This window comes from Roseovarius salinarum (assembly GCF_002834145.1).
Lineage (GTDB): Bacteria > Pseudomonadota > Alphaproteobacteria > Rhodobacterales > Rhodobacteraceae > Roseovarius > Roseovarius salinarum.
The window spans coordinates 166331-222190 of record NZ_PHNT01000002.1 but is presented as its reverse complement, the minus strand read 5'-3'; the positions used below and the strand labels follow the sequence as shown (position 1 = coordinate 222190).

Annotated in this window: 53 protein-coding genes and 2 pseudogenes (2 of these 55 only partly in view); 31 read left to right on the top strand and 24 right to left on the bottom strand. The window is 68.0% G+C overall.

Going from position 1 to position 55860, the window contains the following annotated elements; translation table 11 throughout:
- The 8 genes and pseudogenes from pstC to CEF10_RS04000 all read left to right on the top strand — a co-directional run.
- Window positions 1–840: the 3' portion of a phosphate ABC transporter permease subunit PstC gene (pstC, locus tag CEF10_RS04030; RefSeq protein ID WP_101066522.1), read on the top strand. The gene continues 537 nt to the left of window position 1, outside the view; 840 of the gene's 1377 nt are visible here — the last part of the coding sequence; its start codon lies beyond the left edge, outside the window; its stop codon occupies window positions 838–840.
- A 10-nt stretch (window positions 841–850) separates the two neighbouring features.
- Window positions 851–1327: pseudogene (locus tag CEF10_RS17410) on the top strand (DUF3333 domain-containing protein); the annotation flags it as partial.
- A gap of 501 nt (window positions 1328–1828) precedes the next feature.
- Window positions 1829–2632, top strand: a pseudogene (gene pstA / locus CEF10_RS17405) (phosphate ABC transporter permease PstA); the annotation flags it as partial.
- Window positions 2633–2648: 16 nt separating this feature from the next.
- Entirely contained in the window at window positions 2649–3446 is a 798-nt protein-coding gene (pstB, locus tag CEF10_RS04020) for a phosphate ABC transporter ATP-binding protein PstB (protein ID WP_101066517.1), read from the top strand.
- A gap of 11 nt (window positions 3447–3457) precedes the next feature.
- On the top strand, window positions 3458–4183 hold the full coding sequence (phoU, locus tag CEF10_RS04015; protein ID WP_101066514.1) for a phosphate signaling complex protein PhoU: 726 nt from the start codon (window positions 3458–3460) through the stop codon (window positions 4181–4183).
- 11 nt (window positions 4184–4194) lie between these two features.
- Window positions 4195–4890, top strand: a complete 696-nt coding sequence (gene phoB / locus CEF10_RS04010) for a phosphate regulon transcriptional regulator PhoB (protein WP_101066511.1) — start codon at window positions 4195–4197, stop codon at window positions 4888–4890.
- Window positions 4891–5001: 111 nt separating this feature from the next.
- Entirely contained in the window at window positions 5002–6558 is a 1557-nt protein-coding gene (locus CEF10_RS04005) for a hypothetical protein (protein ID WP_101066508.1), read from the top strand.
- Between the two features lie 4 nt (window positions 6559–6562).
- On the top strand, window positions 6563–7627 hold the full coding sequence (locus CEF10_RS04000; RefSeq protein ID WP_101066505.1) for a glycosyltransferase family 2 protein: 1065 nt from the start codon (window positions 6563–6565) through the stop codon (window positions 7625–7627).
- 36 nt (window positions 7628–7663) lie between these two features.
- Here the strand turns inward: CEF10_RS04000 and CEF10_RS03995 are convergent, their stop codons facing one another.
- From CEF10_RS03995 to CEF10_RS03985, 3 genes are all read right to left on the bottom strand, one after another.
- Window positions 7664–8560 (bottom strand): lysylphosphatidylglycerol synthase domain-containing protein, encoded by an 897-nt coding sequence (locus CEF10_RS03995; RefSeq protein WP_157932956.1) that lies wholly within the window; start codon window positions 8558–8560, stop codon window positions 7664–7666.
- A gap of 4 nt (window positions 8561–8564) precedes the next feature.
- Window positions 8565–9317: a hypothetical protein gene (locus CEF10_RS03990; RefSeq protein WP_157932955.1), complete on the bottom strand. Its 753-nt coding sequence runs from the start codon at window positions 9315–9317 to the stop codon at window positions 8565–8567.
- A gap of 166 nt (window positions 9318–9483) precedes the next feature.
- Window positions 9484–10401, bottom strand: coding sequence for a LysR family transcriptional regulator (locus tag CEF10_RS03985; RefSeq protein WP_101066497.1), 918 nt, complete (start codon window positions 10399–10401; stop codon window positions 9484–9486).
- A gap of 108 nt (window positions 10402–10509) precedes the next feature.
- Here CEF10_RS03985 and CEF10_RS03980 point away from each other — a divergent pair, with 108 nt between their 5' ends.
- The 4 genes from CEF10_RS03980 to CEF10_RS03965 all read left to right on the top strand — a co-directional run bounded on the left by CEF10_RS03980 (window position 10510) and on the right by CEF10_RS03965 (window position 14567).
- Window positions 10510–11733, top strand: a complete 1224-nt coding sequence (locus CEF10_RS03980; RefSeq protein ID WP_101066495.1) for an acyl-CoA dehydrogenase — start codon at window positions 10510–10512, stop codon at window positions 11731–11733.
- 97 nt (window positions 11734–11830) lie between these two features.
- On the top strand, window positions 11831–13102 hold the full coding sequence (locus CEF10_RS03975) for an NAD(P)/FAD-dependent oxidoreductase (protein ID WP_101066492.1): 1272 nt from the start codon (window positions 11831–11833) through the stop codon (window positions 13100–13102).
- Between the two features lie 266 nt (window positions 13103–13368).
- Entirely contained in the window at window positions 13369–13815 is a 447-nt protein-coding gene (aroQ, locus tag CEF10_RS03970) for a type II 3-dehydroquinate dehydratase (protein WP_101066489.1), read from the top strand.
- Window positions 13812–14567, top strand: coding sequence for a LuxR family transcriptional regulator (locus CEF10_RS03965; RefSeq protein ID WP_101066486.1), 756 nt, complete (start codon window positions 13812–13814; stop codon window positions 14565–14567). Before aroQ ends, CEF10_RS03965 begins: the two co-directional genes overlap by 4 nt.
- Window positions 14568–14900: 333 nt before the next feature.
- On the opposite strand, the gene tsf is transcribed toward CEF10_RS03965, so the two are convergent.
- The 3 genes from tsf to CEF10_RS03950 all read right to left on the bottom strand — a co-directional run bounded on the left by tsf (window position 14901) and on the right by CEF10_RS03950 (window position 18138).
- Window positions 14901–15773, bottom strand: a complete 873-nt coding sequence (gene tsf / locus CEF10_RS03960; RefSeq protein WP_101066483.1) for a translation elongation factor Ts — start codon at window positions 15771–15773, stop codon at window positions 14901–14903.
- An 88-nt stretch (window positions 15774–15861) separates the two neighbouring features.
- Window positions 15862–16680, bottom strand: a complete 819-nt coding sequence (rpsB, locus tag CEF10_RS03955) for a 30S ribosomal protein S2 (protein WP_101066481.1) — start codon at window positions 16678–16680, stop codon at window positions 15862–15864.
- A 168-nt stretch (window positions 16681–16848) separates the two neighbouring features.
- A complete protein-coding gene (locus CEF10_RS03950; RefSeq protein WP_101066692.1) occupies window positions 16849–18138 on the bottom strand; it encodes a HupE/UreJ family protein in 1290 nt (429 codons plus the stop codon).
- A 97-nt stretch (window positions 18139–18235) separates the two neighbouring features.
- On the opposite strand from CEF10_RS03950, the gene CEF10_RS03945 reads away from it, so the two are divergent.
- Both CEF10_RS03945 and CEF10_RS03940 read left to right on the top strand, forming a co-directional pair.
- On the top strand, window positions 18236–19012 hold the full coding sequence (locus CEF10_RS03945) for a DUF4198 domain-containing protein (protein WP_232796393.1): 777 nt from the start codon (window positions 18236–18238) through the stop codon (window positions 19010–19012).
- A gap of 118 nt (window positions 19013–19130) precedes the next feature.
- A complete protein-coding gene (locus CEF10_RS03940) occupies window positions 19131–19856 on the top strand; it encodes a DUF502 domain-containing protein (RefSeq protein WP_101066475.1) in 726 nt (241 codons plus the stop codon).
- On the opposite strand, the gene CEF10_RS03935 is transcribed toward CEF10_RS03940, so the two are convergent.
- Window positions 19849–20907 (bottom strand): patatin-like phospholipase family protein, encoded by a 1059-nt coding sequence (locus CEF10_RS03935; protein WP_101066472.1) that lies wholly within the window; start codon window positions 20905–20907, stop codon window positions 19849–19851. The genes CEF10_RS03940 and CEF10_RS03935 overlap by 8 nt on opposite strands.
- Window positions 20908–20952: 45 nt before the next feature.
- Window positions 20953–21726, bottom strand: a complete 774-nt coding sequence (locus CEF10_RS03930) for a 3-hydroxybutyrate dehydrogenase (protein ID WP_101066469.1) — start codon at window positions 21724–21726, stop codon at window positions 20953–20955.
- 296 nt (window positions 21727–22022) lie between these two features.
- Here CEF10_RS03930 and CEF10_RS03925 point away from each other — a divergent pair, with 296 nt between their 5' ends.
- Together CEF10_RS03925 and CEF10_RS03920 are read left to right on the top strand one after the other, a co-directional pair.
- On the top strand, window positions 22023–23852 hold the full coding sequence (locus CEF10_RS03925; RefSeq protein ID WP_101066465.1) for an extracellular solute-binding protein: 1830 nt from the start codon (window positions 22023–22025) through the stop codon (window positions 23850–23852).
- 67 nt (window positions 23853–23919) lie between these two features.
- Window positions 23920–24033: an entericidin EcnA/B family protein gene (locus tag CEF10_RS03920; RefSeq protein WP_101066463.1), complete on the top strand. Its 114-nt coding sequence runs from the start codon at window positions 23920–23922 to the stop codon at window positions 24031–24033.
- A gap of 97 nt (window positions 24034–24130) precedes the next feature.
- Here the strand turns inward: CEF10_RS03920 and CEF10_RS03915 are convergent, their stop codons facing one another.
- Window positions 24131–24754 (bottom strand): helix-turn-helix domain-containing protein, encoded by a 624-nt coding sequence (locus tag CEF10_RS03915; protein ID WP_101066459.1) that lies wholly within the window; start codon window positions 24752–24754, stop codon window positions 24131–24133.
- A gap of 65 nt (window positions 24755–24819) precedes the next feature.
- Here CEF10_RS03915 and CEF10_RS03910 point away from each other — a divergent pair, with 65 nt between their 5' ends.
- From CEF10_RS03910 to CEF10_RS03880, 7 genes are all read left to right on the top strand, one after another.
- A complete protein-coding gene (locus CEF10_RS03910; protein ID WP_101066456.1) occupies window positions 24820–26349 on the top strand; it encodes a class I adenylate-forming enzyme family protein in 1530 nt (509 codons plus the stop codon).
- A complete protein-coding gene (locus CEF10_RS03905; RefSeq protein WP_101066453.1) occupies window positions 26336–26977 on the top strand; it encodes a DsbA family oxidoreductase in 642 nt (213 codons plus the stop codon). Before CEF10_RS03910 ends, CEF10_RS03905 begins: the two co-directional genes overlap by 14 nt.
- Before the next feature lie 7 nt (window positions 26978–26984).
- The gene (locus tag CEF10_RS03900; RefSeq protein ID WP_101066450.1) at window positions 26985–27353 is read left to right on the top strand and encodes a potassium channel family protein; all 369 of its coding nucleotides are present in this window, start codon (window positions 26985–26987) and stop codon (window positions 27351–27353) included.
- Entirely contained in the window at window positions 27350–28579 is a 1230-nt protein-coding gene (locus tag CEF10_RS03895; protein WP_269801314.1) for a multidrug effflux MFS transporter, read from the top strand. The genes CEF10_RS03900 and CEF10_RS03895 overlap by 4 nt, the downstream gene beginning before the upstream one ends.
- Window positions 28580–28716: 137 nt before the next feature.
- The gene (locus CEF10_RS03890) at window positions 28717–30921 is read left to right on the top strand and encodes an NADP-dependent isocitrate dehydrogenase (RefSeq protein ID WP_101066446.1); all 2205 of its coding nucleotides are present in this window, start codon (window positions 28717–28719) and stop codon (window positions 30919–30921) included.
- Between the two features lie 52 nt (window positions 30922–30973).
- Window positions 30974–32191, top strand: coding sequence for an NADP-dependent isocitrate dehydrogenase (locus tag CEF10_RS03885; protein WP_101066443.1), 1218 nt, complete (start codon window positions 30974–30976; stop codon window positions 32189–32191).
- 151 nt (window positions 32192–32342) lie between these two features.
- Complete coding sequence (locus tag CEF10_RS03880) at window positions 32343–32672, top strand: DMT family transporter (RefSeq protein WP_101066441.1); 330 nt, start codon at window positions 32343–32345, stop codon at window positions 32670–32672.
- Window positions 32673–32685: 13 nt separating this feature from the next.
- On the opposite strand, the gene CEF10_RS03875 is transcribed toward CEF10_RS03880, so the two are convergent.
- Window positions 32686–33564 (bottom strand): NAD(P)-dependent oxidoreductase, encoded by an 879-nt coding sequence (locus CEF10_RS03875; RefSeq protein ID WP_101066437.1) that lies wholly within the window; start codon window positions 33562–33564, stop codon window positions 32686–32688.
- Window positions 33565–33638: 74 nt separating this feature from the next.
- Between CEF10_RS03875 and CEF10_RS03870 the strand changes: the two genes are divergently transcribed.
- The gene (locus tag CEF10_RS03870) at window positions 33639–36143 is read left to right on the top strand and encodes a penicillin acylase family protein (RefSeq protein ID WP_101066435.1); all 2505 of its coding nucleotides are present in this window, start codon (window positions 33639–33641) and stop codon (window positions 36141–36143) included.
- Window positions 36144–36151: 8 nt separating this feature from the next.
- Here CEF10_RS03870 and hflX read toward each other — a convergent pair whose 3' ends face one another.
- The 9 genes from hflX to dusB form a co-directional block, all read right to left on the bottom strand.
- Window positions 36152–37429, bottom strand: a complete 1278-nt coding sequence (hflX, locus tag CEF10_RS03865; protein ID WP_101066432.1) for a GTPase HflX — start codon at window positions 37427–37429, stop codon at window positions 36152–36154.
- On the bottom strand, window positions 37426–37668 hold the full coding sequence (gene hfq, locus CEF10_RS03860) for an RNA chaperone Hfq (RefSeq protein WP_101066429.1): 243 nt from the start codon (window positions 37666–37668) through the stop codon (window positions 37426–37428). Before hfq ends, hflX begins: the two co-directional genes overlap by 4 nt.
- Window positions 37669–37805: 137 nt before the next feature.
- Window positions 37806–39326 carry a TrkH family potassium uptake protein gene (locus tag CEF10_RS03855; RefSeq protein ID WP_101066426.1) on the bottom strand — a complete coding sequence of 507 codons (1521 nt, stop codon included), beginning with the start codon at window positions 39324–39326 and terminating at the stop codon, window positions 37806–37808.
- Window positions 39327–39341: 15 nt separating this feature from the next.
- Complete coding sequence (gene trkA / locus CEF10_RS03850) at window positions 39342–40718, bottom strand: Trk system potassium transporter TrkA (RefSeq protein WP_101066424.1); 1377 nt, start codon at window positions 40716–40718, stop codon at window positions 39342–39344.
- Between the two features lie 136 nt (window positions 40719–40854).
- Window positions 40855–42273, bottom strand: coding sequence for a nitrogen assimilation response regulator NtrX (gene ntrX / locus CEF10_RS03845; protein WP_101066688.1), 1419 nt, complete (start codon window positions 42271–42273; stop codon window positions 40855–40857).
- Between the two features lie 7 nt (window positions 42274–42280).
- A complete protein-coding gene (locus tag CEF10_RS03840) occupies window positions 42281–44599 on the bottom strand; it encodes a sensor histidine kinase NtrY-like (RefSeq protein WP_101066420.1) in 2319 nt (772 codons plus the stop codon).
- 24 nt (window positions 44600–44623) lie between these two features.
- A complete protein-coding gene (locus tag CEF10_RS03835; RefSeq protein ID WP_101066418.1) occupies window positions 44624–46000 on the bottom strand; it encodes a response regulator in 1377 nt (458 codons plus the stop codon).
- Window positions 46000–47079: a two-component system sensor histidine kinase NtrB gene (locus tag CEF10_RS03830; RefSeq protein WP_101066415.1), complete on the bottom strand. Its 1080-nt coding sequence runs from the start codon at window positions 47077–47079 to the stop codon at window positions 46000–46002. Before CEF10_RS03830 ends, CEF10_RS03835 begins: the two co-directional genes overlap by 1 nt.
- Window positions 47076–48071 carry a tRNA dihydrouridine synthase DusB gene (gene dusB / locus CEF10_RS03825; protein WP_101066412.1) on the bottom strand — a complete coding sequence of 332 codons (996 nt, stop codon included), beginning with the start codon at window positions 48069–48071 and terminating at the stop codon, window positions 47076–47078. Before dusB ends, CEF10_RS03830 begins: the two co-directional genes overlap by 4 nt.
- Window positions 48072–48227: 156 nt before the next feature.
- On the opposite strand from dusB, the gene CEF10_RS03820 reads away from it, so the two are divergent.
- Genes CEF10_RS03820 through CEF10_RS03810 form a run of 3 tightly spaced genes read left to right on the top strand, consistent with a single transcriptional unit; the run spans window position 48228 to window position 50316 of the window.
- Window positions 48228–49358 carry a bifunctional 2-C-methyl-D-erythritol 4-phosphate cytidylyltransferase/2-C-methyl-D-erythritol 2,4-cyclodiphosphate synthase gene (locus CEF10_RS03820; RefSeq protein ID WP_101066409.1) on the top strand — a complete coding sequence of 377 codons (1131 nt, stop codon included), beginning with the start codon at window positions 48228–48230 and terminating at the stop codon, window positions 49356–49358.
- Complete coding sequence (locus CEF10_RS03815; protein ID WP_101066406.1) at window positions 49355–49852, top strand: phosphatidylglycerophosphatase A family protein; 498 nt, start codon at window positions 49355–49357, stop codon at window positions 49850–49852. Before CEF10_RS03820 ends, CEF10_RS03815 begins: the two co-directional genes overlap by 4 nt.
- Window positions 49849–50316: a CinA family protein gene (locus CEF10_RS03810; RefSeq protein WP_101066403.1), complete on the top strand. Its 468-nt coding sequence runs from the start codon at window positions 49849–49851 to the stop codon at window positions 50314–50316. The genes CEF10_RS03815 and CEF10_RS03810 overlap by 4 nt, the downstream gene beginning before the upstream one ends.
- A 6-nt stretch (window positions 50317–50322) precedes the next feature.
- On the opposite strand, the gene CEF10_RS03805 is transcribed toward CEF10_RS03810, so the two are convergent.
- Window positions 50323–51618 carry an MmgE/PrpD family protein gene (locus CEF10_RS03805; protein ID WP_101066400.1) on the bottom strand — a complete coding sequence of 432 codons (1296 nt, stop codon included), beginning with the start codon at window positions 51616–51618 and terminating at the stop codon, window positions 50323–50325.
- Window positions 51615–52061: a type II toxin-antitoxin system RatA family toxin gene (locus CEF10_RS03800; protein WP_101066397.1), complete on the bottom strand. Its 447-nt coding sequence runs from the start codon at window positions 52059–52061 to the stop codon at window positions 51615–51617. The genes CEF10_RS03805 and CEF10_RS03800 overlap by 4 nt, the downstream gene beginning before the upstream one ends.
- Before the next feature lie 79 nt (window positions 52062–52140).
- On the opposite strand from CEF10_RS03800, the gene hpt reads away from it, so the two are divergent.
- Both hpt and CEF10_RS17045 read left to right on the top strand, forming a co-directional pair.
- Entirely contained in the window at window positions 52141–52683 is a 543-nt protein-coding gene (hpt, locus tag CEF10_RS03795) for a hypoxanthine phosphoribosyltransferase (protein ID WP_101066394.1), read from the top strand.
- On the top strand, window positions 52680–52856 hold the full coding sequence (locus CEF10_RS17045; protein ID WP_198586139.1) for a hypothetical protein: 177 nt from the start codon (window positions 52680–52682) through the stop codon (window positions 52854–52856). The genes hpt and CEF10_RS17045 overlap by 4 nt, the downstream gene beginning before the upstream one ends.
- 86 nt (window positions 52857–52942) lie before the next feature.
- On the opposite strand, the gene rpsI is transcribed toward CEF10_RS17045, so the two are convergent.
- The 3 genes from rpsI to CEF10_RS03780 all read right to left on the bottom strand — a co-directional run bounded on the left by rpsI (window position 52943) and on the right by CEF10_RS03780 (window position 54509).
- Window positions 52943–53434, bottom strand: a complete 492-nt coding sequence (gene rpsI / locus CEF10_RS03790) for a 30S ribosomal protein S9 (RefSeq protein ID WP_101066391.1) — start codon at window positions 53432–53434, stop codon at window positions 52943–52945.
- Window positions 53434–53898 carry a 50S ribosomal protein L13 gene (rplM, locus tag CEF10_RS03785; protein ID WP_101066388.1) on the bottom strand — a complete coding sequence of 155 codons (465 nt, stop codon included), beginning with the start codon at window positions 53896–53898 and terminating at the stop codon, window positions 53434–53436. Before rplM ends, rpsI begins: the two co-directional genes overlap by 1 nt.
- A gap of 191 nt (window positions 53899–54089) precedes the next feature.
- Window positions 54090–54509, bottom strand: coding sequence for a PaaI family thioesterase (locus CEF10_RS03780; protein WP_101066385.1), 420 nt, complete (start codon window positions 54507–54509; stop codon window positions 54090–54092).
- Window positions 54510–54567: 58 nt separating this feature from the next.
- Here CEF10_RS03780 and CEF10_RS03775 point away from each other — a divergent pair, with 58 nt between their 5' ends.
- Together CEF10_RS03775 and trmFO are read left to right on the top strand one after the other, a co-directional pair.
- Complete coding sequence (locus CEF10_RS03775; RefSeq protein ID WP_101066382.1) at window positions 54568–55353, top strand: enoyl-CoA hydratase; 786 nt, start codon at window positions 54568–54570, stop codon at window positions 55351–55353.
- 290 nt (window positions 55354–55643) lie between these two features.
- Window positions 55644–55860: the beginning of a methylenetetrahydrofolate--tRNA-(uracil(54)-C(5))-methyltransferase (FADH(2)-oxidizing) TrmFO gene (gene trmFO / locus CEF10_RS03770; protein ID WP_101066380.1), read on the top strand. 1139 nt of this gene lie beyond the right edge of the window; only the first 217 of its 1356 coding nucleotides appear in the window; the start codon lies at window positions 55644–55646; the stop codon falls past the right edge of the window.

The window sequence follows — 55860 nt, the reverse complement described above, 5'->3', positions numbered from 1 at the left end:
GGGATCGTGCTGTCGCTGATCTTCGAGACGATCGGTTTCTTCGCCGAGCTCGACTGGCGCATCGACAAGTTCCTGTTCGGCACGACCTGGAGCCCGCTGTCGGGCGTGCACACCGGCAACATGGACCCCGACAACGTCGGCGCGATCCCGCTGTTCGCCGGCACGCTGCTGATCACGCTCATCGCCATGCTGGTCGCGATACCGGTGGGGCTGTTCGCCGCGATCTACCTCAGCGACTTCGCCACCAAGAAGGTGCGCGGCACGGTCAAGCCCATGCTGGAAATCCTCGCCGGCATTCCCACCGTCGTCTACGGCTTCTTCGCCGCGATCACGGTGGCGCCCTTCCTGCGCAACACGGGTGAATCCATCGGCATCCCGATTGCCAGCGAATCGGCGCTCGTGGCCGGGGTGGTCATGGGGATCATGATCATCCCCTTCATCTCGTCGCTGTCCGACGACGTCATCAACTCGGTCCCGCAGGCGCTGCGCGACGGCTCCTACGGGCTGGGCGCGACGCGCGCCGAAACCATGCGCCAGGTGGTGTTGCCGGCGGCGCTGCCGGGGATCGTGTCGGCCGCGCTGCTGGGGTTCTCGCGCGCGGTGGGCGAGACGATGATCGTGGTCATGGCCGCGGGGCAGGGCGCCAACCTGACGGCCAACCCGCTGGAGGCCGTGACCACCGTGACCGTGCAGATCGTGATGCTGATCACCGGCGACACCGAGGCGGACACCGCCGCCGGGCCGGCCTTCACGCTCGGCTTCACGCTGTTCTGCATCACGCTTCTGATGAACATGCTCGCGCAGCGGCTGGTGCGCCGTTACCGCGAATCCTACGAATAAGGACCGGATCATGGCGGACACGACGGGACATCACGGGTCTCTTCTGGGGCGGCGCAGCCGGGGGCTGAAGAAGCGCCGCTTCGCCGAGGCGCGGCTGAAGGGCTACGGCATCACCGCCATCGTGGTGGCCGGGCTGGCGCTGTTCACGCTGCTTTACTCGGTGGTCAGCCAGGCGGCGACGGCGGTGACAGAAAGCTATGTCATCCTGCCGGTGACGATCTCCGAGGAGGAGCTGGGCATCGAGGAAGGCCAGCGCGATCCGAAAACGCTGCTGCGCGCCAACTTCAACGGTCTGACCAAGCAGACCCTGCGCGACACCTTCCCGGCGATCGAGGGGCGGACGGCCAAGCGCGACCTCTACGACATCGTCTCGACCGGCGCGACCTTCGAACTGGCCGAGAAGGTATCGAACAATCCCGACCTCGTGGGCCAGACGATCGATTACCGTTTCCTCGCCTCGGACGTGACCGACCTTTACCTCAAGGGCGAATACGGCCGGCTGGAGCAGATCGAGACGCGCGGCAAGCTGTCGGTGACCATGCGCGACGGCACCGCGGTGATCTCGACGTCATCCAACGACTTTGCCGAGGCGCTGACGGCCGTGAAGGCGCAGCTCGTCGACGATGCCGCCCGGCTGCGCCGGCAGGCCGCGCGCCAGAACAACGCCGTGCAGGTCTATCTCCAGCGGGCCGAGAACGCGTCCAACGAGGAAAAGCGCGAACGCAACACGCGCCGCTCGGAAGCGGCCGCGAAGAAGCGGGACCAGTTGCTGCAACAGGCCGCCGAACTCGAGGAGCGGGCGGCGGGCACCCGCGGGGCCGAGGACCTCGACGAGGAAAACCGCTCGCTGCTGATCCACGTCGCCGGCGGCTGGATCAAGCTCACGCGCCTCGACCGTTCGCAGGCCGAGGGCGAGATCATGACGCCGCTGGACGCCGGCCCGGTCGAGAACGTGGACGACTGGGCGTTCTACATGACCGAGCTGCCCGAATCCGCGCGCAAGGTGTCGGACACGCAGGTCGTGGTGATCGAGGACCTGCGCGCGTCCGGCCAGATCGACCAGGTGTTCAACACCCGTTTCTTCACCGCCGCCGACTCGCGCGAACCGGAACTGGCGGGGATCTGGGGCGCGATCGTCGGCAGCTTCTGGACGATGCTGGTGACCTTCGGTCTGGCGTTCCCCATCGGCGTGGCCGCGGCGATCTACCTCGAGGAGTTCGCGCCCAAGAACCGCTTCACCGACTTCGTGGAGGTCAACATCAACAACCTCGCCGCGGTGCCCTCGATCGTCTTCGGGCTTCTGGGGCTGTCGGTGTTCCTCGGCATCTTCGGCGTGCCGCGATCGGCGCCGCTGGCGGGCGGCATCGTGCTGGCCCTGATGACGTTGCCCACGATCATCATCGCCGGCCGTGCGGCCATCAAGGCGGTCCCGCCGTCGATCCGCGATGCCGCGCTGGGGGTCGGCGCCTCGAACCTTCAGGCCAGCTTCCACCACGTCCTGCCGCTGGCGATGCCGGGCATCCTGACCGGCACGATCATCGGCATGGCCCAGGCGCTGGGCGAAACCGCGCCGCTGATCATGATCGGCATGGTTGCCTTCATCGTCGATGTCCCCTCGGGCATAACCGACAGCGCCACGGTTCTGCCCGTTCAGGTGTTCCGCTGGTCGGACTTTCCCGAACGCGCCTTCGAGGCCAAGACCGGGGCCGCGATTTGCGTGCTGCTGATCTTTCTGGTTCTCATGAACGCGCTGGCCATATTCCTGCGCCGGCGCTTCGAACGGCGCTGGTAGAAAAAGGATCACGCCAATGTATGACGCCCCAAAACACGAGCCCACCTTGGAACAAAAAGAAATCAAGTTCGCCGCGCGGAACGTGCAGGTCTATTACGGCGACACCCACGCCATCAAGGACGTGGATGTCGACATCGAGGACAACACCGTGACGGCCTTCATCGGCCCGTCGGGCTGCGGCAAGTCGACCTTCCTGCGGTGCCTGAACCGCATGAACGACACCATCGACGTCTGCCGCGTGGAGGGCGACATCCTTCTCGACGGCGAGGATATCTACCACAAGGACGTCGACCCGGTGCAGCTGCGCGCCAAGGTCGGCATGGTCTTCCAGAAGCCGAACCCGTTCCCCAAGTCCATCTACGAGAACGTGGCCTACGGCCCCAGGATACACGGCATGGCGCGCGACAAGAGCGATCTCGACGAGATCGTTGAGCGCTCGCTCAAGCGCGCCGCGCTTTGGGACGAGGCGAAGGACCGGCTCGACGCGCCGGGCACCGGGCTGTCCGGCGGCCAGCAACAGCGCTTGTGCATCGCCCGCGCGGTGGCCACGCAACCCGAGGTCCTGCTGATGGACGAGCCCTGCTCGGCACTCGACCCGATCGCCACGGCGCAGGTCGAGGAGCTGATCGACGAGCTGCGCGAACAGTATTCGGTGGTCATCGTCACCCACTCGATGCAGCAGGCCGCCCGCGTCAGCCAGAAGACCGCCTTCTTCCATCTGGGCTACCTCGTCGAGTTCGGCGAGACCGGCACGATTTTCACCAACCCCGAGGATGAGCGCACCGAGAGCTACATCACGGGTCGCATCGGGTAAGGACACGCATCATGCAGGACGAACACATCGTTTCTTCCTACGACCGCGACCTGGAAACCATCCAGGCGCAGATCATGAAGATGGGCGGCCTCGTCGAGGAGGCGATCATGAACGCCGCCGTCTCGCTGGAAAAGCGCGACGAGGAACTGGCGGAACAGGTCCGCCAGGGCGACCGCGCCATCGACGGGCTCGAGGAAACGATCAACGAGGAAGCCGCCCGCGTCATCGCGCTGCGCGCGCCCACGGCCATCGACCTGCGCGTGATCCTCACGGTCATGAAGATCAGCGTGAACCTCGAACGCATCGGCGACTACGCCAAGAACATGGCCAAGCGGACCACGGTGCTGGCGCAGATGAGCCCGATCAACGGCTCGCCCTCGGCGCTGCGCCGCATGGCCAAGGAGGTCGAGCGCATGCTCAAGGACGTTCTCGATGCCTACATCCAGCGCGACGCCGCGCTGGCGCGGGACGTCATGCAGCGCGACCACGACGTCGACCAGATGTACAATGCGCTGTTCCGCGAGTTCCTGACCTTCATGATGGAGGATCCGCGCAACATCACCGCCTGCATGCACCTGCACTTCATCGCCAAGAACATCGAGCGGATGGGCGACCACGTCACCTCGATCGCCGAGCAGGTGATCTATCTCGCCACCGGCGAAATGCCCGAGGAGACGCGGCCAAAGGGTGACAAGACGGCGGTCGATCCCGAGCTGAGCCCGGGAGACTCCGCATAGGAGCACCCGCCATGGCTCAATCATCCGATCATCCCAACGTGCTTCTGGTCGAGGACGAACCGGCGCAGCGCGAGGTGCTTGCCTATAACCTGGAGGCCGACGGCTTCCGCGTCACCAAGGCCGAGAACGGCGAAGAGGCGCTGATGCTGGTCGAGGAGTCCGCCCCCGACATCATCGTCCTCGACTGGATGCTGCCCAACGTCTCGGGCATCGAGGTCTGCCGCCAGCTCAAGACCCGCAACGAAACCCGCGGCGTGCCCATCATCATGCTTTCGGCACGCTCCGAGGAGGTCGACCGCGTGCGCGGCCTCGAAACAGGGGCCGACGATTACGTGGTCAAGCCCTACTCGGTGGTGGAGCTCATGGCCCGCGTCCGCGCGCAGCTGCGCCGCGTGCGCCCCTCGACCGTGGGAGAGCGGCTCGAATACGACGATATCGTGCTCGATTCGGAAACCCATCGTGTCACGCGCGGCGACAAGCCCCTCAAGCTGGGACCGACGGAATTCCGCCTGCTGAGCACCTTCATGGAAAAACCCGGCCGCGTGTGGTCGCGCGAACAGCTGCTCGACCGCGTCTGGGGGCGCGACATCTACGTCGACACGCGCACCGTGGACGTGCACATCGGGCGCCTGCGCAAGGCGCTTTGCCAGCACGGTGGCAATGACCCGCTGCGCACGGTCCGCGGCGCGGGCTACGCCCTGGGGTGAGCGACCGAACCCGAACGGCCACCGGATGGCCCCGTGCACGACAAGCTGGGGGCATATTCATGCCATCTTCACACATCACCGTTGTCGCGTGGATGTGTGGGGCATGCGTGAATGCGGGCGAACAGCACGAAACTGACGGGAATACCGCCTTCGACCGCCACGGCATGGGCCGGCCGTGTCAGTGTCGTTCCGGCGCTTGCCGTGCTGGCACTTGGCGCATTGGTCCAGGGGCTAACGTATCTCAACCATGACGTGGCCTGGGTGCTCGACTCGTCGGTTCGGCTCCTGCGTGGCGGCACCTTCGGAGAGGATGTCGTCGCGGCCAACCCCCCGCTGATCTGGTGGCTCTCGGCAGCCGTCGCCGGCGTCGCCGACCTTCTGGGCACCGATGCGATCGCGACCTTCCGGGGCACTGTTTTGCTGCTCGCGGCGGTCGCGCTGGTCGCGGTCGATCGCGGTCTTTCCGGGCATTTCGAACGGCCGGCGCGCAGTGCGCTTCTCGTGTTGCTCGCACTTCTTTTGACCATTCTGGTTCACCGCGACTTCGGCCAGCGCGAGCACCTGGCCATCATGCTCTGCCTGCCTTGGCTGACCCTCGCCACGGCCCGGGCCGAAGGTGGCACGTGGCGCCCCCGACATGCGGCCCTTGCCGGAGTCGCGGCCGGCATCGGCATAGCCTTCAAACCCCATTTCCTGGCCGTGCCCGCATTGATCTGGACCTATCTCGCCCTGCGCCGCGGCGGGTTCCGGCCGGTTCTTACAGTGGAAACGGCCGCGCTCGTCGCCACCGGCGTTGTCTATCTGCTGACCGTCTGGCTGTTCGCCGCGCCCTATCTGACCGAGGTCATGCCGCGCATCTCGCAGGTCTACTGGGGGTTCGGGGCCCCGTTGTCCGACGTGATAATGGCGCGGTTGCCGGTGGTCTTGTTTTGCGCACTTGCACTTGGCGTGTGCGGGGCCGGGGGCTGGCGCAGCGCGCCGACCGTTCCCGCCCTGGCCGCCGCGGGGTTTCTCGTTGCCGCGCTCGCGCAGACCAAGGGGTATTCCTATCACTTCTACCCGGCCCTGACGCTGGCGCTGATGTCACTGGCTCTGGCCGTCCTGGCCGCCCCGTCACGGCGTTTGGGCGTGCTCGCCGCGCTGTCCCTTGGCGCGGGCGTCGTCATCGCGGGGCTGCAGGCCGGTCCGACGCTGGTGAACCGCTCGGCGGCCGGCACTTATGGCCAGAGGACCGCCTGTCTCGTCGACATGGTACGGGCCAACGTGCCGGCGGACGCGGGCTTCTTGGCGGTGTCGACCCATCCATATCCGGGGTTTCCCGTCGCGAACTATTCGGATCGCGCCTGGATCGCGGCAACCAACAGCCGCCTGTTCCTGCCCGCCATCACCCGCCTTAGGGCCTTACCGACACTGACCGGCGAGCAGGCACGGGTTCTCGAGCTGGCGGAAACTTCCGAGCACGCGGCGATGCGCAGGGACATGTCCCACGATCCCGCGCTGGTCTTCGTCGACGCGCGTACCGTTCGCCACGCCGTCGGCAGGCTGGCGATGGATTTCATAGCCTTTTTCCGCGAGGACCCGGAGTTCGCCACGCTCTGGGCCGACTATCGCGAAATCCCGTCCTGCGCCCCGGGTATTCGCGCGTTCCGTCTGGCAAAGGAGTCCTGAAATCATGCAAACGTCAGCCCTCTCGACCACCGCCGTGGTGATCCCGTGTTTCCGCGCCGCGGGAACCATCCGCGACGTCGTCGCCAGGGTGCCGGCCGGGATCGAACGCATCTACTGCGTCAACGACGCAAGCGACGACGACCTCGCCCCGGTGCTCGAAGAACTCGAGGCCGAGGACAGGCGGGTGAATGTCGTGACCCATGCCGTCAACGGCGGCGTCGGGGCAGCCACCGTGACCGGTTACCGGGCCGCGATCGCAGGGGGCGCGCAGGTCATCGTCAAGCTCGACAGCGACGGCCAGATGGATCCGCGCCTCATCCCGGCCCTGATCGAGCCGATCCTGCAAGGCGAGGCGGATTACGTGAAGGGCAACCGGTTCTTCGACATCGAAAGCGTGCAGCACATGCCCACGGTCCGGCTGATCGGCAACGCGGGGCTTTCCTTTCTCAACAAGCTTTCGTCGGGTTACTGGCATCTGTTCGACCCGACGAACGGCTTTACGGCGATCCACGCCGAGGTCGCGTCGATCCTGCCGCTGGACAAGCTGCACAAGCGCTATTTCTTCGAAAGCGATCTGCTGTTCCGCCTTGGCACCGTGCGCGCGGCGGTTCGCGACGTGCCGATGGAAGCCGTATACGGCGACGAGACAAGCGGCCTGAGCGAACTGGACGCGCTGTTGAAATTCCCGGGCCTGCACCTGCGCAACCTTTGCAAGCGGGTATTCTACAACTACCTGTTACGCGATTTCAGCACCGCCTCTCTGAGCCTGATCGCGGGGTTCGCGTTGCTGGTGGGCGGCGGGCTGTTCGGCGCCTCAGCGTGGCTCGAAAGCGCGCGCACGGGTGTTCCGGCCACGGCGGGCACGGTCATGCTCAGCGCGTTCCCGGTTCTCGTGGGCGTGCAGCTTCTGCTGAATTTCCTCAGCCACGACATCGCATCTTCACAACGGCCCGCGCTACACCGCGAACTCGGGCGTGTCAGGGTTCTGCGGGCCTCCCGCCGCCCCCAACAGGTCGGCACGCAGGGGGAAGGTGCGCCACGCGCGCGCGCAGCGGGAGCGCGGGACTAGGATCGGCGGACTCCTGAACCGCAACGGAGCCTTTCGTCACCCGGGCCGGGCAGTTCCGGGCACCAGCCGCGCCGTCAGCTCGATCAGCCCGCAGGCGGCGACGTTCGACAAGAGCAGCAGGGGCCGCGCCAATATGGCGATGGACGCCGCCCGGGCGAGCGACAGGCCAAGGAACGTGAGCACACCCGCCGCGCCCGCCTCGGCCACGCCGAATCCCGCGATGGATACCGCCAAGGCCCCCACGACGTTGAGCCCGGCAAGCATGATCCAGCTTTCGAAAAGGTCCAGCGGATGACCTGCCGCGCCGAAACCGGCAGCCACCCCGCAAGACGCGGTCAGCCACAGGGCAACCGGCAGAAGGGCCGCCATCGCGCGGTGGCCTCCGTGGCGCTCCGGTGGCGGGGTCAGCGGCGGCCGGCGTCGCGGCCACAGCCGCTGGACGAGCGCCACCATGGTCGCCACCGCACCGTCGGCCCAATAAAGCAATACCCCCGCCACGACGGTTCCGGCAAACAGGAGCGGCGGCGCTTGCCCGGCGCCGGCCAGCCCCGCGCAACCAAGCCCTCCAAGGACGCAGATGTCGCGAAGGCGCGCTTCCCCGACCAGTCGTGCGCCTTCTCCAATCGGCATGCCGAGCATCCGGTTCGCGATCACCGGGAAAGCGACATCTCCGGCACCCGACGGCGACAGCACGAAAACAAGCTGATGCCGCGCAGCCAGGGTGATCCAACGGCCCGCCCGGGGCGCGCCGGGCATCTGCGTGATCGTTCGGAATGCCGTGCCGCGCAGGACCAGAACCAGAACGTAAGCCGCGAACGTCGGCACAAGCAATGCCGGCCGTACCCGGGAGATATCGATCGAAAGGCCACCCGCAAACCATACGATCAATGCCAGAAGGCCAAGGCTGACCGCGCCGGCCTGCAGATAGCGCATGCTCCTAGACGTCATAGCCGTAGCGTCTCGCGTGTTCGCCGCAGATTTCCCGCACGGCGGCCACGTCGCGCAGGTCTTCCCCCGCCGGCGCGGGGTTCACCCGCTCTTGAAACAGCGCCGGGTCCAGATCCGGCGGCATGTCCAGTCCCAGCGCGGCGAACACGCGCTCCAGTGCCGCGTTCCGCACGGTATCATTCGCCGTGAACACGTCCTCGCTGCGCACCAGCGCATACCGCTCGGCCTCCTCTGCCAGCCCGGCGATGCATGTGTTGCACCAATTCCAACGGTGCAGGGCCTTCTCGAATGGCCGCAGCTGCCGCCAGCCTTTCGGGCGGGGACTCGGATAAGGTTTCGCGAAGGGCACGTAATCGATGACGTGCCGATACCGCGCCGACGCCTTGAAGGTCGTCATGGACTGCGCCCATTCCCCCGGCGCGCGTACCATGTGAACGACACGCACCGGCCTGTCGGGGCGTGCCAGCAGGTCCGTCACGGGGCACAGGAACGGGTTGATCTCGATGTAGGTGCCATCCTCGCCGTGACGGCGGTCCTGATGCCACCGGGCGAACCGCCGCGTGAAGCCGGGCAACAGGCCGGTATCGTTGCGCAGATTGCCAAGCATCAGCAAGTAGCGCGAGGGTGCGGGCTCGTGCTCGGCCGTCACATGCGGGCAATGGCGATGGATCAGCCGTTCGAGGAATACCGTCCCCGTCCGCCCGGCTGACAGGACGTAGAGCAATGGCTGCCGTGCGCTCATCCGCGCCCGACACCCGGGACGGTGCCGGCATAAACGACCCCGATGGATCCCTTGATTGCCCCCGATCTCACCCCGTCTGCCCCTTGTGCGTTGCCTCGCGCGAACTATAGCCGAACGCCGAAACCGGGGGAACCGGTGGAATACCTTGCCCGGTCGGCTTCGCCGCTCAGCGGGGCAGGGCGTCCTCGTCCTCGGCCCGGGTGGCCAGCCAGTCGCGGAAGGTCGCGAGCGCCGGGTCGCGCGCACGGTCGGCCGGCCACGCCAGGTAATAGGCACCGGGGCTTTCCGTGGGCCCGCCCCAGGCGGCCACCAACCGGCCGGTGGCAAGATCCTGTTCCGCCAGGTAATCGGGCAAAAGGGCCACGCCCATCCCGTGCAGCGCCGCCTGCGTGATCGTCGAGAACTGGTCGTGGACCGTTCCGGCCCCGGTGGGGGCGGGGGCCTGCGCGCCGTGCGCCGCCGCCCAGGCACGCCATGCGTCGGGACGTGTCTGTATGTGCAGCAGGGGTAACCGCAGCACGTCGGCCGGGCCGGTGATGCGTTCGCCCGCGAGCAACGCCGGCGCACAGACGGCGATCACGCGCTCGGTGCGCAGCCGCAGCGCACGCGTGCCGGGCCAGTCGCCCGTACCGAACCGGATCGCGGCATCGAAGGGCTCGGCCCCGAAGTCGAACGGCGCCAGCCGCGTGGTCAGGTTAACCGTCACCTCGGGATGGCGGCGCGCGAAATCGGCCAGCCGCGGCACCAGCCAGCGCATGCCGAAGGTCGGCAGGATCGCAAGCTCCACAGTGCCGCCCGAGGGGTTTGCCGTGAGCTTGAGCGACGCTCGCGCGATCTGGTTCAGCGCCGCGCGCACGTCCCGGGCGTAATCCGCCGCTTCGGGGGTCAGCTGTAGGCCGCGGCCCGCGCGGCGCACCAGCGTGGCGTCAAGCTGGGTCTCGAGCGCCTGCACCTGCCGGCTGACGGCGCTCTGGCTCAGGTCAAGCTCGCGCGCGGCGGCGGTGACGCTGCCGAGGCGGTCCAGCGCCTCGAGCGCACGCAACGCGCCGATGCCTGGCAGGAAGCGACGGGGCGGGGCGGTCATACTTGCGATTTCTGCATACAAGGATGCGGAAAAGTCGTTGGAACAAGCAGATCCATGGCGTTATCGTTAAGTCAAACATGCAGTTGGCGCAATGCAAAGGATACACCGATGACGCTGGATTCCCCGGATCTATCCCCCAAGGACGCCCCCGACCTTGCCGCGTTCGACTGGCAGGATCCACTGCGGCTGGCCGACCAGCTGGGCGAGGAGGAACGCATGATCGCCGACAGTGCCCGCGCCTACGCCCAGGAGAAACTGCAACCGCGCGTCATCGAGGCCTTCAACGAGGAGCGCACGGACCCGGAGATCTTCGCCGAGATGGGTGAAATGGGCCTGCTGGGCACGACAATCCCCGAGACCTATGGCGGCCTTGGCGGCAACTACGTGGGCTACGGCCTTGTCGCCCGCGAGATCGAGCGTGTCGATTCGGGCTACCGCAGCATGATGAGCGTCCAATCCAGCCTGGTGATGTATCCCATCTACGCCTATGGCACCGAGGACCAGCGCACCCGCTACCTGCCGAAACTGGCGGCAGGCGAATGGATCGGCTGTTTCGGCCTGACCGAACCGGACGCGGGCAGCGATCCCGCGGGCATGAAGACCCGCGCCGAGAAGACGGACAACGGGTATCGCCTGACCGGGACGAAGACATGGATTTCCAACAGCCCCGTCGCGGACGTCTTCGTGATCTGGGCCAAGTCCGAGGCACACGGCGGAAAGATCCGCGGTTTCGTGCTGGAAAAGGGCGCCAAGGGGCTTTCCGCGCCCAGGATTGACGGCAAGTTGTCCTTGCGCGCGTCCATCACCGGCCAGATCGTGATGGAGGACGTCGAGGTCGGCGAGGACGCGCTTCTGCCCAACGTCGAGGGCCTGAAGGGGCCGTTCGGGTGCCTGAACCGCGCGCGCTACGGCATCGCCTGGGGCGCGATGGGCGCGGCCGAGTTCTGCTGGCACGCCGCGCGACAATACGGCCTTGACCGGCAACAGTTCAAGCGCCCGCTGGCCCAGACGCAGCTGTTCCAGAAGAAACTGGCCGACATGCAGACCGAGATAACGCTGGGGCTGCAGGGTGCGTTGCAGGTGGGCCGGCTGCTCGACACCGGCCAGGCCGCGCCCGAGATGATCAGCCTCGTCAAGCGCAACAACTGCGGCAAGGCGCTGGACGTCGCGCGGCAGGCCCGCGACATGCACGGCGGCAACGGCATTTCGGCCGAATACCAGGTGATCCGGCACATGCTGAACTTGGAGACCGTGAACACCTACGAGGGCACGCACGACGTGCACGCCCTGATCCTCGGCCGGGCGCAGACCGGGTTGCAGGCGTTTTTCTGACGGTTCGGAAACGACGCGGGATTTGCAAGGGGCGCGCAGGCCGCTAACGTGGCGGCATGACGCCCGCCGTGACCGTGACAGCCCCGGGCCGCCGCGCATGAGCGGCGGGCTGGGCATCCTGTGGCGCGAAACCGCGGCCGAGCGCTTTTCCGCGCCGGCGCTGGAAGAGCGCGTCGACACCGATATCGTGATCCTGGGTGGCGGCTTCACCGGCTGCGCCGCCGCGCTTCGTGCCGCGGGGCAGGGGGCCGATGTCGTCCTGCTCGAGGCCGACACCGTCGGTCACGGCGGCTCGGGACGCAACGTCGGCCTTGTCAACGCGGGGCTGTGGATGCCGCCCGAGGATGTCTGCGAGACGCTGGGCCGCGCCGCGGGCGAGCGGCTCAATGACGTGCTTGCCCGGGCGCCAGACCGCGTCTTCGGCCTGATCGAGCAGCACGGGATAGAATGCGAGGCCACCCGCAGCGGCACGTTGCACCTCGCGCATGGCCCCGGGGGCATGGCGGAGTTGCGCCGCCGCGAAGCGCAGCTGGCCGACCGCGGCGCGCCGGTGGGGCTGATGGGGCCCGAGGCCGTGCACGACCGCACCGGGACCGATCGTTTCCCCGGTGCGCTGCACGACCCCCGGGCCGGCACGGTGCAACCCCTTTCCTATGCGCGCGGGCTGGCGCGTGCGGCGCGCGAGGCGGGCGCGCAGGTGTACGAGGCCAGCCCGGCACTTGCTGTCCACCACGCCGCCGGCGCATGGCACGTCGAAACCCCCACGGGCGCCGTGCGGGCCCGCGCGCTGCTGGTCGCGACAAACGCCTATCACCGGACGACGAAAGCCACGGCCGTGCCACGCGTGCCGGTCGTCAATTTCTTCCAGATGGCGACGGAGCCGCTGGGCGACAATGTCGCGCGCGACATCCTGCCGGGACGCGAGGGATGCTGGGACACCGGCCTTGTCATGACCGCGCTGCGCCGAGACAGCGCCGGGCGGCTCATCCTCGGTGGCATGGGTGACGCCGACGCCGCCGGCATCCAGCGGAGCTGGGCCGCGCGCAAGCTGGCGCAGCTTTTCCCGCAGCTTGCCGCGACAACGGTAACGCACGCATGGTCCGGGCGCATCGCCATGACGGCCGACCACTTGCCCCGCATCCACCGGCTGGGGCCGGACGGCTACGCCGTCTACGGCTACTCGGGACGGGGCATCGCACCGGGAACGGTGTTCGGGGAAGCGTTGGCGCGCGCGTTGCTGACCGGCGGGGAGGCCGAATTGCCGCTGGACCCCGTGGAGTCCTACGGCGAAAGGATGGTCTGGATGAAGTCGGCGTTTTTCGAGACGGGGGCGCGCATCTATCATCTTGGCGCCGCGCGACGGCGGTAATCCGGCGCTGCATCAAAGCGCATAATCAATATTATGTTAAATATCTATTCACTGGCCGTGGTGCCGCCTAAGCGCCGAAATTGTTTTCTCGCAACCGTTTGCACCACGATCCTGACGCATCGCGTCGACGTGAAACATTCGACCGTCGGATCGCGTTCTGCGCTCGCCCTGAAACAACGACGCGACTCCATCCCTCACGGTTTCAACCTGCCCTCGACAAGAACCGCCGCTTGCGGATATGAGGAATGTCCCAAAGGATTTTTGCCATGACGTCTTTCTTGATCCTCAACGGACCGAACCTGAACCTGCTGGGCACGCGCCAGCCCGAAGTTTACGGCCGCACCACCCTGGATGACATCGAGCGCATGTGTCATGACAAGGCCGGCAGCCTCGGCATCGAGGTGGAGACGGCACAGAGCAACCACGAAGGCACGCTCGTCGAGCATATCCATGCCGCCCGCGGCGTGCATGACGGTATCGTGCTCAATGCCGGGGCCTACACGCACACGTCGGTGGCACTGCGCGACGCCATCACCGGCGTGGCGCTTCCGACGGTCGAGTTGCATCTGTCGAACATCCATGCGCGCGAGGCGTTCCGCCACCATTCGATGATTGCGGGGGTCGCGCTGGGCGTGATCTGCGGCTTCGGCGCGGCCGGCTACCCGCTGGCCATCGAGGCCCTGCTCGGCGCGCTGGAGGACCGCGCCGGATGATCGAGACGTCCCGTCTCAACGCGCTGCTGGATGCCCCCAGCATCGAGGCGTTGTGGGACAGGCACACGCGATTGATGGCCGACTACGGCTTCGACCGGCTGATCTATGGCTACAGCCGCTACCTGACGCAGACGTCGCTGGGCGATCCGGACGATTTCCTGATGCTGACGAACCATCCGGCGTCCTACACCGACACCTTCATCGGCAAGGGCCTGTTCCGGGATGCGCCGATGCTGCGCTGGGTGTTGTCCAACACCGGCGCCTGTTCCTGGGCGGAACTCGAGCGGATGGAAGCGGATGGCGAACTGACGGACCGCGAACGCGCGGTCGTGGCGTTCAACCGGGACAACGACGTGACGGCGGGTTACACCATAAGCTTCAAGTCGTTGTCGCCGCGGGCCAAGGGGGCGGTTTCGCTGGCGGCACGGTCGGGCATGGCCCAGCAGGACGCCGACGCGGTCTGGGCGCGTCACGGCGACGACATCCTGGCGCTGAACAACGTGGCGCATCTGAAGATCCTGTCGCTGCCCAACGCCTCGCCCTCGCGTGCGCTCACCCCCCGCCAGCGGGAGGTGCTGGGCTGGGTCGGCGACGGCAAGACGGTGCAGGACATCGCGACGATCCTCGATCTCACCCCGGCCACGGTGGAAAAACACCTCAGGCTCGCCCGCGCGGCTCTGGGGGTGGAGACGACGGCGCAGGCGGTACTCAAGGCCGCGTTCCAGAACCAGATCTTCATCCTCGACGGGTAACGCGCGCAGGCTGCCCCGGTGCGCCCGCGCCCGTTTCCTGCGAAGGGCAGGCAAAGTAGGGTTTTCCTGACTTTCGTGACGCGACGTTAATTTGCAGTATGCAAGCGTTCCGTGAGTGGTGGCTTTGTCAGCCAGGGAACATTGCCCGGGGAACCCTTGCAATTACAAGGCTCTGCCCCGGGTTCTTGTTGGCCGGCTCCTTCGACCACCTAGATCGCGTTCCGACCCGCTGTTTCCCATCCCCAATGCACAGCGGCAAAAAAGGTGCCGCCCCCTCGGGGGCGGCACCGATCATTTCGCCTGCGATGGACAACCCGGGTGCTCCGGGCGGGCTCAGCCCTGCGCGGCCTTGGCGACTTCCTCGGCGAAGTCTTCCTTTTCCACCGTGATGCCTTCGCCCACCTCGAAGCGGACGAAGCCGGCAATCTCGGCGCCCGCCTCCTGGGCGGCCTCGGCGACGGTCTTGTCGGGGTCAACGACGAAGGCCTGACCCATCAGCGTGACCTCCGACATGTATTTCTTCATGCGTCCCTCGATCATCTTCTCGATGACCTGCTCGGGCTTGCCGGATTCGCGGGCGATCTCCTTTTGCAGCTCGCGTTCCTTGTCGACCACGGCGGGATCGAGCGAGGCCTCGTCCAGGGCGGCGGGGTTCGAGGCCGCAACGTGCATCGCGACCTGCTTGCCGAAGGCCGCGTCGCCCTTGAGCGCCACGAGAACGCCGATCTTGCCCATGCCGTCGGCCATGGCGTTGTGCACGTAGGAGACGACGGTGTCGCCCTCGATCTTCGCCATGCGGCGCAGCGACATGTTCTCGCCGATCTTGGCGATCTTGTCGGTGATGGTCTCGGACACCGACTTGCCGTCGATCGTGGCCTCGGCCAGCGCCTCCACGTCATCGGCCGTCATCGCGGCCTCCGCGATCTTGGCCACCATCTCCTGGAATTCGGCGTTCTTGGCGACGAAGTCGGTCTCGGCATTGACCTCGACGGCCACGCCGCGGCCGTCCTCGACGCGCACCGCGACAAGCCCCTCGGCGGCGGTGCGCCCAGATTTCTTGGCGGCCTTGGCCAGCCCCTTGGTGCGCAGCCAGTCCAGCGCGGCGTCCATGTCGCCATCGCATTCGGCCAGCGCCTTCTTCGCGTCCATCATGCCTGCGCCGGTCTGGTCGCGCAGTTGCTTCACCTGTGCAGCAGTGATCGCCATTGTCGGCTCTCCTCGGATCGTTGTCGCCCCTCTCGGGCGGGGTAATCGGGGGCGGGATACCCTGCCCCCGGTGTCAGTTTCGTGACTGTCAGCTCTCCGCCGGCGTCTCGGAGCTTGCTTCGGCCGGGGCCTCGGCCTCGCCCGTTGCCTCTTCGGCGGCGGCGGCCTCTTCCTCGGGGGCCTCTTCCATGGCGCCGACGTCGACGCCCGCCGCGCCAAGCTGGGCCGACATGCCGTCAAGCGCGGCACGGCTGACCAGGTCGCAGTAAAGCGAGATCGCCCGCGCGGCGTCGTCGTTGCCCGGGATCACATGGGCCACGCCACCGGGCGAACAGTTGGTGTCGACCACCGCGACGACGGGAATGCCCAGCTTGTTGGCCTCGGCCACGGCAAGCGCTTCCTTCTTCACGTCGATGACGAACAGCATGTCGGGCAGCCCGCCCATCTCGCGGATACCGCCCAGGCTGGCCTGCAGCTTCTCCTGGTCGCGTTCGAGGCCCAGGCGCTCCTTCTTGGTCATGCCCTCGGCGCCGGCCTCGAGGATCTCGTCGATCTCCTGCAGTCGCTGGATCGACTTGGAGACGGTTTTCCAGTTGGTCAGCGTGCCGCCCAGCCAGCGGTGGTTCATGTAGTACTGGGCGCATTTCTCGGCCGCCTCGGCGACCGGCTGGCTGGCCTGGCGCTTCGTGCCCACGAAGAGCACGCGCCCCCCCTTGGCAACGCATTCGCGCACGGCGTTGAGCGCCGCGTCAAGCATCGGCACGGTCTGCGTCAGGTCGATGATGTGGATGCCGTTGCGCGCACCGTAGATGAACTCGCCCATGCGGGGGTTCCAGCGCTGCGTCTGGTGGCCGAAGTGAACGCCGGCTTCAAGAAGCTGGCGCATGGAGAACTCGGGTAGAGCCATGATCGGTTTCCTTTCCGGTTTCGAGCCTCGGCACGGGATGAGAAGCATTGCTTCAACCGGTGGACCGGCGGGGATGTCTCCCCCGGCGGCCCGCCCGTGCCTGCGGTATGGATGGCGCGCATATAGCCCCCCCGCGTGCGGGGTGCAACCCCCTGCCCCGCGTCGCGCCTAGAGCAGCGTGCGCTCGATGAACCACCACGCGCCGACCAGCGCGATGACACCCGAGGCCGGCATCGCGACGTAGCGCCGGTAGGCATTGAGCTGATCGCAGTAGACCACGGCGAGAAGCGACAGCAGGAACAGCCCGGCGATCGGCAGCGCGAAGACCGACAGGTCGGTCATCTGCAGGGGCGCGGCGGGGCGCCAGCCGCTCCATACCGCCGCCGCGATCGCCGCGAGCGTCAGCGCGCCATAGGCCACCTGCGCCACCCGCAGGTCACCGCGCTGGCGGTCGGCCTGCACCGCCATGAACACGATCAGGAAGGCCACGGCGATCACCGTCAGCTGGCCCAGTTCAACGCCCACGTTGAAGCCGATCAGCGCGGGCACGAAACGGTCGGCCGGCAGGCCGAATTCGGCCAGAACGCTGGCAAACCCGAGCCCGTGCAACAGCCCGAAGACGAAGACGACCACCGGCCGCCACGCCGTCAGCCCGCGGGCAAGGATGTTCTCGACCGCCACGAAGACGATAGACGCCGCGATCAGCGGCTCGACGATGCTGGCCGGCACGGTGACGATCTTGAGCGCGGCCAGCGCCAGCGTCACCGTGTGTGCCAGCGTGAAGGCGGTGACCTGCCACAGCAGCGGCCCCAGCCGCGTGGACAGGAAGAAAAGCCCCAGCACGAACAGGATGTGATCGAGCCCGAGCGGCAGGATATGGTCGAACCCCACGGGAACATACTGCGCGAACGCGGCCCAGCCCGACCGCGCGCCGCCGCCCGACAACGGGATCTCGGGGCTGGTCTGCCCGCCCGAAAGATAGCCGGTGAACCCGTCCTCGACCCCCATCTGCCGCAGGATCAGCGTGCCGAAGCCCTCGGCCCAGGTCAGCGTGACGTTGCGCGCGCCCTCCGGAAGCGAACCTTGCAGCGTCAGCGTCGATGCGCGCGGAAGCTCGGCGTTGCCGACCTCGGGGATCCGCGCCCCGGCCAGGGCCAGCGGCACCGGCTGTCCGTCCGCGTAAAGCGCGATGCCGTCGCGAATCCGCGGCCACGCCTGGTCAAGCCGCTCGCGCAGCTGTGCCGGGGGCAGCGCGCGCAATGCATCGTAGGCGCCGGATTTCTCGGTCTCGTTGGTGTTCTCGATCGAATCCAGGTCGATGCCGGCGATGAACGCCTCGAGGTTCAGGCGCAGTTCAAGACGGGCCGACTGACCCTCGACGGTCAGGTCGCCCACCGCCGGCGTCACCTCGTGCGCCGCCACCGAGATGGCGCCGGCCAGCCACAACAGGCTTGACATCACGACGGCCCGAAGGCCCCTTGCGCGCATGTTGGTCTCGTTCGCCCCGTTCCGGTCCCGCCGCATCATTCCGACCCTCGCATTTGTCCTTGTCGCCTTGCAGGCCGCGGGCCCGCTGCACGCGCATGAGTTTTGGATCGAACCGCTGACGTTTCAAGCGAAAACCGGGGCCGAGGTCGCGGCACATCTGCGCAACGGCGAGGAATTCGAGGGCACGCCACAGCCCTATTCGCCCCGGCGCACGGCCCGGGCCGAGGTTCGGCTGGGCGGCGAGACGCGCCCGATCGAATCGCGCGCCGGCGACCTGCCCGCGCTGCGGGTGACCCCGCGAACCGAGGGCTTGATGGTGCTGGCCTACGAGGCGCGCCACCGCAACGTGACATATGAAAGCTGGGACAAGTTCGCGGCCTTCGCCGCGCACAAGGATTTCCCCGACATCGCGGCGCGCCACGACGCGCGCGGCCTGCCGCGCAAGGATTTCACCGAAACCTACACGCGCCACTGCAAGGCGCTGGTCGGCGTGGGCGATGGCCGGGGCCGCGATGCGCGACTGGGGCTCGAGACGGAATTCGTGGCGCTGGCCGATCCTTACGCGGAAGGCCTTTCGGGCAGCCTGCCGGTCCGGCTGTTCTACCGCGACGCGCCGCGCGCCGACGCGCAGGTCGAGGTCTTCGAACGCGCCCCCGGCGGCGAGGTGCGCATCTTCACCACGCGGACCGATGCGCAGGGCCGCGCCGAGGTGCCCGTGCGGCCCGGCCACGACTATCTGCTCGATGCCGTGGTCCTGCGGGAACCCGCACCCGAACTGGCCGAGGCGCGCGGCGCGGTCTGGGAAACGCTCTGGGCCTCGCTGGTGTTTTCCGTGCCGGGTTGAGCGCCCTTTGCCCGCCGAACGTGCAACCGGCCGGCGCGCCATGCCCGGGGCGCGCATGAGGCATTGTCGCGCGCCTTCAATCTGCTAGAAACTTGCGGACGCAAAACGACGGTCAACCATGACAACGCCATTCGACGACGACCCCAGCAACCGTGGCCCAGGCCCGTTCGCCGGGCTGCGCGCAAGCTTTCTGACCGGGCTTGTCGTGATCCTGCCGGTGGCGCTGACCATCTGGCTGGTCTGGACGCTCATGGGCTGGGTGGACAGCGTGGTGCTGCCGCTGATCCCCTACAAGTTCAATCCCGAGCAATACATCGGTATCCCCCTGCGGGGTCTGGGGCTGATCATCTTCCTGATCTTCACCGTGATGGTCGGCTGGGTGGCCAAGGGCCTGATCGGCAAGTCCCTGATCCGCTTCGCCGAATCGCTGGTGGACCGGATGCCTGTGGTTCGCTCGGTCTACTCGGGCGTCAAGCAGATCGCCGAGACCGTCTTCGCCCAGAGCGAGCGCAGCTTCGAAAAGGCCTGCCTGATCCAGTACCCGCGCAAGGACATCTGGGCCATCGCCTTCATCTCCACCACCGCCAAGGGCGAGATCACCGAGAAGGCCGAAACGGGCAGCGAGATGCTCAGCGTCTTCCTGCCCACCACGCCGAACCCCACCTCGGGCTTCCTGCTGTTCCTGCCGCGCGAGGACGTGATCGAGCTGGACATGTCGGTGGAGGATGCGGCCAAGCTGGTGATCTCGGCCGGGCTGGTCTACCCCGACCAGCTGCCCGACCCGGACAGCCTGCCGGTCAAGCGCGGCCTGACGCGCCGCCGGGCGCGCAAGAAGGTCAGCTGAACATCGCCTGCAGGTCGGTTGTGCCGCGGCGATTAAGGTCGTCACGATGCGTGGCGAGGAAGGCGTCGGCGGCGGCACGGCCCGCGTCCTTGAGCCGGTGCAGCAGGTAGGGCGTGGGCATCATCTTGGTCGCGACGGAAAGCTCGCGCATCAGCGCGTCGTCGGCGATCATGTGCACGCGCAGCCGGTCGAAACGCCCCCCGCCGCCCGCCATCTGCTCGATCGCGCGGGCGAACCGTCCGCCTTCGGTGCCATCGTCATCGACCAGCCGCTTGAGAAAGGCGATGGTCCGCAACTCGCGCAGCAGCGAGCTGTTGAAGCTGATCTCGTTGATCCGGTTCTGGATTTCCTGGGGGCTGCGCGGCACCTCCTCGCGTTCCAGCGGGTTGATGTTCACGATCAGGATGTCGCCGGGCAACTCGCGGTCGAACAGCGGGAAAAGCGCGGGATTGCCGGTATAGCCGCCGTCCCAGTAGTGTTCGCCGTCGATCTCGACCGCCTGGAACAGCGTGGGCAGGCAGGCCGAGGCCAGAAGGCTGTCGGTCGAGATCTCGGCGCCGGTGAAGATTCGAATCCTGCCGGTGCGCACGTTGGTGGCCCCCACGAACAGCCGCGGTCCGTCCTCGGCGCAGACGGCATCGTAGTGGAATTCGCGCGCGATCGGGCGCAGCGGGTTGGAATAGAACGGCCCGTAGGCATAGGGCGACAGCACGCGCGTCATGGTGTCCGCGACCGTGTAGGGCAGCGCGTTTTCCATCGCCGAGCCCATCGCCCCCGGCACCGGCATCACGCCGGTCATCCAGCTTGGCATGCGCATGTCCTGCACCGCGCCCAGGCGTTCCCAAAGCCAGTCGAGCGTCTCTCGCGCGCCGTCGCGGCCGCCTTCGAGCCACCCGGCCTTGAAGGCCGCACCGTTCATCGCCCCGGCGGAGGTGCCTGAAATGCCCGCCACCTCTATCCCGTCGTCGTCGAGCAGCCGGTCGAGCACACCCCAGGTGAAGGCGCCGTGCGCGCCCCCGCCCTGCAGCGCCAGGTTGATCCGCTTCGTCATCTGTCCCCCTGTGGCTCGCCACGCCATGGCGGGCCGGTCCACCGCCTAGAGCGCCGTCCAGCCGCCGTCGACGCTGATCGTGGTGCCGGTGACCTGCGCGGCGGCGTCCGAGCACAGGTACACCGCCGTGCCGCCGATCTGCTCGACGGTCGCGAACTCCTTGGACGGCTGGCGCTTGAGCATGACATCGCGGACCACCTGGTCGCGGTCCATGCCGTATTCCTTCATGGTGTCGGGGATCTGCGCCTCGACCAGCGGCGTCAGAACGTAGCCCGGGCAGATCGCGTTGGCCGTGATCGGCTCCTCGGCGGTCTCCAGCGCGGTGGTCTTGGTCAGGCCCACCACCCCGTGCTTGGCGGCGATGTAGGCCGACTTGAAGGGCGACGCCGTCAGCCCATGCGCGCTGGAGATGTTGACCACGCGGCCCCAGCCCGCCTCGCGCATCATCGGCAGCGCCGCGGCCGTGGTGTGAAAGGCCGAGCTGAGGTTGATCGCGATGATCGCGTCCCATTTCTCGGCCGGGAACTCGTCGATCGGCGCGACATGCTGGATGCCCGCGTTGTTCACGAGGATGTCGCAGGCGCCGGCCTGCTCGACCAGCGCGCGACACGCGTCCGGCTTCGACATGTCGGCGCGGATGTAGCGCGCGGTCACGCCGTGCTCCTGCGCGATGCTCTCCGCCAGCGCGTGATCCTCGTCGTTGTCCGTGAACGAGTTGAGCACGACGTTCGCGCCGGCGCGCGCGAGCTCCTGTGCGACGCCCAGGCCGATGCCGGAATTCGATCCAGTGACGATGGCGGTCTTGCCTGCGATGGTCATGTGGGCCCTCCGGGTGCTGTGGTCGCGCGGAGTGTACATGCTGCAGCTGCGAAGAACAGGGGCGAAATCCCGGCGCCCGGCCGTAGGGCACCCCCGCACCGCGAACAAAAAAAACGCCGGCACAAGGCCGGCGTTCAGTTATTGAGGCAGGTTTCATACAGGCAAGAAACCTATCGAGCAGTGACCCCTTTATACGCAATCCTGCGCCGTCATCCAAGCTAAAAGTTTGAAAAGGCGTGAATCCGCTTTTACGGTGGAATCCAGCATTACAAGGGCCGCGGGGAATTGTTGCTGCTATGAGACCAGTCTTTTTCTGCCCGGGGCGCCTGGCCGCGACGGTTTCAGCCCTGATTATCTCGTGTCAAGCGGCCATGTCCGAGCCGGCGCATGGCATAGCTATGTATGGCGACCCGGCGCTGCCACCGGATTTTGTATCACTGCCCTATGCCAACCCTGACGCCCCCAAGGGCGGCACCATCCTCACCGGCAACGTCGGCGGCTTCGATTCGCTCAACCCCTTCGTCCTCAAGGGGACGCCGCCGTGGCAACTCCGGCACTTCGCCCACGAGTCCCTCATGGGGCGATCGTGGGACGAGCCGTTCACGCTTTACGGGCTTCTGGCCGAATCGGTCGAGACGGGACCGGAACGGAAATGGGTGGAATTCACCCTGCGCGAGGGTGCGCGATTCTCCGACGGAACGCCAGTCACCGTCGAGGACGTGATCTGGTCCTACCGCACGCTGGGCACCGAGGGGCACCCGCGTTACCGCGGCTTCTGGCAGAAGATCGACACGATCGAGGCCACCGGCCCGCGCAGCGTTCGGTTGACCTTCAATACCCGCGACCGCGAGCTGGCATTGCTCGCGGGCATGCGCCCGATCCTGAAGAAGGCGCAGTGGCAGGGCAAGGATTTCTCGGAAGCCGGGATCGAGGACATACCCATCGGCACCGGCCCATACGTTGTCGACAGCTACGAGATCGACCGCCGCGTCGTGCTGCGGCGCAACCCGGACTACTGGGGCCGCGATCTGCCGTTGCGCCGTGGCACCCACAACTTCGACGAGATCCGCATCGAGTTCTTCGGTGACAACACGGTGCTGATGGAGGCCTTCAAGGCCGGTGTCCTGAGCTACAAGCGCGAGTTCAACGCCGAGAAATGGCGCACGCAGTACGATTTCCCCGCCGTGCAGCGCGGCGACATCGTGAAATCCGAGATCCCGCACGAGAAACCCTCGGGCATGACGGGGTTCGTCATGAACACGCGGCGCGCGCCGCTGGATGACTGGCGGGTGCGCGCGGCGCTGATCCACGCCTTCAACTTCGAATACATCAACGACACGCTGACGGGCGGGCGGCAACCGCGCATCACGTCGTATTTCTCGGGCTCCGAACTGGCGATGCGCGACGGCCCCGCGCAGGGGCGCGTGCGCGAATTGCTTGAGCCCTTCGCCGACACCCTGCCGCCGGGCGCGCTGGAAGGATACGCGTTGCCGGTCTCCGACGGCACGAAGCGCAACCGCCGCAACCTGCGCAAGGCGATGCGCCTTCTCCAAAGGGCCGGATGGACGGTGCAGGACGGCCTGCTGCGCAACGACGCGGGCGAGCCCCTGCGCCTGACCGTGCTGCTCAAGCAGGACGCGCTGATCCAGCAGGCCAGCGCGATGATGGACATCTATGCGCGCGCGCTCGAACGGCTGGGCATCGAGCTGGTGATCCAGTCCATCGACAAGGCGCAGTACAACGAACGCGCCGCGCGCTATGATTTCGACCTGACGTTCTTCCGCCGCGCGCTGTCGCTCAGCCCCGGCAACGAACAATACTATTACTGGGGCGCGGAGGCCGCCGAGCGCCCCGGCAGCCGCAACCTGATGGGCGTGAAATCCCCTGCTGTCGAGGCGATGATCGACACGATGCTTCAGGCCGACGACCGCCCCGAGTTCGTTTCGGCAACCCGCGCGCTCGACCGCGTGTTGACGGCGGGCCGCTATGTCATCCCCATCCATCGCTACGCGGTGGGGCGCATCGCCCACAAGGACGAGATCAGGTATCCCGAGGACAACCTGCCGATTTACGGGGATGGAATCGGATTCCTGCCTGTTGTATGGTGGCACGAAGCAGACGATTGACCTGCCTCCAAGGCGGGCACCGAGGCAGACAAGCACAAGACAGGCAGGACAACCAAGAGGCAGACCCATGAAGAAAGCGATCGCCCTGGCTCTCGTGGCCATGCTCGCGGGATGTGCCACGGTCGACGGGATCGGCCGAGACATCTCCGGCGCGGCGCGCGGCGTGCAGAGCTGGTTCTGACACGCGGCACGGCAACCGGACGCCAAAGCGAAAAACTCCTCGATCGTTCCGGCCACCCGGGTGCGCCGGGTCTTTCGCGCGTGAAATACGGTCCCGGTCAGATAAGCGAGGTCACCCAGAGGATCGTCGCGTCCTCGTCGCTGACCGAGATCACGTTGTGCCCCATGGTCGCGTCGTAATAGGCGCTGTCGCCGCGGCGCATCTCGATCGGTTCATAGAATTCCGTGTACAGCCGGATGACACCCGTCAGGACATACAGGAATTCCTCGCCGTCGTGGCGCACCCAGCCATCGAACTCGCTGACGTCCCGCGCGCGCACCCGCGCCCTGTAGGGCAGCATCCGCTTCTTGCTCAGCGTGTCCGCCAGAAGCTGGTGTTCGTAGGTCGCGGTCGGCTGATGCGTGCCCTCGCCCGCCCGCGTGAGCGCCAGCCGCCCGTTGATCCGGTCGCGTTGCGGCGGCGTGAAGAGCTGCGGCACCGAGATTTCCAGCCCCACCGCCAGCTTCTTGAGCGCGTCGTAGGTGGGCGACATCTGCCCGTTCTCGATCTTCGACAGCGTGGACCGCGCCAGGCCCGCCTGGCTCGCCGCCCGCTCCAGCGTCCAGCCGCGCGCCTTGCGCAGTTCGCGCACGCGGCTGCCAAGGTCCAGCGGTTCGCCCGTTTCCTCGGCGCCGCTTTCGCGCGCGATGCGGATCAGGTTGCGCGGGTCGGATTCCGTCATGCGCCGTCTATACGGGGCGCCCCCCTCTCTTGCAACTGCCCGGCCCGCTGCCGTATCGGGGAACCATGCAGTCCGTTTTCGACCAAGGCCCGCCGCCGCCCTGCCCCGCGCCCTTCAACCTTGCCCGCTACGTGCTGGAGGCTGGGCAGGCCGCGCCCGACAAGGTCGCGCTGGCCATCCTCGGGCTGACCGGGGCGGAGCGCTGGAGCCATGCGCGCCTGACCGCGGCCGTGCGCGGCACGGCGACGGGGCTGCGGCGCGCCGGGCTCGCGCCGGGCGACCGGGTGCTGATGCGGCTGGGCAACACGGTGGAGTTTCCCATCGCCTACCTCGGTGCCATCGCGGCCGGGATCGTGCCGGTGCCCACCTCGACGCAGCTGACGGCACCCGAGGTCGGGAAACTGATCGCTGCCGTGACCCCGACCGCGATCCTGCGCGACCCCGATGTCGCCTGCCCCGCCACCGACCTGCCGCTGATCGGTCCCCGCGACCTGCACGCGATGCATGACCTGCCGGCCGCCGAGTGGGACATGGGGGATCCGGACCGGCCGGCCTACATCATCTTCACCTCGGGCACATCGGGGGTGCAACGGGCGGTCTGTCACGCCCACCGCGCGATCTGGGCCCGGCGCATGATGCACGACGGCTGGTACGGGCTGCGCGCTGACGACCGCCTGATGCACGCCGGCGCCTTCAACTGGACCTACACGCTGGGCACCGGGCTGATGGACCCGTGGAGCCTGGGCGCCACCGCCCTGATCCCGCAGGCGGGCACGGACCCGGCGGCGCTGCCGCTTCTGATGAAACGCCACGACGCGACGATTTTCGCCGCCGCGCCGGGAGTTTACCGGAAAATCCTTGCCCAGCCCGAAAGCCTGTCGCTGCCGCGCCTGCGCCACGGGCTGTCCGCGGGCGAGAAACTGTCGCCCGCCCTGCACGACGCCTGGGAGAGCGCGACGGGCACCGGGCTGTTCGAAGCCTACGGGATGTCCGAATGCTCCACCTTCATCTCGGCCAGCCCGGATCATCCCGCGCCGCCGGGCACGCTGGGCCGGCCCCAGAAGGGCCGCCGCGTGGCCATCGTTGACGTCCGGGGCACGCCCGTGCCCCTCGGCGCCGAGGGCACCATCGCGGTGCACCGCGACGACCCGGGGCTGATGCTGGGCTACCTCGACGCGCCCGAGGCCACGGCGGAGAAGTTCGCGGGAGAGTGGTTTCTCACCGGCGATCAGGGCAGCATGGACGCGGACGGCCATGTCACCTATCTGGGACGGGGCGACGACATGATGAACGCCGGCGGTTACCGGGTCTCGCCCGTGGAAGTGGAGGCGGCGCTGGCCCAGCACCCGGGGATCGACCAGGTGGCGGTGACGGACGTCGAGGTCAAGCGCGACGCGCGACTGATCATGGCCTTCTACACCGGGCCCGCGCCGCTGGCCGACGCCGAGTTGTCACAATTCGCCGCCGCGCGGCTGGCCCGCTACAAGTGCCCGCGCGGCTTTTTCCATGTCGAGGCGCTGCCAACGGGCGCCAACGGCAAAATCCTGCGCCGCGAACTGCGGCCGATCTACGAGGCCCGGCATGGTCAAGCTTGACATCATCTCCGATCCGATCTGCCCCTGGTGCTACATCGGCAAGACGCTTCTCGACCGTGCCCTGGAGTCCCGGCCCCACCACCCCTTCACGGTCGAGTGGCACCCTTTCCAGTTGAACCCCGACATGCCGAAGGACGGCATGGACCGCCGCACCTACCTCGAGGCGAAGTTCGGCGGTCAGGACGGTGCCGTCGAAGCCTACAAGCCCGTGCTGGAGCGCGCGGAGGCGGCCGGCCTCGACATCGACTTCGGCGCGATAACCCGCACGCCCAACACGATCGACGCCCACCGGATGATCCACTGGGCCGGGATCGAGGGGCGGCAGACCCCGATGGCGATGGCGCTGTTCCGCGCCTATTTCGACGAGGCGCGCGACATCGGCGACGCCGAGGTTCTGGCCGACATCGCCGACGGGCTGGAGATGGACGCCGCGCTGATCCGTCGCCTGCTGGCCTCGGACGCGGACGTGGACGACATCCGCGCCCGCGATACCCAGTGCCGCGAGATGGGCGTGACCGGCGTGCCCACCTTCATCGTGGCCCGCCAGCACGCCGTGCCCGGCTGCCAGCCCACCGACCTGTGGCTGAAGGTGATCGACGAGCTGGTCGCCGACGACAAGGAGGCCTGAACAGGCGATGCGCGGGCTGGTCAAGGCACTCACCCTTCTGGCGATGCTGGTGCTGATCGTGCTGGGTGGCACGGTCTATTTCCACCTCGTCGAGGGGTGGAGCTGGCTGGACAGCTATTTCTTCACGGTGGTGACGCTGTCCACGGTCGGGTACGGCAACCTCGTGCCGGCCACCGCCGCGGGCAAGATCGGCACCACGGTCTTCATCTTCGTGGGCCTCGGGATCTTCGCCGTGGCCATCCAGCAATTCGGCTCCTTCGCGGTGAAAAAGCGCGAGGAACACACCGAGTGGCTGATCGCCCACCTCGGTCACCACACACCCCCGCGCGAGGAACCGGCCGACCCCGCGAACGAACCCGAAAGCCCGCGGGAGTGACCGCGCCCCGCGAAACGCATTCCACCGACGCGCCCGGCAAGGTGGAATTCGTGGCGCTGATGGCCATGCTGGTGGCCACCGTCGCGTTTTCCATCGACGCGATGCTGCCCGCGCTGCCCCGCATCGGCGCGGAGCTTGCCCCCGGGGCCGCCAACCGCGCGCAGCTCGTCGTGGGCACCTTCATCCTTGGCCTGGGCACCGGCATCTTCTTCGTCGGCCCGCTGTCCGACAGTTTCGGGCGCAAGAGGGTGATCCTGGCGGGCGCGGGCGTTTACAGCGCGGGCGCGGCACTGGCCTGGGCCGCGCCGACGCTCGAGTTGCTGCTGGCCGCGCGCGTGCTTCAGGGGCTGGGGGCGGCCGCCGCGCGCATCGTGTCGCTGGCGATCATCCGCGATCTCTACGCCGGGCGCGAGATGGCACGGCTCGTCAGCTTCGTCATGATGGTCTTCACGCTGGTGCCGGCCGTCGCCCCGCTGGTGGGCACCGGCATCATCGCGCTTGGCGGCTGGCGCGCGATCTTTGCCTGTTTCGTGCTGTTCTCGCTTGCAACAAGCCTCTGGCTGGGCTTTCGCCTGGCCGAACCGCTGCCCGCCGAGCACCGCCGCCCGTTCCGCCGCGCCGCGCTGTGGGCGGCGGTGCGCGAGGTGCTCTCGCATCCCGGCGTGCGCATCGCCATCGCCGTGCAGACGCTGTGCCTGGCAACGCTGTTTTCCTCGATCAGTTCCGTCCAGCAGATCTTCGGCGACACCTTCGGACGCGCCGAGAGCTTTCCCTACTGGTTCTTCATGATGGCCCTGGTGGCCGGGTCCGGCAGTTTCCTGAACGCCTCGGTCGTGGTGCGGCTGGGGATGCGGCGGCTGATCAACACGGCGCTGACCGCCCAGACGGTGTTGAGCGCGATCATGGTGGCCGTCTTCGCCGCGGGGCCGCCCGAGGGCGCGGGGTTCGCCCTCTACCTTGTCTGGCAAACGACGATCTTCTTCCAGGCCGCGCTGACGCTGGGCAACCTGAACGCGCTGGCAATGGAACCCCTGGGGCACATCGCGGGCATGGCCGCCAGCGTCATCAACGCGATGGCCACGGTGGGATCCATCCTGCTGGCCGTGCCCGTCGGCCTGGCCTTCGACGGCACGCCGGTGCCGCTGATGGCCGGTGTTCTGACCTGCGTCGCCGCCGGCCGGTTGCTGATGACGCGGCTGGCACGCGCCGCGCAATTCGAGGGCTGACCGCGTCACTTTTTTCAGTATACCACCGCATACTATCTTTCCTGACGGCGCGTTATGGGGTATGAGGCGGCCAAGCTGTCTGCCCGTGCCCATCCGGCGGCCGGGCGAACCGACAACCAGATCGAAGGGGATCACCGATGGCCGACACACCCAATCCCGACATTGTCTACACCAAGGTCGACGAGGCGCCCGAGCTTGCCAGCGCCTCGCTTCTGCCGATCATCGAGCGGTTCGCCGCCGCGGCCGGCGTCTCGGTTGGCACCAAGGATATCTCGCTCGCCGGGCGGATCCTGGCCGCGTTTCCCGAACATCTGCCCGAGGGCCAGCGCGTGCCCGACGACCTGGCCGAACTGGGCCAGCTGGTGAAGACGCCCCACGCCAACGTCATCAAGCTGCCCAACATCTCGGCCTCGGTGCCGCAGCTGGTCGAGGCGATCCGCGAGCTTCAGGGCCAGGGGTTTGCCATCCCCGACTATCCCGAGTCCCCCGCGACCGAAGCCGAGCAGGACGCGCGCGCGCGCTATGACGCGATCAAGGGGTCGGCCGTGAACCCCGTTCTGCGCGAGGGCAACTCGGACCGCCGCGCGGCGGTCGCCGTCAAGAAGTTCGCGCAGGACAACCCGCACCGCATGGGCGACTGGAGCGCCGACAGCAAGACGCGGGTCGCCTCGATGGACGACGGGGATTTCCGCTCCAACGAGGTGTCGGCCACGCTGGACCGCGAGGCGACCGCCCGAATCGTGCTGGAAACCGGCGACGGCGAGACGGTGCTCAAGGACGGCGTCACCTACCCCGCCGGCACCGTCGTCGACGCCACCTACATGAGCGCCGGGAAGCTCGATGACTTCCTCGCCCGCGAGATCGAAAAGGCCAAGCAAGAGGGCGTGCTGTTCTCGCTGCACCTGAAGGCCACGATGATGAAGGTGTCTGACCCGATCATCTTCGGCCACGCCGTCAAGCAGTGGCTCAAGCCGGTGTTCGACAGATACGGCGACGAGCTGAAGGCCGCCGGCGTGGACCCGAGTTCGGGCCTCGGCGACCTGCTGGATCGCGTCCGGGACCGCCCCGAGATCATGGCCGCCATCGAGGAGGTGCGCGCCGAACGCCCCTGGATGTACATGGTGGATTCCGACAAGGGCATCAGCAACCTGCACGTGCCCTCGGACGTGATCATCGACGCCTCGATGCCCGCGCTGATCAAGGCGGGCGGCAAGGGCTGGGGCCCGGACGACAAACAGCACGACGCCGTCTGCGTCATCCCCGACAATTCCTACGCGCCCGTCTACGACGAGACGATCGCGTTCTTCAAGGAGAACGGCAAGCTCGACCCGGCGACCGCCGGAACGGTGCAGAACATCGGGCTGATGGCCCAGAAGGCCGAGGAATACGGCAGCCACCCCACCACCTTCGAAATCCCGCAAACGGGCACCGTGAAGATGGTTCTGGACGACGGCACGGTGCTGCACGAGCACAAGGTCGAGACGGGCGACATCTGGCGCGCCGCCAGCGCCCGCAAGGCGCCGATCGAGGACTGGGTCAACCTTGCCATCGCGCGGCAGAAGACCACCGGCTACCGCGCGATCTTCTGGCTGGACGAGACCCGCGCCCATGACGCGGAGCTGATCAGCCACGTGAAACCCATCCTCGAAGCCAAGGGCGTGGCCGACAAGTTCGAGATCATGGCCCCGCGCGAGGCGACCCGCGCCAGCCTCGAGACCATCACCAGGGGCGAGAACACGATCGCGATCACCGGCAACGTGCTGCGCGACTATCTCACCGACCTCTTCCCGATCCTTGAACTGGCGACCAGCGCCAAGATGCTGTCGATCGTCAAGCTGATGAATGGCGGCGGCCTTTTCGAAACCGGCGCCGGCGGCTCGGCGCCCAAGCACGTCCAGCAGCTTCAGGCCGAAAACCACCTGCGCTGGGATTCGCTGGGCGAGTTCTGCGCGCTCGGCGAAAGCCTCAAGTTCCTGTCCGAGGCCCGCGACAACGCCCGCGCGAAGGTGCTGGGCGAAGCCGTGGAGGCCGCCACGCAGGGCATCCTCGACAACGGCCGGTCGCCGTCGCGCAAGGTGGGCGAGCCCGACAACCGCGACAGCCACTACTGGTTCGCCCGCTACTGGGCCGAAGCCTTGGCCGCGCAGGACGACGATCCCGAACTGGCCGAGGAATTCGCGCCGGTGGCGCAGGCGCTGGCCGAGAACGAGGCGAAGATCACCGGCGAACTGGCAGCGGTGCAGGGGCAACCGGCCGATACCGGCGGCTACTACCACCCCGACCCGGACAAGCTGGCAAAGGTGATGCGCCCCTCGGCCACGCTCAACGCGATCATCGGTTAAGGAGCGAAGGGGCCGGATCATCCGGCCCCTTCACCATTCAAGGAAGCGCGCAATGTCCAAGATCAAGGTAGACAATCCCATCGTCGAGATGGACGGCGACGAGATGACCCGGATCATCTGGGACTTCATCAAGACGAAGCTGATCGAACCCTATCTCGACATCGACCTGCTCTATTACGACCTCGGCATCGAGAACCGCGACGCGACCGAGGACATGGTCACCGTCGAGGCCGCCGAAAAGACCAAGGAGGTGGGCGTGGCCGTAAAGTGCGCCACCATCACCCCCGACGAGGCGCGGGTCGAGGAATTCGGCCTGAAGAAGATGTGGCGCAGCCCCAACGGCACGATCCGAAACATCCTCGGCGGCGTGGTGTTCCGCGCGCCGATCATCTGCCGCAACGTCCCGCGGCTCGTCCCGGGCTGGACCCGGCCCATCGTGATCGGCCGCCACGCCTTCGGCGACCAGTACCGCGCCACCGACATCCACTTTCCCGGCCCCGGCAAGCTGACCCTGAAGTTCGAGGGCGAGGACGGCGAGGTGATCGAGAAGGAGGTCTACGATGCCCCCTCCTCGGGCGTCTACATGGGCATGTACAACCTCGACGAGTCGATCCGTGATTTCGCCCGCGCGTCGATGAACTATGCCCTCGGGATGGGCTGGCCGCTCTACCTGTCGACCAAGAACACCATCCTGAAACAGTACGACGGCCGGTTCATGGCGCTCTTCCAGCAGGTGTTCGACGAGGAATTCAAGGACAGGTTCGAGGCGGCCGGCATAGAGTACCAGCACCGGCTGATCGACGACATGGTGGCCTGCGCCATGAAGTGGAACGGCGGCTTCGTCTGGGCCTGCAAGAACTACGACGGCGACGTGCAGTCCGACACGGTGGCGCAGGGCTTTGGCAGCCTCGGGCTGATGACCAGCCAGCTCATGACCCCCGATGGCAAGATCATGGAGGCCGAGGCCGCCCATGGCACCGTCACCCGCCACTACCGCCAGCACCAGCGGGGCGAGGAGACCTCGACGAACTCCATCGCCTCCATCTTCGCGTGGACGGGCGGCCTCAAGCACCGGGCCAAGCTCGACGGGAACACGGAGCTGGAGCATTTCGCCACCACGCTGGAACGCGTCGTAGTCGAGACCGTCGAGGCCGGGCACATGACCAAGGACCTCGCGCTGCTGGTCGGCCCCGACCAGGGCTGGCTGACCACCATGGGCTTCCTCGAGAAGGTGGACCGACACCTCGAAAAGGCGCTGGCCGAGGGCTGAAAACCGCCCTCGGCAGGGGCGCCCGCAAGGCACCAGCGGGCAAAGGCGGGCGGTTTTCCGGCGCATCGTGCGCCGGCGGGCTTGTCCTCGCCCATGGACGCGGGCCATGTAGGGTGCAGCAGACCCCTCAGCGAAAAAGGTCCGTTCCGCGATGCACTACGTCTATCTCATCCTTGCCGTCGCCGCGGAAACCGTCGGCACCAGCGCGTTGCAGGCGAGCCAGCAGTTCACGCGGCTCGCACCCTCGGTTCTGGTCGTGGTCGCCTACGCGCTGAGCTTCTACCTGCTGGCACTGGTGCTGCGCACGATCCCCGTGGGCGTGGCCTATGCCGTCTGGTCGGGGCTGGGCATCGCCTTCATCGCTCTCATCGGCTACGTCGTCTTCGGGCAGAAGCTCGACTGGCCCGCGGTGCTCGGGATGGCGATGATCCTGGGCGGCATCGTGGTGATCCAGCTGTTTTCCAAGACCACCCCGCACTGAGGTGCGGGGCCGCTCAGGCCCCGTCGATCTTGCGCAGGCGCTTGAACAGGCTGGACGTGTCCCAGCGACCGCCGCCCATGTTCTGCACCTCCTTGTAGAACTGGTCGACCAGCGCGGTCACCGGCAGCGATGCCCCGCTCTCGTTCGCCGTCTGCAGGCAGATGCCCAGATCCTTGCGCATCCAGTCCACCGCGAAGCCGTGGTCGAACTCATCGTCGAGCATTGTCTCGTAGCGGTTCGCCATCTGCCAGGACCCGGCCGCGCCCTGGCTGATGACCTCGACCACCGCGCGGCCGTCAAGCCCCGATTTCTCGGCGAAATGCAGCGCCTCGCTGAGTCCCTGCACAAGCCCGGCAATGGCGATCTGGTTGCACATCTTGGTCATCTGGCCCGCGCCCGAGTCCCCGATGCGGCGGCACATCTTCGCGTAGGTCGTCATCACCGGCTCGGCACGCTCGTAGGCCGCCGCGTCGCCACCGCACATGATCGAGAGCTGCCCGTTCTCGGCACCGGCCTGCCCGCCCGAGATCGGCGCATCCACGAAATCCAGGCCCGCCGCCCGGGCCGCGTCGTAAAGCTCGCGCGTGACCAGCGCCGAAACGGTGGTGTGGTCGACAAAGCACGCGCCCTTGCCCATGCCGGCAAATGCGCCGTCATCGCCCAGGCAGACGCTGCGCAGGTCGTCATCGTTGCCAACGCAGGCCATCACGAATTCGGCGCCCTCGGCCGCCTCGCGAGGGGTGGGCGCGCTGGTGCCGCCATGCGCCTTGACCCAGGCCTCGGCCTTGGTCGCAGTGCGGTTGTAGACGCAGACGTCATGGCCGGCGGCCTGCAGGTGCCCCGCCATCGGATAGCCCATCACGCCAAGTCCCAGAAATGCCAGTTTCGCCATCGGTTCTTCCCCTGTATTGATCGCGCGCAGGGTTTCCGACTCTGGGTCCTGATGCAAGATCGAATGGGGTGGCGATGGCCGTCGTCTTGAAATGGCTGCTGCGGCTGGCGGCGGGTATGGTGGGGCTGGCGCTGCTGGCCCTCGTGGCCGTCTGGTTCCTGCTGTCGCGGTCGCTGCCCGAGTACGACAAGACCCGCGCGGTCGCGGGGCTCGACGCGCCGCTCGAGATCGCGCGCGACAACGCCAACGTGCCGCATGTCTTCGGGCAGACGGACACCGACACGTTCTTCGGCCTGGGCTACGCCCACGCGCAGGACAGGCTGTGGCAGATGACCATGCTGCGCCGTACCGTCCAGGGGCGCCTGTCGGAGGTCTTCGGCAAGCGCACGCTGACGGTGGACAAGCTGATGCGGCGGCTGGACCTCTATCGGCTGGCGCGCAGGTCGTTCGAGGCGCAGGATGCAGGCACGAAGGCGGCGCTGCGGGCCTATGCCGCCGGCGTCAACGCGCGCCTGACCGAGATCAACGAGGAGGCGCTGGGCCGCGGCGCGCCAGAGATGTTCATGTTTCCCGCGCCCGTCGCGCCGTGGCACCCCGCCGATTCCATAGCCATCCTCAAGCTGATGGCGGTGCAGCTGTCGAGCCACCTGGATGCGGAGGTGCTGCGCGCGCGCACCTCTCTGGCGCTCGAGGACGAGGCCCGGCTGGCCGACATCCTGCCCGACGCGCCGGGCAACGGGACGGCCGCCCTGCCCGAGTATGCCAGCCTCTGGCCCGGCACCGACCTGCCGCGCCATGCCACCGCCGGGAGGAACGCGCCGCCCCATCCGCTGTCGCCGATTGCCCCGCGGGGGTTGGCCGGCGCCTCCAATGCCTGGGCGGCGGCGCCCGGGCGGGCGGCGGCGGGCGGCACCCTGCTGGCCAATGACCCGCACCTGGGGTTCACCGCGCCGTCGCTGTGGTATCTCGCGCGGCTGGAGCTGGAGTCGGGCGGCGTGATCGGCGGCACCATCCCCGGCATCCCGGCCGTCCTGTCGGGCCGCAGCGCCGATCTGGGGTGGGGAATCACCTCGTCCTACCTCGACGATCAGGACGTGATGATCGAGCAACTCAATCCCGACAATGCCGAGGAATACCGCACGCCGGAAGGGTTCGAATCCTTCGTCACCCGTCGTTCCATCATCGAGATCAAGGATGCCCAGCCGGTCACGCTGACCCTGCGGTGGACGCGCAATGGCCCGGTGCTCGCCGGCCCAGGCACCAAACCCGCGTCCGACCCTTACAACCTGGCGTCCGTGACGCCCGAGGGCCACGTCGCCGCGCTGTCCTGGACGGCGCTGAGCCCCGAGGACACGACGATGAGCGCGGCGATGGCGCTGATGCGTGCCGGCTCCGTGAAAGAGGGCATCGCCGCCGGAGAGGACTTCATCGCGCCATCGCAGAACCTGATCCTGGCGGACGGCGAAACCATCGCGATGAAGACCGTCGGCGCCATGCCGCGCCGCGCCGAAGCGCACGAGACCCGCGGCCGCATGCCCGCGCGCGGCTGGATCGCGACCAACCGGTGGCAGGGGCGCATCCGCTATGCCGCCAACCCCGGCTTCGTCGCGCCCGAGGGCGGTATCCTTGGCAACACCAACAACAAGACGGTCGAGCGCCCCTTTCCCCTGCACGTCAGCCACGACTGGGGCGACACGCAGCGGATCAACCGCTGGCGCCGCCTGATGCAGTCGCGCAAGGTTCACACGCGCGACAGCTTCATCGAGGCACAGCTGGACGCGGTCAGCTTCACCGCCCGCGCGCTGTTGCCGCTGATCGGGGCAGACCTGTGGTTCACCGGCGAGTCGGCCCCCGAGGGCACGCCCGAGCGCCTGCGCCAGCGCGCGCTGGAGCTGCTGGCCGACTGGAACGGCGAAATGAACGAGCACCGTCCCGAGCCGCTGATCTATGCCGCCTGGCTGCGCCACCTGCAGAAACGGCTGATCCGCGACGAACTTGGCCCGCTCGCGCAGGAATATCGCCACGTCGAGCCGCTGTTCATCGAACGCGTCTACCGCGACGTGGACGGGGCGAGCGCTTGGTGCGACGTGAGGCAGTCGAACCCGCGGGAAACCTGCACCGACATCGCGCGCATGGCGCTCGACGATGCGCTGGTCTGGATCGGCGACCGCTACGGCCGGGCGCTGGAAAGCCTGCGCTGGGGCGATGCGCACCAGGCCACCCACGACCACGAGGTCCTGGGCGAGGTGCCGCTGCTGCGGTATTTCGTGAATATCCGGCAGTCGACGTCCGGCGGCGACAACACGCTGATGCGCGGGCGCACCGCGGGAACGGGCGAGATGCCGTTCCGCAACGTGCACGGGGCGGGATACCGCGGTGTCTACGATTTCGCTGATCCGGACAGCTCGGTCTTTATCACCTCGACCGGGCAATCGGGGCACTTCCTGAGCCGTCATTACGACGATCTCGCCCAGCTCTGGCGGCGTGGTGAATACATCCCGATGTCGCTGGACCCGGAACTGGCGCGCGCGGCGTCGGTCGGCGTGACGAACCTGGTGCCCGAACCCGCCGAAAAGTAGCGGCGCGGTCAGATCGTCTCGAACTGCGCCGCCTGCTTGTCCGACCACCGCACCGTGAGAGCGAACCCGTCCTGCGTCTGGCGCTCGTCCTCGACCACGCCCTGGTCGAACAGCCAGGCGCGGCGGCGGCCCTCGTCGAAACCCAGGTGGACCTCGGTCACATGCGTGTCCCTTGCGAGCTTCGCGTCGATCGCCGCCACCAGCGCGTCGATCCCATCGCCCGTTGCGGCCGACAGCGCGAGTACATCGTCAGTGCGGGCGGCCTTCGTCAGCGCGGCCTGGCGGCGGTCCGCATCGAGCTGATCGATCTTGTTCCACACCTCGATCCGCGGCGTCGATTCCCTGACGCCGAGGCTGTCGAGGATGGCATGCACGTCCTCGTCCTGCGCCTCGGTCTCGGGGTGGGAGATGTCGCGCACATGCACGATCAGGTCGGCCTCAAGCACCTCCTCCAGTGTGGCGCGAAAGGCCGCGACCAGCTCGGTCGGCAGATCGCTGATGAAGCCCACGGTGTCCGACAGGATCACCTCAGGCCCGCCGCCGGGCAGTTCGATCCGCCGCATCGTCGGGTCGAGCGTGGCGAACAGCATGTCCTTTTGCATCACCTGCGCGCCGGTCAACCGGTTGAACAGCGTGGACTTGCCCGCGTTGGTGTACCCCACCAGCGCGACGATCGGAAACGGCACCTTGGCGCGCGCCTTGCGGTGCAGCTGACGGGTGCGCACCACCTTGTCGAGCTGGCGGCGCAGCCGCACGATCTGGTCGTCGATGGCACGGCGGTCGGCCTCGATCTGCGTTTCGCCGGGGCCGCCGACGAAGCCCAGCCCGCCGCGCTGGCGTTCAAGGTGCGTCCACGCGCGCACCAACCGCGTGCGCTGGTAGCTGAGCGCGGCCATCTCCACCTGCAGCACGCCCTCGCGCGTGGCCGCGCGGTCGCTGAAGATTTCAAGGATCAGCCCCGTCCGGTCGAGGACCTTGACGTTCCACGCGCGCTCGATGTTGCGCTGTTGAACCGGGCTGAGCGGCCCGTCGATCAGGACCAGCCCGATATCCTCGGCCTCGATGAGCGCGCGCAGCTCCTCGATCTTGCCGCGTCCGAACAGCGTGCCGGGATTGGGGTGATTCAGGCGCACGATCTCGGAGCCGGCGACGTCCAGCCCGGGCAGCGCCCGCGCAAGTGCCACCGCCTCCTCCAGCGCGTAGGCCGGGTCGCGTCCGGCGCGCCGCTCCGGGATGTCCGGGTGCAGCACCCAGGCGCGGGTCGCCTGCGGCGCGGTATCGGTCAAGACGACCCGTCGTCGCCCTCGTAGAGGCTGATGGGCTGAGACGGCATGATGGTCGAGATCGCGTGCTTGTAGACGAGCTGCGACTGCCCGTCACGGCGCAGCAGGATACAGAAGTTGTCGAACCAGGTGATCACGCCCTGCAGCTTGACCCCGTTGATCAGGAACACGGTGACCGGCGTTTTTGTCTTGCGGACCTGGTTGAGGAACGCGTCCTGGAGGTTCTGTCGGTCGGAAGCCATGGGTAATCGTCTGCCTTGTTTTTTGCTTGTGCCGCGCCGCGGCGGCATCGCGCCCGTGCCGCACCAGTATGTCGTGCCCTTGCACGAGTTTCCAGACCAAAAATCAACCCGTTGCCGCACGCTTCACCGGCGCCGTCTCAATCGCGCCACAGCGCGGGGTTGAGCAGCGCGATGATGGCCAGGGTTTCCAGCCGGCCCACGATCATGGCCGCGCAATAGACCAGCTTGGCCGCCGCGCCGATGTCGGCCAGCCGCAACGGGTCTTCGCCGACCACCACGGTCAGCGGCCCGGTCGTCGACAGCGCCGAGATGGCGAGCACGATCGCCTCCTGGAACCCCTGCCCGAGCGCCGCCATCACCACCGTCACAAGCGCCAGCGACAGCGCGAACAGCATGAAGAAGATCCAGGCGATGAAGGCACCCTGGCGGCGGATGCGCCGTGATCGCGGCCCGGCCCGGCTGACCGAGGAAGGGTGGACCAGCCGCTCCATCTCGCGCCGGCCGTTGAGATAGAGCGCATAGACCCGCAAGAGCTTCACGCCCCCCGCCGTCGTGGCCACGCCGCCGCCCACCAGCGACAGGCCCAGCAGGATCAGCCCCGGCGTGCCCAGGCCCGACCAGTCGCGCGCCGCCGTCCAGTCTGCGCTTTCGAAACCGGTCGTGGACAGGAACGACAACACCGTGAACGCCCCGCCCCAGAGCGCACGGGCGGCCGTCTCCAGGTTCTCGACCGAGTCGACGTCATAGGCCGCGATCCAGTGGCGCGCGAACAACAGCAGCGGCACGCCCACGACCAGCATCACGCCTAGCCGGAATTCCGGGTCGTTGTAGAAACCCGGCCGCGCGCTGGTCAGCGTATCCGACGAGAACGTCAGCCGCGACAGCGCGAACAGCAGGAAAACGAAGATCGCAAGCTCCGCGCCGAACCCCCCGCTGCCACCGGACAGCCCGCCCACGGGCGAGATCCCGCTGGTGGCCATGGTCGACATCGCGTGAATGAACGCCACGAATGACCGTTCCCCGCCGACCACGAGCAGGATCCACAACAGCAGCGTCAAGCCTGCATAAACAGGGGCCAGCGTGGCCGTGATCTGTTCGATCCGTTTCGACGCGTTGGCGCGTTCGAAACGGTCCAGCCGGGTGTCGCCCTGCCCCGGCTCGGCGGTGGCCGTCACCTCGAACCCGCCAAGGTTCAGCGGCGCCAGCACCGCCGAGGCCGCGATCCAGATCAGCAACCCCCCCAGCCAGCCGACCAGGCCGCGCCACAGGTGAAGGGTTTCGGTCAGTCGCCCGGGGGTGTCGAACAGGGTCGCGCCCGTCGTTGTCAGCGCCGAGACCATTTCGAAATAGGCGTTGAGAAAGCGCGTGGTGCCAAGTGCCTCGTGGAACGGCACGGCCAGGAAAAGCGGCAGCGCCGACAGTGCCAGGAACAGCGACAGCAGGTTGTTCAGGTCGCTTTCCACACGGCGGCGGCGCCCGGACATGGCCACGGCGATCATGGCGATCGCGGCGATCCCGAGAAGCCCCGAATACCCGAAGCTGCGCGCGACATGGTGGTCCTCACGGGCCAGCGCATGGATGCACGGCAGGAACATCGCCAGCGCGGCCACGCCGGCCAGGTTGAGAATCAGCGGATAGCGCAGCAGCCGGCCCGTCATCGTGTCCCGCCCGCGTCAGAAATAGTCGATCGAGACCTGGAGCAGCTGCTCCACGCGGCCCACGTCGGTGGCCAGCGCGAAGATGACCGCCACGTCGCCCTCCTCGATGCGCAGGCTGCCCGAGGGCTTGACGATGCGGTCGCCCTTCTTCACCGCACCGACAAGCACGCCCTCGGGGAAATCGATGTCGCGGATGCGGCTGCCCGCGATGACCGAGGTCGACATGACCTCGGCCTCGATCACCTCGGCCTCCGCGTCGCCGATCGAATAGACGCCGCGCACCCGCCCGTGCCGGATGTGGCGCAGGATCGAGCTGACGGTGGTGGCGCGCGGGTTGATATAGGCATCAATCCCCATCGGCCCCATCAGGGGCACCAGCGTGGGGTCGTTCACAAGCGCGATCGCGAAGGGGCAGCCCTCGGCCTTGGCGCGCACCGCGGCCAGCATGTTCGTCTTGTCGTCGTCGGTGACCGCCAGGACGGCGTCGGCCCGCGAAATCCCCGCCTCCGCCAGCAGCGTTGCGTCCAGCGCGTCGCCGTTGAGCACGATCGTGCGCTCCAGCGCGTCGGCCGCGCGCTCGGCATTGGCACGGTTGCGCTCGATCACCTTGGCGCGGATCCGGTCCGCGCGCGTCTCCATGGCGCGCGCCACCGACAGGCCCACGTTGCCGCCCCCGAGGATCACGACCCGCTCCTGCTTGTGTGCGCGCTTGCCGAAAACCTCGAGCGTTCGATCGATGTCCTCGTTGGGCACGAAGACATAACAATCGTCACCCGGAAAAAGCTGGTCACCGGCCTCCGGCGCGAACAGGCGCCCCTCGCGCCGCACGCCCAGCACGACGGCGCGCAGCGTCGAGAACAGGTCGCTGAGCTGGCGCAGCGGCGTGTGCACCACCGGGCAGTCCTCGGCGAGCCGCAGCCCCAGAAGCTGCGCCTTTCCGCCCAGGAACTTCTCGGTGTCGAAGGTGGCGGGCGCGGCCAGCCGCTGCAGCGCGGCCTCGGCCACCTCGCGCTCGGGGCTGATCACCACGTCGATGGGCATGTGATCGCGCCGGTAGAGATCGGAATAGATAGCATCCAGGTAGGACTGGCTGCGCAGGCGGGCGACCTTGCGCGAGATCGCGAAGACCGAATGGGCCACCTGGCAGGTGACCATGTTGACCTCGTCCGAATAGGTCGCGGCGATGATCATGTCGGCATCGCGGGCGCCCGCGCGTTCCAGGATATCGGGATAGCTGGCGAACCCGGCGATGCCCTGGACATCCAGCGTATCGGTTGCGCGGCGCACGAGATCGGCGTTGTTGTCCACCACCGTGACGTCGTTGCGCTCGCCCGACAGGTGGCGCGCAATCTGCCAGCCCACCTGGCCCGCCCCGCAGATGATGACCTTCATGGCCCTCGCCCCGTGTTCACTGACGGTGTTGAATGACAGACGGGGGGTAAGCGGTCAATTGCTTTGTCCCGGCGGGCGCGGCAAACCCTTGGGCCGCAAGACCCACCGATCCACTTTACCTTTATTTGGCAACGACTTACCCGGCGGCCTTGTCATCGTCGGCAGTCTCGACCTCGGCGAAACGGCCACCGGCCTTGCCGGTCGTGACAACGCCCAGCGACTTCAGCTTCCGGTGCAGGGCGCTGCGTTCCATGCCGACGAAATGCGCCGTGCGGCTGATGTTGCCGCCGAACCGGTTGATCTGGGCCAGCAGGTATTCGCGTTCGAAGGCCTCGCGCGCCTCGCGCAGGGGCATGGTCGTGACCGCCCCCGACAGGACGACGCGACCGTCGTCGGCCGGTGTCTCGGCCTCGCCGGGCAGCTCGCGCCCCTCGATCTCGCCCGATCCGTCGCCCAGGATCAGGACGCGCTCGATCACGTTGCGCAGCTGGCGCACGTTGCCCGGCCAGTGCATCGTCTGCAGCAGCGCCCCGGCTTCCTCGCTCAGGGCGCGCTGCGGCAGCCCCTGGGTCCGGTGGAACTCCTCGATGAAATGGGCGGCCAGCAGGGGAATGTCCTCGCGCCGCTCTTCCAGCGACGGCACCGTGATGGGCACCACGTTGAGCCGGTGATACAACTCGCGCCGGAACCGCTCGGCGGCGATCTCGGCCTCGAGATCGCGGTTCGTGGACGAGATCACGCGCAAATCCACCGCGACCTTCTCGGAGCCGCCCACGCGCAGGAACGTCTGGTCGACGAGCACCCGCAGGATCTTGGATTGCGTGCCCGGCGGCATGTCGGCCACCTCGTCGAAATAGATGACGCCGCCGTTGGCCTCTTCGAGAAGGCCCGGCTCGACGCCGCGCTCCTCGCTTTCGCGCCCGAACAGGACCTCCTCCATCCGGTCGGGCTCGATCGAGGCACACCCCACGGTGACGAACGGCCCCTCGGCACGCGCCGAGTTCGCGTGGATGTAGCGCGCGGCCAGCTCCTTTCCGGACCCGGCCGGCCCCGACAGCATCACCCGGCCGTTCGAGCGGGTCACCTTGTCGAGCTGCCCCAGCAGCGTGCGGAAGGCGGTGGAGTCGCCCAGCATCTGCGAGGGGCTGGTGCCGCGCCGCTTGAGCGCCTGGTTCTCGCGGCGCAGGCGGCTGGTTTCCATCGCGCGCCGGATCACGACCAGCAACTGGTCGATGTTGAAGGGTTTTTCGATGAAGTCGTAGGCACCCTGCTTGATCGCCGCCACGGCGATCTCGATGTTGCCATGCCCCGAGATGATGACGACGGGAACGTCCGGGTAATCCCGCTTGACCGTCTTGAGGATGTCGATGCCGTCCATGCGGCTGTCCTTGAGCCAGATGTCGAGGACCAGCAGGGCCGGCGGCGCATCGCGGATTTCGCGCATGCAGTCATCGGAGTTGCCGGCCAGACGCGTGCCGAACCCTTCGTCCTGAAGGATATCCGCGATCAGTTCGCGGATGTCGCGTTCGTCGTCGACGATCAGAATGTCGCTCATCATGCCCTCACACGGCCTTTCTGTCCCCGATTTCCGATGCCAGCGGCAGCCGCAACACCGCCATCGCCCCGCGGTGGGCGCCCTCGGCGAAGGGCGGCGCGTCCTCCAGCGCAAGGCTGCCGCCATGCTCCTCGATGATCTTCTTCACGATGGGCAGGCCAAGCCCCGTGCCCTTCTCGCGCGAGGTGACGTAGGGTTCGAACAGCCGCGCGCGGTCCTGCGGCAGGCCGATGCCGTTGTCCATGATGCGGATCTCGGCCTCGCCGTCGCGCACTTCGCTGGTGATGCGGATTTCCGGCTCGAACCCTTCGGGTGCACCTTTTTCCTTAAGGGAATCAATGGCTTCCCCGGCATTCTTGATAAGGTTCGTCAGCGCCTGGCTGATCATGGTGGCGTCCAGGTCCGACCAAAGCTCCTCATCGCAGTACTCGGCGCGGAAACGCACGTCGGGCCGGCCCGTCTCCTGCAGCGTGGCCGCCTCGCGCAACAACCGCGACAGGCTTTCCTTTTCCTTCTCGGGCTCGGGCATCCGCGCGAAACGCGAGAACTCGTCGACGATGCGGCGCAGGTCGTTGGTCTGTCGCACGACCACGTCGGTCAGTTCCTCGAGGTCGGCGGCCTGCGCCTCGTCGAGGTGGCGGCCGAACTTGCGCTTGATGCGCTCCGCCGACAGCTGGATCGGCGTGAGCGGGTTCTTGATCTCGTGGGCGATCCGGCGCGCCACGTCGCCCCAGGCCGCCATGCGCTGCGCAGTGACCAGTTCGGTGACGTCGTCGAAGGCCACGACGTAACCTTCGCGCTTGCCGTCCTCGCCGCGGCGGGTGGACATGCGCACCAGCAGGTTCTCCACCTGCCCGCCACGGCTGACCTTGATTTCCTCCTGCACGAAACCCGACGCGCTGGCACGCAGACGGTCGAACAGCGCGCTGAACTCGGGCACGGCCACCGACAGGTGCAGCGACTGCTGCTCTTCCTGCCAGTCCAGCAGGCGTTCCGCGGCACGGTTGACGAAGGTCACACGCCCCTCCGGGTCGAGGCCCACCACCCCGGACGACACCGAGGTCAGCACCGAATCGAACAGGCGGCGGCGGCGCTCGATCTGCTGCGTGCTGGCCAGAAGCGTGTCGCGCTGCGCCTTGAGCTGCCGGGTCATCTGGTTGAAATAGGTGCCCAGCATGGCGATCTCGTCGTCACCCTGTTCCTCGCGCACCTGCACCGAAAGGTCGCCCTCGCCCACGCGCTGCGCCGCGCTGGTCAACCGGCCCACCGGGCGCGACAGCCGCTCGGCGAACCACAGCCCCAGCCAGATGGCCGCCAGGATCAGGATCACCGCGAAACCGACGTAGAGCAGCCCGAACTCGAACAGCACGCGGCCCCGCTCGCTTTCGCGTTGCTTGTAGAACCGTGCGGTTTCCTGCGTCTCGTCCAGCAGCTTCAGGATGTCGCCGTCCACGTTGCGGCTGACGTAAAGCAGGCGGTCGGGAATCTCCTTGAGCGGCAGCAGGGCGCGGAACTCGTTGTTGTCCCAGTCGCGGATCACCTGCACGCCCTCCTCCAGCGCGGTCTGGATCCGCGCCTGCGAGGGTTCCTCGTAGTCGAACAGGTAGGAGCGTTCGCCGCGCGCGCGGATCTCGCCGGTGCCGTCGATCACGAAGGCCTCCTTCAGGCCGCGCTGGATCTCGTGCTGCGCGTCCGACAGCACCTTGCGGATGTCGCCGTCATCGAGAAAGACGGCGGCCTTCTTGGTCGCGTCGATGACGGAGGCGACGACCCGCGCATCGGCGATCAGGTCCTGCCGGTGCTCATCCTCGTAGGCCTTGGCGGCCGCGACAGAATTGTCCACGACGCGCCCCACCCGGTCGGAGAACCATGCCTCCAGCCCCATGTTCACCGACAGCGTGGCGAACACGGCCACCGCCACCGTGGGCAGCAGCGCCATGACGGCAAAGACCCACGTCAGCCGCAGGTGCAGGCGCGAGCCGGCCGACCGCTTGCGCCGCGCGGCCACCATGCGTGCCACCCGCTGTAGCACCAGCGCGGCGACAATGATGATGTAGACGAGGTCCGCCAGAAGCACCAGGCGCAGCCACTGACCGGTCGCGCCCTGGTCGAGCGGCCCCATCGCAAGGAAGGTGGCCAGCGCCAGCAGCGGCCCCAGGACCACCAGCCCGAGCGTCGCCACGTTCTGCACGCGCCGCCGGCGGCGCAGGCGGCTCAGCCGCTCCCAGAAAGTGAGTGTTCCGCTTGCCACGTCGCGCCCTCGTCCCCCTGCGCGGAAATGCCGGTGAGCTGCCGAATCCCGTAGCCGAGACAGGGGGTGCCCCATTTCGGCCACAGGTCTGTTGCGCTTTTACATCAATTTCCGACGGCGAGTCACGCGAATATCCAGATCGTTGATCTTCTTGCGCAGGGTATTGCGGTTGATGCCGAGAAGCTCCGCGCATTTCGCCTGGTTGCCGCCGGTGGCATCCAGCGCGATCTCGATCAGCGGCAACTCCACCTCGCGCAGGATGCGGCCGTAAAGCCCGGCGGGGGGCAGCATGTTGCCGTGCAGATCGAAGTAGCGGCGCAGGTGCCGCGCCACGCTGGCGGACAGGTTCTCGGCCTCGCCCGCCTGCCCCAGCACCGGTTCGGCGGCGGGCTGGCCGCCCAGGATCGTCTCGACTTCGCCGCGCCGGATCTGCTCGGCGTGGGCCGTCAGACCCAACCGGCGCACGGCATTCTCCAGCTGGCGCACGTTCCCCGGCCAGCTGTAGGCGCGCATCAGGTCAACCGCCTCGTCCGACAGCCAGCGCGCCGGCTGGCCCTCGCGCTCGGCCCGGGCAAGGAAATGCTCGGCCAGCAGCGGGATGTCGTCGACGCGCTCGCGCAGGCTGGGCACCTCGACCGTGGCACCGCCAAGACGGTAGAACAGGTCGTCGCGAAGCGTGCCGTCGCGCGCCACCGCATCAGGGGCATGCCGGCTGGTCGCCATGAAACGCGGTGTGTGATCGCCCGGCGCGTCCATCATGCGCACAACGCGCGCCTGCGCCTCCGAATCGAGGTCGGTGACCTCGTCGAACACGATGGTGCCGCCCTTGGCACGCGCCATCACGCGTGCCGGCCCTTCCAGATCCTGCAGGTCGGCCGGCGCCACCGTGACGAAGGGCAGCGTGCGCCGGTCCGAGAAATCGTGGATCGCCCGGGCGATCAGCGACTTGCCGGTCCCCGATTCGCCGCAGATCAGCACCGAAAGGTCGGTGTTCATCACCCGCGCCACCAGCCGGTAGAGGCCCTGCATCGCCGGCGTGCGCCCGACCAGCGGCAACTCCTCGGGGCGTTCGTCGTCGGCCTGCGGCTCAGCCCGCGGTGCGGGCCGGCGCCGGCTGGCCTCCAGTGCGCGGGCCGTCCGTTTCATCAGGTCGGGCAGGTCGAACGGCTTGGGCAGGTAATCGTAGGCCTCGGCCTCCTCGGCCTGAATCGCGGTCATGATCGTGTTCTGTGCGCTGATCACGATCACCGGCAGCCCCGGGCGGTCCTGCGCGATCTTGGGCAGCATCTCCAGCCCGTTGCCGTCGGGCATGACCACGTCCGAGATCACCACGTCGCCCTTGCCCTCGCCGACCCAGCGCATCAGCGTTGTCAGCGACGAGGTCGCGTGCACCCTGCACCCGGCCCGCGTCAGCGCCTGCGTCAGCACCGTGCGGATCGTGCGATCGTCGTCGGCGACAAGAACCGTACCGTCCATCAGCAATTCTCCCTTTCGTGCTCGGCTGCCAGCGGCAGCGACAGCCGGAACACCGTCTGCCCCGGCACGGAGGACACGGCGATCCAGCCGCCGATGTCCGAGACGATCTTGGCCGCCAGCGCCAGCCCCAGCCCGGTGCCGTTCTCGCGCCCCGAGACGAAGGGGTCGAAAATGTCCTCGGCGATCTCGGGCGGCAGGCCGGGGCCGTCGTCGATGACCTCGATCTGCAGGGGCAGCGCCCGGCCCGAGCCGTCGCGGCCGCGCAGGTGCAGCGATCGTTCGTAGTAGGTGTGCAGGCGGATCGTGCCGCCTGCCCCGCCCGCGGCCTCCGCGGCGTTCTTCAAGAGGTTCAGCACAACCTGCAGCAACTGGTCGGGATCGCCCCAGGCCAGCGGCAGCGAGGGGTCGTAATCCTCGATCACCGTCATGTCGGCGGCAAAGCCCACGATGGCCGAACGCCGCGCGCGGTCGAGCACGTCGTGGATGTTCACCGGCTGCATGTCGGGCGCGCTGATGTTGCCGAACTGCTCGACCTGTTCGAGCAACCCGACGATGCGCCGCCCCTCGCTGACGATCAGGTCGGTCAGCTCCAGGTCCTCGGCGCCGAGGTTGAGCGACAGAAGCTGTGCCGCGCCCGTGATCCCGGCCAGCGGGTTCTTGATCTCGTGCGCCAGCATCTCGGCCATGCCGATGGCCGATTTCGCCGCCGATTTCACCGAGTGGCTCTGCGTCACGCGCCCGGCCAGTTCGCGCGGCGAGATCAGCAGGACCATCTGCCCCGGCTGCCCCGCCAGCGGCGCGATCTGCAGGTTGCACTGCATCGGTGGCCGGTCGCCGGACCCGACGTCGACATCGTTGACGAACAGCGGCGCCCCGGTCGCACGCGCGCGGGCGAACGCGCCCTCGAGCGGCGCATCGACCATGACGCGATCCCACACCGGCGCACCGGCGAGGTTGCGCTCGGAACTCATCAGGAAACTTTCGGCCGCCGGGTTGGTGCGCGCGATCCGGTCGTCGGCATCCAGAATCAGCGCGGGCACCGGCAATGACCCCCAGATCGCATCGTCGGTCGCACTCATGCGGCCGCCCTTTCGCCCGCGTCCAGCGCGACCGGCAGTCGCCGCAGCACGCACGCCGGGTCGTCGGCGGTCAGCACCTCGCGGCGCAGGGCGGGCGGCGTGCCCGCGCCATCCATGTACCAGCCCAGGTGCTTGCGCGCCACGCGCGCGCCGAGTGATTTGCCGTAAAACGTGAGCATCGCCTCGTAATGCCCTGCAACCATTGACTTGAACTCATCCTCGCACGGGATTTGCGGGGCCGGCGTGCCAAAGATGTCCCTGGCAATCCGGGCCAGCAGCCAGGGCCGGCCCTGCGCGCCACGCCCCACCATCACGCCATCCGCGCCCGACAGCCCGAGCGCGCGGCGCGCGTCCGCCGCGCCGGTGATGTCGCCGTTGGCGATCACCGGGATCCCGACCGCCCGCTTGACGCGCGCGATCGCGGCCCAGTCAGCCTGCCCCTTGTAGAACTGGCACCGCGTGCGCCCGTGGATCGTGACCATCTGCACGCCGGCCCGCTCGGCCCGGCGGGCGACGTCCGGCGCGTTCAGCATGTCGTGGTCCCACCCCAGGCGGGTCTTGAGCGTCACCGGCACCGAAACGGCGCCCACGACCGCCTCGATCAGGCGCAGCGCGTGGTCGGGCTCGCGCAGCAGGGCTGAGCCCGAGGCGCCGCTGCCGCTGGCCGAGGTGACCTTCTTGGCCGGGCAGCCCATGTTGATGTCGATGATGCGCGCGCCCATGTCCTCGGCCATGCGCGCGGCCTGGGCCATCCAGCGGGCCTCGCGCCCGGCGAGTTGAACGGCCGTGTTTTCCAGCCCCGCGCCCAGCTCGGCGCGCGCCCGCGCGTCGGGCTTGGCCTGCACCATTTCCTGGCTGGCGACCATCTCGCTGACGACCATCCCAGCGCCGAACCGGGTGACCAGCGCACGAAACGGCAGATCGGTGATCCCCGCCAACGGGGCCAGGAAGACCGGCGGCGCCAATGTCCTGTCTGTCAGGGAAACACCCATATGCCCAATCCTTGTGCAGCATTTGCCTTCTAGCGGAACAATGCGGTGTGAGCAACGCTTACAGGCCGCGGTTGACCAGCCCGGAGCCGCCCTTGCCCAAATTTTGGGCGCACGGCGGGCGTTGCGCCCGCACCGGCGCCGGCGTAATCAGGGGCCATGAGTTGCGCCGCGATCATCGTCGCCGCCGGCCGCGGCACCCGCGCGGGCGGCCCCCTGCCCAAGCAGTGGCAGGCGCTGGCCGGCCGGCGCGTGATCGACTGGACGGTCGACGCCTTCGCGCATCACCCGGGCATCGCGCGGATCATGCTGGTCGTGCATCCCGCGGACCGCGGTCTTTTCCCGCCGCGCAAGGCTGTGTCCACCGTCGATGGGGGCGCGACCCGTGCCGACAGCGTGCGCGCGGGGCTGCAGGCTCTCGCCGGCGCCGGGGTCACGCGGGTGCTGATCCACGACGTCGCCCGCCCGTGCGTGGCGCCGGAGACGATCCGCGCCGTTCTCGCCGCGCTGGACGACCACGCGGGCGCGGCCCCCGCCCTGCCCGTCACCGACGCGCTCTGGCGCGGCGCGGCGGGCGTCGTCACCGGCACGCAGCCGCGCGAGGGCCTGTTTCGCGCGCAGACGCCGCAGGGTTTTCACTTCGACGCCATCCATGCCGCGCACGCCGCGCACGACGGGGCCGCCGACGATGACGTTGCGGTGGCCCGGGCGGCGGGCATTGACGTCGCCATCGTTCCGGGAGATGAGGCAAACCTGAAGATCACGGCGCCGGGGGATTTCGCCCGCGCCGCGCGCATCCTCGGGGGGCAAATGGATATCCGCACCGGCAACGGCTTCGACGTGCACCGTTTCGGACCGGGTGACGATATCACCCTGTGCGGCGTGACGGTTCCGCACGACCGCGGGCTGAAGGGGCATTCGGACGCCGACGTCGGCCTGCACGCGCTCACCGATGCGCTTTACGGCGCGCTGGCCGAGGGTGACATCGGCACCCATTTCCCGCCAAGCGACCCGCAGTGGAAGGGGGCCGAAAGCCATGTCTTCCTGCGCCACGCCGCAAGCCTGGCCCGCGACACCGGGTTCGAGATCGGCAACATGGACGTCACCCTGATCTGCGAGCGGCCCAAGATCGGCCCCCACGCCGCCGCGATGCGCGCGCGCATCGCCGAGATCGCCGGCATCGACGGTGGCCGGGTCTCGGTCAAGGCGACCACGTCCGAAGGGCTGGGCTTCACCGGCCGGGGCGAAGGCATTGCCGCGCAGGCCACCGTCACCCTGGTGCGGCCATGACCGGCGCGCGAATGATCGCCACGCTGGGCGGTATCGGCCTGCTGCGCCCGGCGCCCGGCACATGGGGGGCGGCGGCCGCGCTGCCGCTGGCCTGGGCGCTGCACCTGCTGGGCGGGCCGTGGCTGTTGATCGCGGTGACCGGCATCGCGGCGCTGGCGGGCGTCCGGGCGATACCCCGGGCGGTCGGCCCGGGCGAGGATCCCGACCGGCCCGAGTTCGTGATCGACGAGCTCGCCGGCCAGTGGATCGCCCTTTGGCCCGTGTCGCTGGGCGCCTGGGGCACCGGTGCCGATGTCCTGGCCCTCTGGCCCGGGATCGTGGCGGCCTTCGTGCTGTTCCGGCTGTTCGACATCGCAAAGCCCGGGCCGGTGGACCGCGCCGACCGACGCAAGGACGCGGTGGGCGTGATGCTCGACGACGTGATCGCGGGCCTGTTCGCCGCGGTGGGCGTGGTGATCCTTGCCGCGATCGGGCACGGGGTGATGCTGCTGTGACGGCGCGGGCCCTTCTCGACGCGGCCCGCGCCGCCGGCGTGACGATCGCCACCGCCGAAAGCTGCACCGGCGGCATGGTCACCGTGGCGATCACCGAAGTGCCGGGATCCTCGGACGTCTTCGACCGCGGGTTCGTCACCTATTCCAACGCCGCCAAGAGCGAGATGCTGGGCGTGCGGCCCGGCACCCTCGAGGCCCACGGCGCCGTGTCCGAGGCCGTGGCCACCGAAATGGCCGAGGGCGCGCTTGCGCATTCGGCCGCGAACCTTGCCGTGTCGATCACGGGTGTCGCCGGCCCCGGCGGCACGCCCGCCAAGCCCGAGGGCATGGTCTGTTTCGGCCTCGCCGGCGCCGGCCGGCCCACACGCGCGGAAACCTGCCGGTTCGGCGCGCTGGGCCGGGCCGAGGTGCGCAGGCTGTCGCGCGATCACGCGCTGGAAATGCTGCGCGGCGCGCTCGGCTAGACGCGATCAGCCGGCCAATTCCGCCATCAGCGTTCCGGGCGCCGCGTCCTGTTCGATCAACTGCCAAAGGCGATCCGCGCTGGCATGGCCCAGCAGCGTGTCGGCCTTCGCCCGGATGCGGGCGGCACGCGCCCCGAGCGGCTGCGGCGCGTCGAGGTCGTGGAAAAGCGCGTGCTGCGCCCCGTCCGACAGGTGCACCGTGACACGCGCCTGAAGTTCGCTCAGCCCCTCGTCGGGCCGCACCGACACCCGGTCGCGCAGGTCCACGACGGCGGGTTCGGCGCAAAGCGCGTCGGTGAAGGTGCCGGGGCGGGCCGTATCATGGCCGGTCAGGGCCATCGCCACCGCCATCGCGTAGCTGAACTTGGCTTCGAGCCCGGTGCGCGGCGCCGCTATGGCGCAGACCCGCAACCAGCGGGGATGCGTGGCGACCTCCACCCGCTCCACCGTCGCAGGGTCGATGGCCGGGGCCTCTGCCAGCGCCTCCAGAGTGGCGTGCAGCCCGTGGCAGCAGGCGTGGAACTTGTGATGCACTCCCTCGAACAGCCAGTCCCGGCCCAGCCCGTCGAGCGCCCCGGCCGCGCCCGCGCCATGGTGCGTGGGGCCGAAGCCCTGCGGGCCTTCCAACCCTCGCGTGTCCGATGTCACGCCGTGGCGGGCCCAAACCGCGGCCTCCACGCCGGTGGAAGCCGCCAGCCCCGCGTTCAGCGGTTTGCCCATGGTGCCGAACTGCCCCTTCAGCCCCGAGGCGCGCGTGGATGCGAGCCCCAGCGCCATCACGGTCTGGTCGTGATCCAGCCCAAGCAGCCGCGCCGCGGCCAGCGTGGCGCCGAAGGCGCCGGCGGTGGCCGTCTGGTGAAACCCCGTCTGGTAGTGCCCGCGCCCCAACCAGAGCCCCACGCGCACCGAGGCCTCGGCACCGACCAGCGCGGCCGCCTGCACGTCGGCGCCCGAGGCGCCAGCCAGTTCGCCGGCGGCCAGCGCCGCCGGGATCACCGCGACCGACGGGTGGCCGATATGGGCGAAATGGGTGTCGTCGTAGTCCAGTGCGTGGCTGGTCGCCCCGTTGACCAGCGCCGCCATGCGCGCGGGGGCCCGCACTGGGGCACCCACCAGCGCAGCCTGCGGCGCGCCACCTTCTTCACGCGCTTGCGCGCGAAGGGCGCGGGCCACGGGCTCGTCGCGGCCGGCGAACGCGACGGCGCACCAGTCCAGCAGCGACAACCGCAGAACCTGCGCCGCCGGACCCGCCGGTGCCGCATCCCGGGCGAAACCCGCAAGAGAGTCGGTGATGCCGTTCACCCGTAAAGCTCCTGCGCCCGTGCCTCGAAAGCGCGCACGATCCGCTTCATCGCCTCGAAGAAGAACATCTCCGCCGCAGATTGCAGCAGGCGGTTGCGGAAGGCGAAATCCACGTGGAAATGAACCTTGCAGCCCTCGGGCGCATCCTCGAACCGCCATTCGGACTTCATGTGCTTGAACGGGCCGTCGAGGTACTCGGTCTCGATCCGCTTCTCGTCGGGCCAGAGCACCACGCGGCTGCCGAATCGTTCGCGAAACACCTTGAAGCTGATAACGAGGTCGGCTTCCATCACCTCCGCGCCGTCGTCCCGCGGCGTCACCTTCCGCACGCGCGCCGCGGCGGTCCACGGCAGGAACTCGGGGTAGCGGCCGACGTCGGCGACGAGATCGTACATCTGCTGCGGATTGTAGGGCAGCGTGCGGGTTTCGGAATGCGTCGGCATGGCGCCCCGGGATTTCGCGTGGACAGTCCGCCGCTATTTCGTAGACTGGCCGACGATTTGCAAGGGGCGCGAGGGACGCATGTCCGGCAGGGACCATGTCATCGACGAGATGATCTCGGCCAAATCCATCGCGGCGCGGGTCGAGGCCCTGGCCCGCGAGATCGCGCGGGAGTTCGAGGGCAGCGAGAAACTGGTCATGGTCGGGCTGCTGCGCGGCAGCTTCGTGTTCATTGCCGACCTGGTGCGCGAGCTGAAGATGAACGTGGAGGTGGATTTCCTCGAGACCTCCTCCTACGGCAACGCAATGGAATCGAGCCGCGAGGTGCGCATCCTCAAGGACCTGCGCGGCGAGATCGAGGGCGCGGATGTCCTCGTGGTCGAGGATATCGTCGACACCGGGCACACGCTGGCCCATGTCCTGCGCCTTCTGGAAGGCCGCAAGCCCGCCCGGTTGCGCACGATCGCCCTGCTGGACAAGCCGTCGCGGCGCGAAACGGATGTCCGGGCGGACTGGACCGGTTTCGAGATCCCCGACGAATTCGTCGTCGGCTACGGCATCGACTACGCGCAACGCAACCGCAACCTGCCCTACATCGGCAAGGTGCGGTTCACCGGCCCGTGAACCCGCGCTGGCTGTTCCGCATGGCGCGCTGGGCGCAGCGCCCGCCCAGCGAACGGCGCGTGAAACTGGTGCTCGGTATCGTCGCCGCCTGCGTCGCGCTTTTCGTGATCGAGCGCTACGTCGGCTGGCCCGACGCGCTGTCGGTCGAGCCCGGTTTCTGGCACGGCCGGTGAGCGCAAAGACATTTGCGGGGCGGCGCAAACGAAACGGGCCGCCCCAATCGGGACGGCCCGCCTTGACGAATTGCGGCGTGATCGCGTCAGCGCTTGGAGAACTGGAAGCTGCGGCGGGCCTTGGCGCGGCCGAACTTCTTGCGTTCCACGACGCGGCTGTCGCGGGTCAGGAAACCGGCGGCCTTCAGCGGGCTGCGCAGCACCGGGTCGTAGAGCTGCAGCGCACGGCTGATTCCGTGCTTGACGGCACCCGCCTGACCGCTCAGGCCGCCGCCCTTGACGGTGGCCATGACGTCGAACTGGTCCTCGACACCGGCGACCTGGAAGGGCTGGCGCAGGATCATCTGCAGCACGGGGCGCGCGAAGTACGCTTCCAGCGCCTTGCCGTTGACGCTGACCTTGCCCGAGCCGGGCTTGATCCAGACACGTGCCACGGCATCCTTGCGCCGCCCGGTCGCGTAGGAGCGGCCCAGGCTGTCGCGGACCGGCTCGCGCGGGGTTTCGGCCTCTTCGGGGGTGGCCGCGGCGCCTTCGGCCACGGTGTTCAGCTCGTCGAGGGATTTGATTTCTTCAGCCATCAGTACGCCACCCGCGTGTTCTTGGAGTTCATGGACTTGACGTCGAGCATCTCGGGCTGCTGCGCCTCGTGGGGATGCTCGGGGCCGGCATAGACGCGGAGGTTGGTCATCTGCTTGCGCGCCAGCTTGTTGCCCGGCAGCATCCGCTTCACCGCCTGCGTCACGACGCGCTCGGGGTGGTCGCCCTCGAGGATCTCGGCGGTCGTGCGCGACTTGATGCCGCCCGGGTATCCGGTGTGCCAGTAGTTGGGATTGTCGCGCTTCTTGCCCGTCAGCTGGACCTTGTCGGCATTGATCACGATCACGTTGTCGCCCATGTCCATGTTGGGCGTGAAGGAGGCCTTGTGCTTGCCGCGCAGGCGCGTGGCGACGATCGAGGCAAGGCGGCCGAGAACGATGCCCTCTGCATCGATCACGATCCACTTCTTGTCGATGTCCGCCGGAGTCGCAGAGAATGTCTTCATCGCGGGGAACCCTTGGTTGCGGTGGCGGACGCGTTGCGCACGCCCGTCGGAATTGATGGGCGGGTTATAAAGATCGCGGCGTCCAAGTCAATACGGCTCTCCCAGCTTTTATTTTGAAATTTCAATGCGATGCTAAATAGGTATCAATTTACCCCACTGCCGTCGGGGCGTAGCCCCCTGCCCTGGGCCGGCTACTTGGGCGGGATCGAATAGGTCAGCGAGGCCCGCGCGACCGGCGCGTCGTCACCGTCGGAAAAGACCAGCACGTCGCCCACCGCCAGCACGCGGCCGAGTTTCAGCAACCGGCAGTCCGCGATCAGGTCGGTTCGGGCGGCCGGCTTGCGCATGAAGTCGATCGAACAGTTCGTCGTCACCGCAAGGGCTTGGGGCCCGATCATCGCCAGCACCGCCAGGTAGACCGACACGTCGGCCAGCGCGAAGATCGACGGCCCGGAGACCGTGCCGCCGGGGCGCAGGTGGCGGTCGGCCACGTTCAGACGCACGCGCACCCGCATCTCGCCCACGTCCTCGACCGTGAAATCGCCACCGACCTGCGGGAATTCCCGGTCAAGGAAATCCCCCAGCTCTGCCGCAGTCATTTTCAGCCCCATGCTTTCCTCCCTGTCGTGTGTCGCGTAAAAAAGGCCACAACCGAAAGGGAGGAACAAGATGCCAATTCTGGAACGCTCCGATCAGGGTCCCGTCGCCCGCCTCACGCTCAACCACCCCGAAAAGCTCAACGCGCTCAGCGACGCGATGCTGGCCGCGCTGCAGGACGAGTTCGACCGGCTGGCCGGGGACGAGGACATCCGGGTCGTCACCCTTGCCGGTGCAGGCAAGGCGTTCTGCGCGGGCCATGACCTGCGCGAGATGACGCAGGGCCGGCAGGCCGAGGACGGCGGCCGCGCCTATTTCGCCGATCTGTTCGCGCGCTGCTCGAAGGTGATGAGCACGATCCGCAAGCTGCCCCAGCCGGTGATCGCGCGACCCCACGGCATCGCCACCGCCGCGGGCTGCCAGCTGGTGGCGTCCTGCGACATGGCCGTGGCGGCCGAGGGCACACGTTTCGGCGTCAACGGGGTGAACATCGGGTTGTTCTGCTCCACGCCGATGGTGGCGCTGTCGCGCAACATCCCGCGCAAGCAGGCCTTCGAGATGCTGACCACGGGCGAATTCATCGACACCGATCGCGCGCGCGAACTGGGGCTGATCAACCGCGCCGTCCCGCACGAGGACCTGGAGGCAGAGACGATGGCGCTGGCCGAAACCGTGGCGGGCAAGCTGGGCACGGCCGTGCGCATCGGCAAGGAAGCCTTCTACAACCAGATCGAGATGCCGCTGGACCAGGCCTATGCCTATACCGGCGAGGTCATGGTCGAGAACATGCTCGACCGCGACACCGCCGAGGGCATCAGTGCCTTCCTGGAAAAGCGCCCGCCCGAGTGGCAACAATGATCCCCGTGGGGGCGGTGTCAGTGTTGCCGATCCGGCCCCACACTGTTTCGCACCCCGCCATTTTTCCGCCACATTCTATCGGGTAGCTTGTCAACACGGTTCCAACCGGACAGTCCCAATTCGTGCGTGGGCCACCGCCGGCATCCTGTCTCGCTCGGCCGGTCTCTCTCCGACGGCCATTCCCCGTCGCGGTGGCCCACGCCGATTTCCCTGCCGCCGCTCCGCCGGCCAAGCGCCACCTTGCCAGCCGCCCCTTTCCGAATCCCGCCCGCTCGACTAGATCCGCGGGCATGACGGAAACACTTCACATCGTCGGCGGCGGCATGGCCGGGGCCGAGGCCGCATGGCAGGCCGCGAACCGCGGCGTGCCTGTCGTCATCCACGAGATGCGCCCACAGGTGGGCACCTTCGCGCATCGCACCGGCGACCTGGCCGAGATGGTGTGCTCCAACTCGTTCCGCTCGGACGACGACGAACAGAACGCCGTCGGCCTGCTGCACTGGGAAA

What these genes read in the sequence shown, in the direction of transcription:
- CEF10_RS03835 (WP_101066418.1), bottom strand. Translation starts at nt 46,000, where the DNA reads ATGGACGGTACGGTTCTTGTCGCCGACGACGATCGCACGATCCGCACG.
- phoU (WP_101066514.1), top strand. Translation starts at nt 3,458, where the DNA reads ATGCAGGACGAACACATCGTTTCTTCCTACGACCGCGACCTGGAAACC.
- CEF10_RS03975 (WP_101066492.1), top strand. Translation starts at nt 11,831, where the DNA reads ATGAGCGGCGGGCTGGGCATCCTGTGGCGCGAAACCGCGGCCGAGCGC.
- CEF10_RS03965 (WP_101066486.1), top strand. Translation starts at nt 13,812, where the DNA reads ATGATCGAGACGTCCCGTCTCAACGCGCTGCTGGATGCCCCCAGCATC.
- CEF10_RS03930 (WP_101066469.1), bottom strand. Translation starts at nt 21,726, where the DNA reads ATGACCATCGCAGGCAAGACCGCCATCGTCACTGGATCGAATTCCGGC.
- rpsB (WP_101066481.1), bottom strand. Translation starts at nt 16,680, where the DNA reads ATGGCTCTACCCGAGTTCTCCATGCGCCAGCTTCTTGAAGCCGGCGTT.
- CEF10_RS03885 (WP_101066443.1), top strand. Translation starts at nt 30,974, where the DNA reads ATGTCCAAGATCAAGGTAGACAATCCCATCGTCGAGATGGACGGCGAC.
- ntrX (WP_101066688.1), bottom strand. Translation starts at nt 42,273, where the DNA reads ATGAGCGACATTCTGATCGTCGACGACGAACGCGACATCCGCGAACTG.
- CEF10_RS03855 (WP_101066426.1), bottom strand. Translation starts at nt 39,326, where the DNA reads ATGACGGGCCGGCTGCTGCGCTATCCGCTGATTCTCAACCTGGCCGGC.
- rpsI (WP_101066391.1), bottom strand. Translation starts at nt 53,434, where the DNA reads ATGGCTGAAGAAATCAAATCCCTCGACGAGCTGAACACCGTGGCCGAA.
- CEF10_RS03935 (WP_101066472.1), bottom strand. Translation starts at nt 20,907, where the DNA reads ATGACGAAGCGGATCAACCTGGCGCTGCAGGGCGGGGGCGCGCACGGC.
- CEF10_RS03830 (WP_101066415.1), bottom strand. Translation starts at nt 47,079, where the DNA reads ATGAGTGCGACCGACGATGCGATCTGGGGGTCATTGCCGGTGCCCGCG.
- phoB (WP_101066511.1), top strand. Translation starts at nt 4,195, where the DNA reads ATGGCTCAATCATCCGATCATCCCAACGTGCTTCTGGTCGAGGACGAA.
- dusB (WP_101066412.1), bottom strand. Translation starts at nt 48,071, where the DNA reads ATGGGTGTTTCCCTGACAGACAGGACATTGGCGCCGCCGGTCTTCCTG.
- CEF10_RS03980 (WP_101066495.1), top strand. Translation starts at nt 10,510, where the DNA reads ATGACGCTGGATTCCCCGGATCTATCCCCCAAGGACGCCCCCGACCTT.
- CEF10_RS04000 (WP_101066505.1), top strand. Translation starts at nt 6,563, where the DNA reads ATGCAAACGTCAGCCCTCTCGACCACCGCCGTGGTGATCCCGTGTTTC.
- CEF10_RS03995 (WP_157932956.1), bottom strand. Translation starts at nt 8,560, where the DNA reads ATGCGCTATCTGCAGGCCGGCGCGGTCAGCCTTGGCCTTCTGGCATTG.
- aroQ (WP_101066489.1), top strand. Translation starts at nt 13,369, where the DNA reads ATGACGTCTTTCTTGATCCTCAACGGACCGAACCTGAACCTGCTGGGC.
- CEF10_RS03950 (WP_101066692.1), bottom strand. Translation starts at nt 18,138, where the DNA reads ATGTCAAGCCTGTTGTGGCTGGCCGGCGCCATCTCGGTGGCGGCGCAC.
- CEF10_RS03905 (WP_101066453.1), top strand. Translation starts at nt 26,336, where the DNA reads ATGGTCAAGCTTGACATCATCTCCGATCCGATCTGCCCCTGGTGCTAC.
- CEF10_RS03870 (WP_101066435.1), top strand. Translation starts at nt 33,639, where the DNA reads ATGGCCGTCGTCTTGAAATGGCTGCTGCGGCTGGCGGCGGGTATGGTG.
- hpt (WP_101066394.1), top strand. Translation starts at nt 52,141, where the DNA reads ATGTCCGGCAGGGACCATGTCATCGACGAGATGATCTCGGCCAAATCC.
- CEF10_RS03900 (WP_101066450.1), top strand. Translation starts at nt 26,985, where the DNA reads ATGCGCGGGCTGGTCAAGGCACTCACCCTTCTGGCGATGCTGGTGCTG.
- CEF10_RS03800 (WP_101066397.1), bottom strand. Translation starts at nt 52,061, where the DNA reads ATGCCGACGCATTCCGAAACCCGCACGCTGCCCTACAATCCGCAGCAG.
- tsf (WP_101066483.1), bottom strand. Translation starts at nt 15,773, where the DNA reads ATGGCGATCACTGCTGCACAGGTGAAGCAACTGCGCGACCAGACCGGC.
- CEF10_RS03875 (WP_101066437.1), bottom strand. Translation starts at nt 33,564, where the DNA reads ATGGCGAAACTGGCATTTCTGGGACTTGGCGTGATGGGCTATCCGATG.
- CEF10_RS03920 (WP_101066463.1), top strand. Translation starts at nt 23,920, where the DNA reads ATGAAGAAAGCGATCGCCCTGGCTCTCGTGGCCATGCTCGCGGGATGT.
- CEF10_RS03780 (WP_101066385.1), bottom strand. Translation starts at nt 54,509, where the DNA reads ATGGGGCTGAAAATGACTGCGGCAGAGCTGGGGGATTTCCTTGACCGG.
- CEF10_RS03820 (WP_101066409.1), top strand. Translation starts at nt 48,228, where the DNA reads ATGAGTTGCGCCGCGATCATCGTCGCCGCCGGCCGCGGCACCCGCGCG.
- CEF10_RS03915 (WP_101066459.1), bottom strand. Translation starts at nt 24,754, where the DNA reads ATGACGGAATCCGACCCGCGCAACCTGATCCGCATCGCGCGCGAAAGC.
- CEF10_RS03940 (WP_101066475.1), top strand. Translation starts at nt 19,131, where the DNA reads ATGACAACGCCATTCGACGACGACCCCAGCAACCGTGGCCCAGGCCCG.
- hfq (WP_101066429.1), bottom strand. Translation starts at nt 37,668, where the DNA reads ATGGCTTCCGACCGACAGAACCTCCAGGACGCGTTCCTCAACCAGGTC.
- CEF10_RS03840 (WP_101066420.1), bottom strand. Translation starts at nt 44,599, where the DNA reads ATGGGGCACCCCCTGTCTCGGCTACGGGATTCGGCAGCTCACCGGCAT.
- CEF10_RS03890 (WP_101066446.1), top strand. Translation starts at nt 28,717, where the DNA reads ATGGCCGACACACCCAATCCCGACATTGTCTACACCAAGGTCGACGAG.
- CEF10_RS03880 (WP_101066441.1), top strand. Translation starts at nt 32,343, where the DNA reads ATGCACTACGTCTATCTCATCCTTGCCGTCGCCGCGGAAACCGTCGGC.
- CEF10_RS03985 (WP_101066497.1), bottom strand. Translation starts at nt 10,401, where the DNA reads ATGACCGCCCCGCCCCGTCGCTTCCTGCCAGGCATCGGCGCGTTGCGT.
- trkA (WP_101066424.1), bottom strand. Translation starts at nt 40,718, where the DNA reads ATGAAGGTCATCATCTGCGGGGCGGGCCAGGTGGGCTGGCAGATTGCG.
- CEF10_RS03815 (WP_101066406.1), top strand. Translation starts at nt 49,355, where the DNA reads ATGACCGGCGCGCGAATGATCGCCACGCTGGGCGGTATCGGCCTGCTG.
- rplM (WP_101066388.1), bottom strand. Translation starts at nt 53,898, where the DNA reads ATGAAGACATTCTCTGCGACTCCGGCGGACATCGACAAGAAGTGGATC.
- pstB (WP_101066517.1), top strand. Translation starts at nt 2,649, where the DNA reads ATGTATGACGCCCCAAAACACGAGCCCACCTTGGAACAAAAAGAAATC.
- CEF10_RS03910 (WP_101066456.1), top strand. Translation starts at nt 24,820, where the DNA reads ATGCAGTCCGTTTTCGACCAAGGCCCGCCGCCGCCCTGCCCCGCGCCC.
- CEF10_RS03990 (WP_157932955.1), bottom strand. Translation starts at nt 9,317, where the DNA reads ATGAGCGCACGGCAGCCATTGCTCTACGTCCTGTCAGCCGGGCGGACG.
- CEF10_RS03925 (WP_101066465.1), top strand. Translation starts at nt 22,023, where the DNA reads ATGAGACCAGTCTTTTTCTGCCCGGGGCGCCTGGCCGCGACGGTTTCA.
- CEF10_RS04005 (WP_101066508.1), top strand. Translation starts at nt 5,002, where the DNA reads ATGCGGGCGAACAGCACGAAACTGACGGGAATACCGCCTTCGACCGCC.
- CEF10_RS03775 (WP_101066382.1), top strand. Translation starts at nt 54,568, where the DNA reads ATGCCAATTCTGGAACGCTCCGATCAGGGTCCCGTCGCCCGCCTCACG.